44 protein-coding genes, 1 rRNA gene and 1 pseudogene are annotated in these 49254 nt (G+C 43.1%); 24 read left to right on the top strand and 22 right to left on the bottom strand.

What is annotated here, in order from left to right; all coding sequences use genetic code 11:
- Window positions 1-412, top strand: a pseudogene (locus FPZ43_RS19150) (glucosamine-6-phosphate deaminase); the annotation flags it as partial.
- 93 nt (window positions 413-505) lie between these two features.
- Here the strand turns inward: FPZ43_RS19150 and FPZ43_RS19145 are convergent.
- The 3 genes from FPZ43_RS19145 to FPZ43_RS19135 all read right to left on the bottom strand — a co-directional run bounded on the left by FPZ43_RS19145 (window position 506) and on the right by FPZ43_RS19135 (window position 2647).
- Complete coding sequence (locus tag FPZ43_RS19145) at window positions 506-1081, bottom strand: DUF4142 domain-containing protein (protein ID WP_146383543.1); 576 nt, start codon at window positions 1079-1081, stop codon at window positions 506-508.
- A gap of 61 nt (window positions 1082-1142) precedes the next feature.
- Window positions 1143-2156, bottom strand: a complete 1014-nt coding sequence (ftcD, locus tag FPZ43_RS19140; protein WP_146383542.1) for a glutamate formimidoyltransferase — start codon at window positions 2154-2156, stop codon at window positions 1143-1145.
- Window positions 2156-2647: a MarR family winged helix-turn-helix transcriptional regulator gene (locus FPZ43_RS19135; protein ID WP_146383541.1), complete on the bottom strand. Its 492-nt coding sequence runs from the start codon at window positions 2645-2647 to the stop codon at window positions 2156-2158. The genes ftcD and FPZ43_RS19135 overlap by 1 nt, the downstream gene beginning before the upstream one ends.
- Window positions 2648-2803: 156 nt before the next feature.
- On the opposite strand from FPZ43_RS19135, the gene FPZ43_RS19130 reads away from it, so the two are divergent.
- Together FPZ43_RS19130 and FPZ43_RS19125 are read left to right on the top strand one after the other, a co-directional pair.
- Complete coding sequence (locus tag FPZ43_RS19130) at window positions 2804-3253, top strand: SRPBCC domain-containing protein (RefSeq protein WP_146383540.1); 450 nt, start codon at window positions 2804-2806, stop codon at window positions 3251-3253.
- Window positions 3254-3318: 65 nt separating this feature from the next.
- Window positions 3319-3990 carry a basic secretory protein-like protein gene (locus tag FPZ43_RS19125; RefSeq protein ID WP_146383539.1) on the top strand — a complete coding sequence of 224 codons (672 nt, stop codon included), beginning with the start codon at window positions 3319-3321 and terminating at the stop codon, window positions 3988-3990.
- Between the two features lie 189 nt (window positions 3991-4179).
- Here the strand turns inward: FPZ43_RS19125 and atpG are convergent, their stop codons facing one another.
- The 6 genes from atpG to atpB all read right to left on the bottom strand — a co-directional run bounded on the left by atpG (window position 4180) and on the right by atpB (window position 9370).
- Window positions 4180-5064 carry an ATP synthase F1 subunit gamma gene (atpG, locus tag FPZ43_RS19120; RefSeq protein WP_146383538.1) on the bottom strand — a complete coding sequence of 295 codons (885 nt, stop codon included), beginning with the start codon at window positions 5062-5064 and terminating at the stop codon, window positions 4180-4182.
- A 127-nt stretch (window positions 5065-5191) separates the two neighbouring features.
- Window positions 5192-6766 (bottom strand): F0F1 ATP synthase subunit alpha, encoded by a 1575-nt coding sequence (gene atpA / locus FPZ43_RS19115; RefSeq protein ID WP_146383537.1) that lies wholly within the window; start codon window positions 6764-6766, stop codon window positions 5192-5194.
- A gap of 30 nt (window positions 6767-6796) precedes the next feature.
- On the bottom strand, window positions 6797-7345 hold the full coding sequence (atpH, locus tag FPZ43_RS19110) for an ATP synthase F1 subunit delta (protein WP_146383536.1): 549 nt from the start codon (window positions 7343-7345) through the stop codon (window positions 6797-6799).
- A gap of 82 nt (window positions 7346-7427) precedes the next feature.
- Window positions 7428-7919, bottom strand: coding sequence for a F0F1 ATP synthase subunit B (locus FPZ43_RS19105; protein ID WP_146383535.1), 492 nt, complete (start codon window positions 7917-7919; stop codon window positions 7428-7430).
- Between the two features lie 93 nt (window positions 7920-8012).
- On the bottom strand, window positions 8013-8222 hold the full coding sequence (atpE, locus tag FPZ43_RS19100; RefSeq protein ID WP_022830206.1) for an ATP synthase F0 subunit C: 210 nt from the start codon (window positions 8220-8222) through the stop codon (window positions 8013-8015).
- Window positions 8223-8269: 47 nt separating this feature from the next.
- The gene (gene atpB, locus FPZ43_RS19095) at window positions 8270-9370 is read right to left on the bottom strand and encodes a F0F1 ATP synthase subunit A (RefSeq protein ID WP_146383534.1); all 1101 of its coding nucleotides are present in this window, start codon (window positions 9368-9370) and stop codon (window positions 8270-8272) included.
- A 183-nt stretch (window positions 9371-9553) separates the two neighbouring features.
- Here atpB and FPZ43_RS19650 point away from each other — a divergent pair, with 183 nt between their 5' ends.
- A complete protein-coding gene (locus FPZ43_RS19650; protein ID WP_261381151.1) occupies window positions 9554-9688 on the top strand; it encodes a hypothetical protein in 135 nt (44 codons plus the stop codon).
- A gap of 79 nt (window positions 9689-9767) precedes the next feature.
- Here FPZ43_RS19650 and FPZ43_RS19090 read toward each other — a convergent pair whose 3' ends face one another.
- Window positions 9768-9995 carry an AtpZ/AtpI family protein gene (locus tag FPZ43_RS19090; RefSeq protein ID WP_146383533.1) on the bottom strand — a complete coding sequence of 76 codons (228 nt, stop codon included), beginning with the start codon at window positions 9993-9995 and terminating at the stop codon, window positions 9768-9770.
- Window positions 9996-10023: 28 nt separating this feature from the next.
- On the opposite strand from FPZ43_RS19090, the gene porW reads away from it, so the two are divergent.
- The 4 genes from porW to uvrC all read left to right on the top strand — a co-directional run bounded on the left by porW (window position 10024) and on the right by uvrC (window position 17525).
- Window positions 10024-12987 (top strand): type IX secretion system periplasmic lipoprotein PorW/SprE, encoded by a 2964-nt coding sequence (porW, locus tag FPZ43_RS19085; RefSeq protein WP_146383532.1) that lies wholly within the window; start codon window positions 10024-10026, stop codon window positions 12985-12987.
- A 5-nt stretch (window positions 12988-12992) separates the two neighbouring features.
- Complete coding sequence (locus FPZ43_RS19080) at window positions 12993-15233, top strand: penicillin-binding protein 1A (RefSeq protein WP_146383531.1); 2241 nt, start codon at window positions 12993-12995, stop codon at window positions 15231-15233.
- Between the two features lie 44 nt (window positions 15234-15277).
- Complete coding sequence (locus tag FPZ43_RS19075; protein ID WP_146383530.1) at window positions 15278-15556, top strand: four helix bundle protein; 279 nt, start codon at window positions 15278-15280, stop codon at window positions 15554-15556.
- 136 nt (window positions 15557-15692) lie between these two features.
- Window positions 15693-17525 carry an excinuclease ABC subunit UvrC gene (uvrC, locus tag FPZ43_RS19070; protein WP_146383545.1) on the top strand — a complete coding sequence of 611 codons (1833 nt, stop codon included), beginning with the start codon at window positions 15693-15695 and terminating at the stop codon, window positions 17523-17525.
- 241 nt (window positions 17526-17766) lie between these two features.
- Here uvrC and porN read toward each other — a convergent pair whose 3' ends face one another.
- From porN to FPZ43_RS19040, 6 genes are all read right to left on the bottom strand, one after another.
- Window positions 17767-18759, bottom strand: a complete 993-nt coding sequence (porN, locus tag FPZ43_RS19065; RefSeq protein ID WP_146383529.1) for a type IX secretion system ring subunit PorN/GldN — start codon at window positions 18757-18759, stop codon at window positions 17767-17769.
- Between the two features lie 6 nt (window positions 18760-18765).
- The gene (gene porM, locus FPZ43_RS19060; protein ID WP_146383528.1) at window positions 18766-20283 is read right to left on the bottom strand and encodes a type IX secretion system motor protein PorM/GldM; all 1518 of its coding nucleotides are present in this window, start codon (window positions 20281-20283) and stop codon (window positions 18766-18768) included.
- Window positions 20284-20320: 37 nt separating this feature from the next.
- On the bottom strand, window positions 20321-21130 hold the full coding sequence (gene porL, locus FPZ43_RS19055) for a type IX secretion system motor protein PorL/GldL (RefSeq protein ID WP_146383527.1): 810 nt from the start codon (window positions 21128-21130) through the stop codon (window positions 20321-20323).
- 48 nt (window positions 21131-21178) lie between these two features.
- Window positions 21179-22507, bottom strand: coding sequence for a T9SS ring complex lipoprotein PorK/GldK (gene porK, locus FPZ43_RS19050; RefSeq protein WP_146383526.1), 1329 nt, complete (start codon window positions 22505-22507; stop codon window positions 21179-21181).
- 258 nt (window positions 22508-22765) lie between these two features.
- Window positions 22766-23530 carry a uroporphyrinogen-III synthase gene (locus tag FPZ43_RS19045; protein WP_146383525.1) on the bottom strand — a complete coding sequence of 255 codons (765 nt, stop codon included), beginning with the start codon at window positions 23528-23530 and terminating at the stop codon, window positions 22766-22768.
- 7 nt (window positions 23531-23537) lie between these two features.
- Window positions 23538-24536, bottom strand: a complete 999-nt coding sequence (locus tag FPZ43_RS19040; RefSeq protein WP_186461906.1) for a DUF4271 domain-containing protein — start codon at window positions 24534-24536, stop codon at window positions 23538-23540.
- Window positions 24537-24656: 120 nt separating this feature from the next.
- Between FPZ43_RS19040 and hemW the strand changes: the two genes are divergently transcribed.
- The 11 genes from hemW to FPZ43_RS18985 all read left to right on the top strand — a co-directional run bounded on the left by hemW (window position 24657) and on the right by FPZ43_RS18985 (window position 35643).
- Window positions 24657-25787, top strand: a complete 1131-nt coding sequence (gene hemW, locus FPZ43_RS19035; RefSeq protein WP_146383523.1) for a radical SAM family heme chaperone HemW — start codon at window positions 24657-24659, stop codon at window positions 25785-25787.
- Window positions 25788-25963: 176 nt separating this feature from the next.
- Window positions 25964-26512, top strand: a complete 549-nt coding sequence (locus FPZ43_RS19030; protein WP_146383522.1) for a fasciclin domain-containing protein — start codon at window positions 25964-25966, stop codon at window positions 26510-26512.
- Between the two features lie 217 nt (window positions 26513-26729).
- On the top strand, window positions 26730-27608 hold the full coding sequence (locus FPZ43_RS19025; RefSeq protein ID WP_146383521.1) for a cupin-like domain-containing protein: 879 nt from the start codon (window positions 26730-26732) through the stop codon (window positions 27606-27608).
- 120 nt (window positions 27609-27728) lie between these two features.
- Complete coding sequence (locus tag FPZ43_RS19020; RefSeq protein ID WP_146383520.1) at window positions 27729-28610, top strand: cupin-like domain-containing protein; 882 nt, start codon at window positions 27729-27731, stop codon at window positions 28608-28610.
- A 253-nt stretch (window positions 28611-28863) separates the two neighbouring features.
- Window positions 28864-29751 carry a carbohydrate kinase family protein gene (locus FPZ43_RS19015; RefSeq protein WP_146383519.1) on the top strand — a complete coding sequence of 296 codons (888 nt, stop codon included), beginning with the start codon at window positions 28864-28866 and terminating at the stop codon, window positions 29749-29751.
- Window positions 29752-29771: 20 nt separating this feature from the next.
- Window positions 29772-29975, top strand: a complete 204-nt coding sequence (locus tag FPZ43_RS19010) for a hypothetical protein (protein WP_146383518.1) — start codon at window positions 29772-29774, stop codon at window positions 29973-29975.
- 99 nt (window positions 29976-30074) lie between these two features.
- Window positions 30075-31175 carry a vWA domain-containing protein gene (locus FPZ43_RS19005; protein ID WP_146383517.1) on the top strand — a complete coding sequence of 367 codons (1101 nt, stop codon included), beginning with the start codon at window positions 30075-30077 and terminating at the stop codon, window positions 31173-31175.
- Window positions 31176-31310: 135 nt separating this feature from the next.
- On the top strand, window positions 31311-32813 hold the full coding sequence (locus FPZ43_RS19000; RefSeq protein ID WP_146383516.1) for a sigma 54-interacting transcriptional regulator: 1503 nt from the start codon (window positions 31311-31313) through the stop codon (window positions 32811-32813).
- 34 nt (window positions 32814-32847) lie between these two features.
- Complete coding sequence (locus tag FPZ43_RS18995; protein WP_146383515.1) at window positions 32848-34119, top strand: metallophosphoesterase; 1272 nt, start codon at window positions 32848-32850, stop codon at window positions 34117-34119.
- A 19-nt stretch (window positions 34120-34138) separates the two neighbouring features.
- Window positions 34139-35017: a UbiA prenyltransferase family protein gene (locus tag FPZ43_RS18990; protein ID WP_186461905.1), complete on the top strand. Its 879-nt coding sequence runs from the start codon at window positions 34139-34141 to the stop codon at window positions 35015-35017.
- Window positions 35018-35019: 2 nt separating this feature from the next.
- Window positions 35020-35643: a class I SAM-dependent methyltransferase gene (locus tag FPZ43_RS18985; RefSeq protein WP_146383514.1), complete on the top strand. Its 624-nt coding sequence runs from the start codon at window positions 35020-35022 to the stop codon at window positions 35641-35643.
- Between the two features lie 169 nt (window positions 35644-35812).
- Here the strand turns inward: FPZ43_RS18985 and FPZ43_RS18980 are convergent, their stop codons facing one another.
- Genes FPZ43_RS18980 through FPZ43_RS18970 form a run of 3 tightly spaced genes read right to left on the bottom strand, consistent with a single transcriptional unit; the run spans window position 35813 to window position 40085 of the window.
- Complete coding sequence (locus tag FPZ43_RS18980) at window positions 35813-36499, bottom strand: response regulator transcription factor (protein ID WP_146383513.1); 687 nt, start codon at window positions 36497-36499, stop codon at window positions 35813-35815.
- 55 nt (window positions 36500-36554) lie between these two features.
- On the bottom strand, window positions 36555-38189 hold the full coding sequence (locus FPZ43_RS18975; RefSeq protein ID WP_146383512.1) for a sensor histidine kinase: 1635 nt from the start codon (window positions 38187-38189) through the stop codon (window positions 36555-36557).
- A 6-nt stretch (window positions 38190-38195) separates the two neighbouring features.
- Entirely contained in the window at window positions 38196-40085 is a 1890-nt protein-coding gene (locus tag FPZ43_RS18970; protein ID WP_186461904.1) for a S9 family peptidase, read from the bottom strand.
- 134 nt (window positions 40086-40219) lie between these two features.
- On the opposite strand from FPZ43_RS18970, the gene FPZ43_RS18965 reads away from it, so the two are divergent.
- From FPZ43_RS18965 to FPZ43_RS18945, 5 genes are all read left to right on the top strand, one after another.
- A complete protein-coding gene (locus FPZ43_RS18965; RefSeq protein ID WP_146383510.1) occupies window positions 40220-42022 on the top strand; it encodes a tetratricopeptide repeat protein in 1803 nt (600 codons plus the stop codon).
- Between the two features lie 158 nt (window positions 42023-42180).
- Window positions 42181-42480, top strand: a complete 300-nt coding sequence (locus FPZ43_RS18960) for a DUF4286 family protein (RefSeq protein WP_146383509.1) — start codon at window positions 42181-42183, stop codon at window positions 42478-42480.
- A gap of 2 nt (window positions 42481-42482) precedes the next feature.
- Window positions 42483-43037: a dTDP-4-dehydrorhamnose 3,5-epimerase gene (rfbC, locus tag FPZ43_RS18955; protein ID WP_146383508.1), complete on the top strand. Its 555-nt coding sequence runs from the start codon at window positions 42483-42485 to the stop codon at window positions 43035-43037.
- 224 nt (window positions 43038-43261) lie between these two features.
- Window positions 43262-46072 carry an outer membrane beta-barrel protein gene (locus FPZ43_RS18950; protein WP_146383507.1) on the top strand — a complete coding sequence of 937 codons (2811 nt, stop codon included), beginning with the start codon at window positions 43262-43264 and terminating at the stop codon, window positions 46070-46072.
- Window positions 46073-46096: 24 nt separating this feature from the next.
- On the top strand, window positions 46097-46876 hold the full coding sequence (locus FPZ43_RS18945; RefSeq protein WP_146383506.1) for a GLPGLI family protein: 780 nt from the start codon (window positions 46097-46099) through the stop codon (window positions 46874-46876).
- A gap of 20 nt (window positions 46877-46896) precedes the next feature.
- Here FPZ43_RS18945 and FPZ43_RS18940 read toward each other — a convergent pair whose 3' ends face one another.
- The 3 genes from FPZ43_RS18940 to rrf form a co-directional block, all read right to left on the bottom strand.
- Window positions 46897-47760: a sugar phosphate isomerase/epimerase family protein gene (locus FPZ43_RS18940; RefSeq protein WP_146383505.1), complete on the bottom strand. Its 864-nt coding sequence runs from the start codon at window positions 47758-47760 to the stop codon at window positions 46897-46899.
- A 12-nt stretch (window positions 47761-47772) separates the two neighbouring features.
- Complete coding sequence (locus tag FPZ43_RS18935) at window positions 47773-48960, bottom strand: Gfo/Idh/MocA family protein (protein WP_146383504.1); 1188 nt, start codon at window positions 48958-48960, stop codon at window positions 47773-47775.
- A gap of 209 nt (window positions 48961-49169) precedes the next feature.
- Window positions 49170-49254: ribosomal RNA gene (rrf, locus tag FPZ43_RS18930) — 5S ribosomal RNA — on the bottom strand; the annotation flags it as partial.

Genomic DNA, 49254 nt, shown 5'->3' with positions numbered 1-49254 from the left:
GCTGCTGCAAAAGATAAAGCCTCACCAGGTATTTGCAGCGGGCGACTTTGCCGACCCTAACGGGACGCACATCGTATGCTTCAACATTATCCTGGCTGCCTTAACCCGTTTGAAGGAAACCGAGGAATGGGTAAAGGACTGCTGGATGTGGCTGTACCGCGGTGCATGGCAGGAGTTTCCTACGCATGAGATCGAGATGGCTGTGCCGCTGTCGCCCGCCGAGGTGATCCGCAAGCGCCATGCCATCTTCAAGCACCAGTCGCAAAAGGATCTGCCTGTTTTCCCGGGTGATGATGCAAGGGAGTTTTGGGTACGTGCCGAGGACCGCAACCGCGAAACTGCCCAGTCTTATGACAAGCTTGGCCTTGCCGAATACGCTGCCATGGAAGCCTTCGTACGTTACGAGTTTTAACCAATACATACATTTCAACGCAAAAGAGCCGCTAATCTTAGCGGCTCTTTTGCGTTTTGCTGATTACAATGTAAGCCTAACGGCTTTCACAAACTACTTTTTAACAGCAGCCTGTGCCTTCTCGGCCATTTCCAGGTGATGCTGTAAAATTGGGACATGCTTTGCAGCAAATGCTTTGAATTCAGCATCCTTACCCTCGCTTGCTTCCTTTTTAAATTCCTCTATATCCTCTTTATGGTCTTTAACCATGTAGTCGGTATAAGCTTTATCGAACTCGCTGCCACTTAATTTGGCCATATCATCATAATCCTTTTGCTTATCGTTGCTTAGTATAGCCGGTAATGTAATCACTTTAGCCCCTGCTAATTCCATTAATTCTTTGTTTGCTTTGGAGTGATTTGTCACCATCATATCTGCGAACTGTTTTACTTCTGCAGATGCAGCCTTAGTCTTAGCAAGTTTGCCTAATTCAACTTCCAGCATACCACCGTTGGCTGCGGTAACCGCAAACTCAGCATCATCTTTAAGCTCGGTTGAATCTTTAGCTGCCAGTTCTTTTTTGTTACTGTCAAGCGCAGCATCTGTACTGCTGCTATTCTCTGCCTTTTGCTTGCATGATACCGCTGTAACTACCAAGCCGGCTAATAAAAGGTTAGATAAGTATTTCATAGTTATGAGTTTAATAACTACTATCCAACAACTGTGCCACCAAATAGTAATTACCCAACCATTATCGGAGCATATACTCAATTATTCTTTTCTCAGGTTCAAAGGGTGCAAGCTCATCCATTCCCATCGTATCTATTGCGAGAGCTATCAAATCTTCAAGACTCAGATCTTCCATCGATCCTTTCTCGTTTGCAAAATAACGGCCGGCATCAACTAACGCCTTCAAAGGTATCATCCCGATAAGCTCGCTGCCGGTAACTTTTACGCCGCGCTGGTTCGCACATTTTACAACCTCATCAAACGCAATATGTATTGGTGTAATATTAATATTTGTAAGGTTCATAGATACCTGCGCCTTGCCATATTCCTTGATATACCAGCCAATGGCTTTTACGCTTTTCAATGCGCCCGGTATTTGTTGGACAACGCCGTTATTATCGCGTACCTTCCGCCCGCTCTCGCGCACATCACAAGCTATTTCATGAGCCAAATCGGCATCTTCTGTATCGAGATTAACATTGTACGCAATTAAAAACTCACGTGCACCAATTACGGTAGCGCCGCGTTTTGCATCATAGTTAAGGGGTCCAAAATCTGGTTGCCAACCGGGTTGCTCTATCTTATCAAAAAATCCTTCATATTCGCCCCCACGTATTACAGAAAGATTGCTGCGCCTTTTATCAGGCTGAGATTCCTCGTATAAATAAATAGGGATATTAAGTTCTGCACCTACCCGTTTCGCCAACTTTTGGGCATACATAACCGTTTCGGCCATCGTAATATTGGCAATGGGGATCAACGGGCAAACATCTGTTGCCCCCATACGTGGATGCTCCCCCTTTTGGCTGCTCATGTCAATTAACTCTCCTGCCCTTTTTATGGCTAAAAAAGCAGCTTCAACAACAGCATCGGGCGGCCCAACAAAGGTCATTACCGTACGGTTAGCCGCTTTGCCCGGGTCTATGTTTAACAAACTAACGCCGGCAACGGATTTAATCGCCATTGCGATAGCATTTATAACACTTTCGTCTACCCCCTCGCTAAAGTTGGGTACACATTCAATTAGCTGATCCATTAACTTTCAGATCTGATTTTGGCACTTACTTTTGCAGGCAGGTCGGCCGGTTTAAAATTATCTTCAAGCGCAGTTATGGCTGGCAGTAACCCTTCCATACCCGGGTTGCTTTTGGTCATTTCGTCCATGCTTTCAGTTATCGCGTTCCATATCGGGAGTATCTGATTAAGGATAGCCTTGCCCTTTTCAGTCAATTGTACCAATTGCTTTCGTCCATCATCGGTGCTTACGGTGGTTTCTACTATATCTTTTGCCTTCAAATTGGTTATCAGCTGACTCGCTGCCGGGTGGGATACACCTGTTTGATCGCTCAATTCCCTTATGGAAAGTGAATCATTTTTTGACAACAGATAAAATACCGGGAACCAGCTTGCATCAAACTCAATATTTTCTGTTTGATAGATGCGATTAATTTCGGACAGGAAAGTTTCGCTCAGGCGCCTTAAACGGCTGCCCAAAACCAAGTAGCCGAGGCTTTGGTATAAATTCATTACGCAAGGTATATAAGTGCGTATAGAGATACAAATCTTAAATCGACGGATTATTGTTTAACTATGATGCTTGTCGCGATTGGCCTGTAATTTGTCGCTTCTACACCCGCGGGATCTGCCTATCCTTATTGATATTTGATCATAAACCTAAGAGTTATGGAAGACAAAAAATTTAACATCGAAATTGATGCGCCGCCATCAAAAGTTTGGGAAACACTTTGGGGCGACGAAACATACCCGCAATGGACAAGTCCTTTTTGCGAAGGTTCGCACGCGGTAACAGATTGGCAAAAGGGCAGCAAAGTATTATTTCTCGATCATAATAAAGATGGCGGAATTGCTATGATCGAAGATAAAAAGCCGAACGAATTTATGTCACTTAAAATGTTAGGCGAGGTGAAAGGCGGCGTTGAGGATTATGAGAGCGAAGCAGCCTGCGGTATGGCTGGGGGCTTCGAGAACTACACACTTACCGAGACTAACGGTAAAACCTATTTGGAAATACACATGGGCGGCACTGATTTCCCAAAGGAAATGATGGATTATATGTATGATGCCTGGCCCAAAGCCCTGCATGAACTTAAAAGAATAGCCGAACAAGATTAAGTACGTGTATCAACCATTTTACGCAAAAATGGCCTTTAAGTAACCTTTTAGGCTATTTTTGCTATATGAAAACACCTGCATTTATCCTCACCTTACTATTCGCTATCGCTGCAATGTGCAGCTACGCGCAAAAGATTGACACCATAAAAAAGGATGGTTACACCCTTACGGTATCCGGCAATGATGCCAGCTTTGACAATGGCCTGCGCCAAAAACTGATCAATACTTTTTTTGCGGTTTATCCTAAAATAGCCAAAGAGTACAACAAGAATACATCAAGAAACGTAAGCTTTTTTATTGATACGGCCTACAAGGGTGTCGCTGCCACCAGCGACGACCGTGTGTTATTCAGCGCTGCATATATGACCAAGCATCCGGGCGATATTGATGTAGTTACCCACGAGGTTATGCATATTGCCCAGGCCTACGGACAAACAAATGGCCCGTGGTGGATAACAGAAGGCATTGCCGACTATGTACGCAACCAATTTGGCGTGGCCAATCCTGCTGCAAACTGGAAACTGCCAGACTATAGCGCCAAACAAAACTACGATAACAGCTACCGTGTTACCGCCCGCTTTTTCACCTGGATTGAAAAGAAAGTTAAAAAGGGCTTTGTTAAGAAGATGGATAGCCTGATGCGCGATCATAAATACACAGACAACGCCTGGAAAGATATTACAGGCAAAACTGTAACCGAACTTTGGGCAGAGTATAGTGCAAATCCGGTTATATAAAATCCAATCATATATATGTCATTGCGAAGAGCGCAGCGATGTGGCAATCTCATCGCGTTTATAATAGCAAACGAGGAGATTGCCGCGCTAGCGCTCGAAATGACATGAATTTTGATTTTACAAAATACCTATAAACAAGAAAGGCTTTCCAATTCTGGAAAGCCTTTCTTGTTTATGTGCTTGGAAAGCTTACGAAGCGCTTAACGCTGCCGCACCACTCACAATCTCGGTAAGCTCGGTAGTGATGGCTGCCTGGCGCGCCTGGTTGTATGAAAGTTTCAGGGCTTTCAACAGGTCGCCTGCGTTTTCTGTTGCTTTGTCCATCGCGGTCATACGGGCACCATGCTCCGAAGCATGTGAGTCTAATACAGCGCGGTAAAGCTGGATCTTGATATTTTTAGAGATCAATTGCTCAACAATTTCCTCTTTTGATGGCTCGAGTATGTAGTCAACCTGGGTACTTTTGTTTTCGGTTTTCTCTTCTGGAGCTGGCACAGGCAATAACTGCTCTGTAATTAAATGCTGAATGGCGGCATTACGGAAGTGGTTATACACCAACTCTACACGGTCATACTGACCATTCAAAAAGCCGTCCATTATAGCCTCAGTAATTTTTGATGTGTTGGTAAAATTCAGATCGAGGTAAAGATCATTATTGTTACCCACCACATTGTATTTACGACGCTGATAAAATTCCTGCGCTTTTTTACCTATAGCTACAATTGATACATTGCCTGCCTTTAACTGCTCGCCGTATTTCTCGGCAATAATGTTATTGGCAGTTTTAATTGCATTGGCATTGAAAGCACCAGCCAAACCACGGTTTGATGTTACCACAACAACCAAAACACGTACAGGCTCACGCTTTTGCAGGAACGGAGATGCTCCATCCTCTAAACTTGCAGACAGGTTAGCCAACAAATCTTTTAGCTTGTAGGCGTAAGGGCGCAATTGTACGATAGCATTGGTCGCTCTTTTTAACTTAGCTGCCGAAACCATTTTCATGGCTTTGGTGATCTGCTGGGTTGAGCTTACAGATGATATACGGTTTCTTACTTCTTTTAAATTAGCCATTCTTGACGATGTGCAAATTTTAGATGTGCAAATGTGCAGACTGCACTACCACACGGTGTTATGTTTATTTATGAACAGATTTCAGCTGTACCATCATTTGCACATCTGAAATCTGCACATCTGAAATTTAGTAATTAGCCGATAGCTCTTTAGCAACTGTTTCCAGCACGCCGGTTAGCTGATCGTCAAACTTACCTGCTTTAAGGGCTGCAAGCACTTCAGGGTGGCGCAGCTCAAGCTGGGTAGTAAATTCAGTTTCAAACTCTCTTACTTTGTTTACAGGCACATTACGCATTAGGTTTTTGGTACCTAAGTAGATAATAGCAACCTGTTTTTCAACAGATACCGGAGAGTACTGGCCTTGTTTAAGCATCTCAACGTTACGTGCACCTTTGTCGATCACGTTTTTAGTTGAAGCATCCAAATCCGAACCAAATTTAGAGAAAGCCTCTAACTCGCGGTATTGAGCCTGGTCAAGTTTCAAGGTACCGGCAACCTTCTTCATTGATTTGATTTGTGCGTTACCCCCTACACGTGATACCGAGATACCTACGTTGATAGCCGGACGGATACCTGCAAGGAATAAGTTTGATTCAAGGAAGATCTGACCATCGGTAATTGAAATTACGTTGGTCGGGATATACGCTGATACGTCGCCCGCTTGTGTTTCAATGATAGGCAACGCAGTTAATGAACCACCACCTTTAACAATATCTTTGATAGATTCCGGAAGGTCATTCATTTGCTTGGCAATCTCATCATTCGTGTTGATTTTAGCGGCACGTTCCAATAAACGGCTGTGCAGGTAAAATACGTCACCAGGGTAAGCCTCACGGCCCGGTGGACGACGAAGTAATAATGACACTTCGCGGTAAGCAACAGCCTGTTTAGACAAGTCATCATAGATGATTAAAGCAGGGCGGCCTGTATCACGGAAGTACTCACCAATTGCAGCACCTGCAAACGGAGAGAAGAACTGCATGGTAGCAGAGTCTGACGCGTTTGCTGCAACAATGATAGAGTAAGGCATAGCACCTTTTTCTTCCAAAGTACGCACAATGTTAGCTACGGTAGAAGCTTTTTGGCCGCACGCAACATATATACAGATAACCGGCTGGCCGGCATCATAAAATTCTTTTTGGTTGATGATGGTATCAATACAAACTGCAGTTTTACCGGTTTGGCGGTCACCAATAACCAACTCACGCTGACCACGGCCGATAGGGATCATCGCATCAATAGCTTTGATACCGGTTTGCAAAGGCTCGGTTACCGGCTGGCGGTAAATAACACCGGGAGCTTTACGCTCCAAAGGCATTTCATAAGTTTGGCCTACGATTGGGCCTTTACCATCAATTGGGTTACCCAAAGTATCAACAACACGGCCAAGCATGCCTTCGCCAACGTTTATTGATGCAATGCGATTGGTACGTTTAACGGTATCACCTTCCTTAACATCGTCAGATTTACCCAACAATACCACACCCACGTTATCCTCTTCAAGGTTAAGTACGATACCTTGCAAGCCTGTACCAAATTCAACAAGCTCGCCTGATTGTACTTTTGATAATCCGTAAACGCGTGCAATACCATCACCCACCTGGAGTACGGTACCCACTTCTTCTAATTCAGATTCTGACTTGAAGCCGGCCAACTGCTGACGCAAAATTGCTGATACTTCGTCTGGTCTTACCTCTACCATTTTTAAATTTATTTGGAGTTTGTATTTCTGTTATAACACTGCCTGTGCGGCAAAATCTTTTTTCAACTTTTTAAGGCTGCTTAATACGCTTGTATCAAGTTGCCTGTCGCCAACGGTTAACACAAAACCACCTATAAGAGCGGGATCAACCTTAGCGTGTAATTGTATAGTACCACCAATTGCATTTTGCAGCTCTCTAGCTATGACATCCTGGTTAGAAGCCGATAATGGGCTTGCCGACACAACCACAGCTTTGGTGATATGCATTTTGGCGTTATACAATTTAACATATTCAGTAGCGGTGGTGTACAACACTTCGCCACGGCCTTTATCAACCATCAGCTTAAAAAAGCCAATTGTTGCATTGTTAACCTTACCTGCAAAAATAGCGTCAAGTATATTGGTTTTTTTGCCTTGTGCTACAACCGGATTACCCAAAACGGCTTTCAATTCCGGATTGGCTTTAAGTGTGTGTATAAACAAATCCATATCAGCCTTTACCGCATCAACAATATTTTGTTCCTGCGCAAGGTCGATAAGCGATTTGGCGTACCTGGTACCTACTGTTACTTCTGACATATATTCTTTGAATAGTGCGTAGTGAGCGGTTCAGTTGTGAGTGGTTTAACTACTCACTATTCTCCAATCACTAATCTCTAAATTATAACTTCACTTCTTTTAACAACTGTGATACCAGCTCGTCTTGTTTCTGCTGATCGGCCAGTTGCGTCTGCAAAATTTTCTCAGCAACCTGGATAGAAAGCGTAGCAACCTGGTTTTTCACATCAGCCATTGCAATAGCTTTTTGGTTGTTGATCTCAACGCGGGCAAGCTCAATCTGGCGGGCACCTTCTTTTTGCGCTGCTTCCTTAGCATCAGCAATAATCTGATCTTTCACCTTCTTGGCTTCAGACAAGATCAAATCGCGCTCGGCACGTGCCTGTTTAAGCAATGATTCATTCTCACTGGTCAAGCGGCCCATTTCTTCTTTAGCTGCCTCAGCTTTGGTTAAAGCATCTTCTATAGAACGCTCACGGTCGTCAATAGCGCCCATGATTGGTTTCCAAGCAAATTTAGCCAGTAAAAAGAACAGTATTAAGAATGATACGGTGGTCCAGAATACAAGGCCAATTTCGGGAGTAACTAATTCCATTTTATATATAATAAATTTTTAAGCGTCAATCTCTTTAATAACCTTATCTGCCGCCAACCGCTGCAGATAAGGTTAAAATTTTTCTCTCCGGGATTATTTCAAGCCCAGGAATGATACAACCACACCAAACAAAGCAGCACCCTCGATAAGAGCGGCAGCGATGATCATTGCAGTTTGGATTTTTGAAGCAGCTTCTGGCTGGCGAGAAATACCTTCCATGGCTTTACCACCTACCTGACCGATACCGATACCAGCACCGATTACTGCTAAACCTGCACCAAGTGCAGCAATACTTCCAATCATTGTTTTAAATTTAAAGTGAATATATATTATATAGTTATTTACAAATTTTAGTGATGGTGCTCCTCAATTGCTGTACCGATAAACAAAGCGGTAAGCAACGTAAAGATGAACGCCTGCAGTGCAGCAACCAATAGCTCAAGCACGTCCATGAAAACCACAAACGGAACAGAAACTACTGATACATACGCACTCTTGAATACAAATATCAAAGATATTAAGCTTAATACGATAATGTGACCTGCAGTGATGTTGGCAAACAAACGGATCATCAAAGCGAAGGGCTTTGAAATGATACCTACCAGCTCAACCGGCCACATAATAGGGTACAACCACACCGGTACATCTGGTGCAAAAATGTGTTTCCAGTAATACTTGTTACCGTTAACGTTTACAATAATCAACGTAATAAATGCAAGTACAAATGTTACTGCAATGTTACCAGTTAAGTTGGCACCACCCGGGAAAAACGGAACCAAACCAATAAGGTTATTGATCCAGATAAAAAAGAATATGGTTAACAACAACGGCATAAAGCGCTGGTAACGGTAACCAATATTAGGGCGGGCAATATCGTCACGAACGAAAAGGATAACCGGCTCCAAAAATGATTGCAAACCTTTTGGCGCTTTACCTTCACGTTTTTTGTAGGCTGCAGATACGCTGAAGAAAATAATAAATAATAATACTATTGAAAGCCACATGCTGGCTACGTTACGGGTGATTGAAAAATCAACCAGTTTACCGTTGGGTTTCAATACAGTAGCAGCAGCAGATAAATCAGAACCTTCGCCAACGATATGTACTTTATCTTTTACTAAACGATATGTATAATATTTACCCTGATAATCGGCGTGGCCGTGCTCAAATTTTGATGCAGAAAAAGTCTCGATACCTTTATCAGTGTAAAGTATAACAGGCAACGGAATTGAGGTAGTGCCCCAAAGGTGTAAACTGTGCGAATCGGCAATGTGCTCAAGTATAACTTCACTCGGATTAAACGCTTCCTCTTCGTGCTCGGTTGCGGCGGCGGCTTCATGCGCTTCTTCGTGCTGTATCGCAAAAGTTTTACAAGTGCAAAAAGTCAAAAAAACGCCTAAAATGACACTTAGAGCTATTTTTTTTGAATTCAAAATGTGGCTTAAATACATTGAATGAGTGTTTTTTACTTTCAATTTTGGTTGCGCAAGTTACGCAACAAAACGTAAACTTCAAAGGCAGTATTTAGAAAATATAAATATGTAAAATTGGCCATAAACACCCTGTTGTCAATGTGTATTTTTAACACAAAAATCAGGGCGAAAGCCATACTTCCGATCATTTTAACTATGGTCATGATCAGGAAAATCTGCGCATACATTGCGGGATTGAGGTATTGCACTACAAAGATGCCGGAAATAGCAATAAAAGTGAGCCCTGAAATGAAAGCAAATAACACCCAAAACTTAGGCACAAGCCAGCCCGAATAGCTTGAATTACTGAGCCATAACGGGCCCGCCGCAAGCAAAATAATAAATAAAAAAAATAATAAAAATGCTTTAAGCGGCCTCATGCTTTTACCGACCTGATAACAAGGTACAACGAAACAAAAACACCCACCAGTGAGAGGGCTGCGGTCACCCATTTTACATCGTGCCCCGTAGCTTCATCAATTTTGTAACCGGCAAAAGCAAAAACACCTATTACAATAATCATCTGGAAGGCAAGCCCGGTGTATTTGGCATAGGCATTAACACCTTTGCCGCCGCTGTTCTGGTTCTGTTCATTTTCTGCCATCCCGCAAATTTATTAAACCTATTGCATAATGTTTAGTAAATTAGCGATGCTTTATACCAAGCTGCAAATTAAACCTATTAAGAATACCTTGCGACGCCTCCTTCTACCTCATGTTTCAAAGTTATTTTATATACAAGTTAGCGTTGTATTGTTAATTGTTGCCGGGTGCTCGTTGGAAAAAAAAAGCGGCCTCAACCGTAATCTGCAAAACCTTACGGCCAAATACAACATTCTTTTTAATGCAAACGTGCTGCTGCGCGAAAAGCAGGATGCGTATGCAGCCGCGTATGTTGATGATTACAGCGAGTTACTTGCCGTTTATCGTGACACCATCACACAGTCTGCGGAGCCGGACCCCGACCTGGAACTTGTAAAAACCAAAGCCAATAACATCATCAGCCTGAAAGAGCAAAGCCACTATGTAGGTAATGGTTACCTGCTGCTGGCGAAAGCCAATTACTTGCAGGCAAACTATTTTGACGCTGTTGAATATAGTAGCTATGTAATACGTTCATTCCCCGAAAATAAGGAACTGCAAACAGAAGCCACCGTTTGGAAGGCTCGTGCATTGCTATACCTTAAGAAAAACGACGAAGCCAAACACGTGCTTGATACGGCGCTGCTCAACATCGACCCAAAGAAAAAACCCGACGCTAACATTTATGCAACGCGCCTGCAGTACGACATCAATACGCAAAATTATGCCGAGGGCGAAGAGATGGCAAAGCAGGCAATTGAATATAGCCGCAACAGCATGGAACGCCTCCGCTGGACATTTATCTTAGGCCAGCTACAGGAACTCAACAACAAACCGGGTGATGCCATTGCCAGTTATGCACGGGTGGCCAATAGCAATGTAGCATTTAACATGGCCTTTAACGCCCAGCTTAACCGCATCCGGATAGAGGACCAGCAAAATGGTGTAAAAATAAGCCGGATAGACCGGCTGCGCTCGTTGCTTAAAAACTCTAATAACAAAGAATTTATCGATCAGATTTATTTCCAGATAGCCGAAATGCAAATGATAGATAAGGATATCGACAAGGCCATCAATAACTATAACCTTTCGGTGAGGTACAGCGCAACCAATCAGGCGCAAAAGTCGCTGTCATATTTGCGCTTGGCCGATATCTATTTTAAAAACAAAGCAGATTACGCTAAGGCAAAAAACTATTACGACAGCACGCTTTTAACCATGTCGCCAAATTATATTGGCTACGCCTCCATTAAAAAGAAGGCAGATAACCTGCAACTCCTGGCCGACAGGTTGCAAACTATAGCCCGCGAGGATACCCTGCAAATGCTGGCCCGCATGGATGAAGCCGCACGCAATAAAAAAATTGATGAGATGGTGAACCGCAATACGCTGCAACAACAGGCAGCGGCCGTGAGTGTTGCCAACGCCAATGTCGATCCATTTGTTAATGACGTTGCCTCACCACAGCAAAGCACGCCAAACGGCAGCAGCTTTTACTTCTATAACAGCAATGCCGTGAGCACCGGCTTTACAGATTTTAAACGCGTTTGGGGAAACCGCCGTTTGGAAGATAACTGGCGACGTGGCAGCAGATCAGGCGGTGACATTGCTGCCAATACACCGCCACCAACTACGCCCCAAAATACCGATCCTGATGCCCTGCCCGACCCGCTGAAGCGTAGCCCCGACCAGGTAGATGCTACACAGTTTCGCCAGGATATCCTACAAAATCTGCCGCTTAACGCTGCACTGCTGGCACAATCAAACGACAGGATTTACAGTGCGTATCTTGATATTGCCAATTTTTACCGCGACGTGCTGGAAGACAGGAAAGAGGCAATCGCTGTTTACGAAACCCTCACCAAGCGCTTCCCCAATAATCCTAACGCCGCAGCGGTTTATTATAACTTGTACCGCTTGTACAGTGAGCAGGATGCCGCACGGTCCGACCAATATAAAGCCATCTTGCTCCGCGATTACAAGGAAACCCCTTTTGCAAAAACCATTCTCGACCCGGACTACAGCCGCCGCCTGAGCAATGAGGACAATGGATTCAGCATCCTATATAATAAGATATATGACCTGTATGTGTCGCGCCAGCATAGCCAGGTTATTACGCAGGCTGCTACTCTGCTTCAGCAGTATCCGAATAACAGGTATGCTGCGCAGTTGCAATACTTAAAAGCATTTGCTGCAGGCCATCAGGAAAAATTAGCCCCGTTCCAGGCAGACCTACAGTTCATAGCATCTACGTACCCGGACGATAAATTGATAACTCCTTTGGTAAACCAACACCTGGCATATATAAATGTAAACCAGGCCGAACTTGCTGCGCGGCCCATAGTGCTTACAGAAAAGGATGCTAATGAACCTGGCTTTACTATCCCGATAGTTTACCAGCAGAAAACAGAATACCGCTACCCATCCTTAGGCGAGACAGAGATAGTGCCTGATGTGCGCAAGCCGGAAGCAAAACCTGTTGAAAACCTACAGGCTGCTCAAAATGTAAATCAAAAACCTGCCATTAGCAGTAAAACAGATTTGCCTAAAAATATAAATGCGCCATCTATAATTCCAAAAACTGAGCCTTTGGCACCGGCGGTTACCGAAACACCGACACCTGTTGCTGCGCCTCCAAAAAAACCAACTTATGCGTTTAACGAGCTCGACAGCACCAACTACTACTTTGTGGTAAATGTTAGCAGCGGCACAACTAATGTGGCATCGTCACGTTTTGGCATTGGGCAATTTAACAGGGTAAATTTTGAGCGCGATGCCATCAAACATCAGCTGCGTACTGCCGGGCAGGATAATCAACTTATATTTGTGGGCCGCTTTTATAACCTCAATAATGTAAAGGATTATGCCCGGGCAATTGTGCCTTTGCTGCCCGATATTATGAAGGTACCCAAGGATAAATACAGCTTTTTTATAATAACCCAGGAAAATCTGAATAAATTAGCCGACAAAAAAACATTGGATAGCTACATTGAGTACTATCAACAAAATTTCTGACACACATGGCTGTAAAATTACTGCAACAGGATATAAAACGTTATAACTGGTATATATGGCGTTTCGTTATCGGCTGTATTGCACTTCTTTCTATAATGATCCTGCTTATTGCTTTCCAAGTATTTGGACCGCTGCCATCGTTCCGAGAGCTGGAAAACCCTAAAAGTGATCAGGCATCGCAGGTAATCTCTTCAGACGACCAAGTTATAGGCAAATACTTTGTAAAAAACCGCACAAGTGTTACGTATAAACAAATATCGCCAAACATCATCAACGCGCTTATAGCCACCGAGGACACCCGCTTTTACCAGCACTCAGGTATTGATTTCCAGCGTACTTTTAGTATAGTACTTTACAATCTTATTGGTAAAAAGCAAGGTGGCAGTACCATCACACAACAGTTGGCGCTCAATTTATTTTCGGAGAGGTCGCGCAATCCTTTTAAACGTATCCTGCAAAAATTACAGGAGTGGATAACCGCTGTGAAGCTCGAACGTAACTACACCAAGGAAGAGATACTAACCCTTTACCTTAATACAGTAGACTTTGGTGCTTACAATACTTTCGGCATCAGCTCGGCATCGCGCACTTATTTTAACACCACGCCGGATAAGCTTACGCCCGACCAGGCTGCTTTATTGGTAGGTATGATAAACGGCCCCGGTATTTACAACCCTATCAATCATCCCGAAAATGCCACAAACCGCCGCAACTTTGTGCTTAGGCGCATGGGCGAAGAAGGTTTTTTGAGCACAGGCCAAGCTGATGAATTTAAACAAAAACCACTTGGGCTTATCTTCCACCCTATTGATCATAATGAGGGGATGGCCACCTACTTTAGGGCGGTATTGAAAAAAGAAATTCAAAAACTTTTGGTTGATAAAGAGATCATGAAACCGGACGGCACCACGCCTTACGATCTTGACCGAGACGGACTGAAAATATATACCACCATAAATGCCACCATGCAGCAGTACGCCGAAGAAGCCCAGCAGGAATATATGCGTAAGCTACAGGCACAGTTTAACGCTCATTGGAAAGGTATAAGCTTATGGAAAAGCATCCCTACGTTTAAGACCCTGCTTGACAGGGGCATGAAACGTTCCGACCGTTACATCGCCCTTAAACAAAGCGGTGCATCTGACGAGGAAATACAAAAAGACTTTGAGACGCCTGCCAAGATGAACATCTTTACCTGGCGCGGCGATATAGATACAGTGATGAAGCCTATCGACTCAATAGTGTACAACAAAATGATGCTGCGTAACGCCATGATGAGTATGGACCCAACTACCGGCTACATTAAGGCTTGGGTGGGCGGCACCAACTTTGAGCACTTCAAATATGACCAGGTGAAAATGGGTACCCGCCAGGTAGGTTCAACTGCCAAGCCATTTACCTATGCCGTTGCGATAGATAACGGGTTCTCCCCTTGTATGCAGATTGCTAATGAGCCTATTACTATTACCGGCTACGGCGCACCGTGGAGCCCACGCTCATCTCCTACAGAAACATTGCCGGGTGTAATTACTTTGCGTACTGCCCTTGCCCGTTCGCAAAACTGGGTAACTGCCAATATTATGGACCAGGTGAAACCGCAGCCTGTTGTTGACCTGATCAAAAAAATGGGTATAACCAGCACTGTGCCGCCATACCCGTCTATTTGTTTAGGTACGTTTAATGCTTCGGTATTTGATATGACAGGCGCTTACTCGGCATTTGCCAACGAGGGCCTTTGGACAGAGCCAACATACCTTTTGCGCATCGAAGATAAAAACGGCAACGTGCTATACAACAATACACCAAGAGTTGTGCAGGCCTTAAACCCGCAATCGGCTTATGTAATGACCTATATGCTTAAGGGCGTGGTTGACGAGGGTACTGGTTACCGCCTGCGCCGCGATTATAAATTGATGAACCCTATAGGCGGCAAAACAGGTACTACAAATGATAACTCCGATGGTTGGTTTATTGGCATTACCCCGCAACTGGTAACCGGTGTATGGACAGGTTGCGAAGACCGCGACATCCACTTCCGCTCTACCCGTTTAGGCGAGGGTGCAAACACCGCCTTACCTATTTTTGCCCTGTACATGAAAAAAGTGTACGCAGATACCAAACTTGGCGTTAAAAAGAATGTTGACTTTGCACCGCCAAAGTCGGGGGTAGCCATAACACTCGACTGCAGCGTTTACAGCCAACAGCAAAAAGGCACCGGCGAGGTGGAGAAGAAACTGGATTTTTAGTGATGTTCATTAGCTCATTTGTTTAATAGTTTATTGGTAAATGTATGGCTTACTACAATCTTGAGGAACTTGAAGTTTACCAACTATCTGAAAATTTTGGCGATGAAGTTTGGTTCTTAATTCAGGATTGGGACTATTTTGCTAAGGACACTATTGGAAAACAGTTGGCCAGATCATCAGATTCAATTGCGGCAAATATCGCCGAAGGTTACGGCAGATATCATTATAAAGAGAATAGAAATTTTTGTTTTTTCAGTCGTGGCTCCATATTGGAAACCAAAAAGCTGGCTCAAAAGAGCCAAAAACAGAAATTTAATAAGTGAAAAAAAGTTCAATACGTTGTTTGAAAAGCTTCAGACCATTCATTTAAAGCTTAATACGTATATAAAGTTCATTGGTAAAACAAGTGTAAAAACAGGCACTAATTAACCAATGAGCCAACGAACGAGTGAACGACAAATGGAGAAATTTGATTACAGAGAAGCTTTAAAAAATATCCCTCACAAACCTGGGGTTTACCAATACTGGGATAGTGAGCGCGAACTGATATACATTGGTAAGGCTAAAGACCTGCGCAACCGCGTCGGCTCATACTTTAATAAGGACACACAGATCAATGCTAAAACGCGCGTGCTGGTGTCCAAGATCCGCAATATTACTTTTACCATTGTTGATACCGAGGTAGATGCCTGGTTGTTGGAAAACAGTCTGATTAAAAAGCATCAGCCGCGATACAATGTGATGCTCAAGGATGATAAAACCTATCCGTGGATCATCATCAAAAACGAAAATTACCCACGCATTTACTGGACACGCCGCATCATCCGCGATGGCTCCAAATATCTTGGCCCTTATGCATCGGTAAGCATGATGCATACCATTTTGGGGCTTATTAAAGACACCTATCCCCTGCGTACCTGCAGCCTTCCACTAACACGCCAGAATATAGAAAAAGGGAAGTTTAAGGTTTGCCTTGAATACCAGTTAGGCAACTGCAAAGGCCCCTGCCAGGACTTTCAGTCGGAAGCTGATTACGACCAGAGCATAGAAGAGATAAAAGACATCCTGAACGGTAAAATAGGCGCTGTACTGCGCAAGATGAAGGCTGAGATGGATAAGGCCGCTACCGATTATAACTTTGAACTGGCACACCGGCTAAAGCGCAAGTACGATTTGCTGGAAAACTATCAAAGTAAGTCGACAGTGGTAAACTCATCAATTACAGACGTGGATGTTTTCAGCATCGCTTCAGAGGAAAAATACGCATTTGTAAACTTCCTGAAAGTGATGAATGGCACAATCATCCAAACGCAAACCATTGAACTTAAAAAGCGATTGGACGAAAGCGATGAAGAACTGCTTACCATTGCAATCAGCGAGTTCCGCACGCGGTATAACAGTCACTCAAAAGAGATCATTGTTCCTTTTGATATTGATCTTGACGACCCTTCACTGAAGTTTACAGTACCCAAACTTGGCGAAAAACGCAAGCTGCTCGATCTGTCGCAAAAAAATGTGATGTTCTTTAAAAAGGAAAAGATCGACCAGTACGAAAAATTGAACCCCGAGGTGCGTATTGAACGTTTGCTTACGCAGATGATGAAGGACTTGCGCATGAATCAATTGCCGCGTCATATTGAGTGTTTTGATAACTCAAACTTTCAGGGTAAATACCCGGTGTCGGCCATTGTAGTGTTTAAAGATGCAAAGCCTTCTAAAAAAGACTATCGCTTTTTCAACGTAAAAACGGTTGAGGGTCCAAATGACTTTGCCACCATGGAAGAGGCAGTGCACCGCCGCTATCGCCGCATGCTCGATGAAGGGACCGAATTACCGCAACTCATTATTATCGACGGTGGTAAGGGCCAGCTATCATCGGCCATGAAAAGTTTAAGGCTGCTGGGTATAGATAAACAGGTAACCGTAATTGGTATTGCCAAAAGGCTCGAGGAGCTTTTTTATCCAGGAGACCAGTATCCGCTTTATTTAGATAAGCGTTCAGAAACACTTAAGGTAATTCAGCAGCTGCGCGATGAGGCCCACCGCTTTGGTATTACCGCCCACCGCAAAAAGCGCGATAAGGGCACCTTGGCTACCGAACTGGAACTGATTGGCGGCATAGGCAAAACTACTTCCGAGAAATTACTTAAGTACTTTAAGTCGGTTAAGAAAATTCGTGAGGCAACAGAAGTAGAACTGCAGGAAGTAGTCAACCTGAAACAGGCAAAGGCAATAATAGCCTACTTTAAACCCGAGGTAAGTGAGACAACAGGGTTGCCGGGCGTCATTTAAAACTCTACTCAAAAAAGTCATGCTAAACTTGTTTCAGCATCCCGCGTGCTAAGTAATGACCTGCACTTGAATGACCTTCCTCGTGAGATGCCGATATGCATCGGCATGACCGTAGATTAACAAAAAGTCATGCTGAACTTGTTTCAGCATCTCAGGTGCTAAGTAACGCTTCGCAAGGGTTTTTGAACAAAAAAGCCCGCTTGCATTGACAAGCGGGCTTAATATTGTTAAAAAGGGGCAATTACTCGCCGTATCGCCAAAGGTTAAATTCCCAATCCATCAGGTTCTTTTTAATCCTTTCAGATTCATAAAGTTTATCAATCCCTTGGGCGTAATCGCGGATACGCTCATCCTTATCGTTAGATTGCTTAACAATGTAGCTGTTAAAAATACGCTTAACAAATACGTCGTCATAGCTTAAACCCGTTGCATCATTGTTACGGCTAACGGCCTCTTTGGTTGCCAAAACCTGCCTTGCTTCAGGGAAATATACCCAAAATGCAGGCTGATAATCCAAATCCAAACCAGCAGCTTTAGGTTTAATTAACGGCGCTATACCAATGATGCGTGGCTCAAAAATTGAACGCTGTTTATCAAATACCCAATCCTCTTTAATACGGAACTTAACAACGCTGTCGGGGTTAAATTCGCCGGCTTGTATAGACGAGCCAATTTTGTTACCGTCTTTATCAAACTTATCAACTACCGCACTATCAGACATTCTCGAACGTGCGCCGCCAGCTGCCAAAGGCCTTGTGAAACCATCGCCTCCCGGATCATCCTTGGTGGCAGTTGGGTCGTAAGCGGTAAGTTCTCCTGCATCAATGGCATTCAACAAAATATCGATAAGTCTTTGCTTAGGCGAACCCATGTATTGGTTCATCTTTTCGCGCAGATCTATCTCGCGCCATACACGTTTAGCAAACATTACATCCGCCTCGCGCAGGTTAGCGTAAGGCGTAACCCTGGCGCTTAATATGTTATTCTTTTTGTAATAACCATCTAAAGGGCGGTCAAAAGGCTTTGCAGCTTTGGTAGTTGTATCCGGGGCTTGCAAGTTTGACGAAGTTGTGGCGCCGCCAGCCTGCAGTTGCCTTGAGGCAGCAGCTTTTTGCGCCTGCGCTCTTTTAGCCGCAGTACTGGTATTTGCCCGCCTGGTTGTTCTGCGCCTGGTTTGCGCAAAAGATGCGCTGCAGGCAATACACAGAACAACTATCAAAAATTTTGTCTTCATAATGCTTTAATTAGCTCTTAAAACAATTGCATCAAGCCCGCGCTGTGTGCCATCCGGGCCAACAGCTACAATATCCTGGAATACAACCGTACTACCTGGTGTGATGCCCGCCATAGCCGCTTTCATAGCACCAGAAAGTTCGCCGCCGGTAGTTGATTGTGTTATAGCATCCTGGCGTGGTTTTATAATAATCAATGTAAAACGTGTTACATTAAATTTAGCATCAAAATCAAATCCGTCAAGCTTGGCAAAAAGCCTGTCCTGCGCACGCAGGTTGGCTGCGCTGGTGTTACCACCGCTTTTGCCTGCAAACATCGGCTTAGGATCGGGAATACGCTTTACACGGAACTCAGATGTGCCTAAAACCATTCCTTTTTCGCCTGTTACGGTTACTTTGGCAGTACCAAGGCTGCTAACAGTAGCGGTGTAATGGCCATTTGAACCGCTAACAGATCCTCCGCTCATGCTAACCTTAACACTTTCGCGAGGTACACCCGGCGCAGATACCGATAATGGATTCGGCACACCTATATACAATACGTTCATCTTATCGGGTGATACAACTGCTGATGGTTTTGCCACCATATAGCTGCCGCTGATAGGATAAGTTTTTGGCGGGCCTTCAACCTGTTTAACAGATAATGAGCCAGTCCAGGTACGTAAACCTTCGCCGCTTGTGGTCACAGTATATGTACCCACACCATTTGAGGTAGGTACCGATGAGCCGCCAACGGTAATTGCTGGATTTGAGTTAGCATCGTAAGCCGTTAAATAGATCTCAGCTTTGTATTGCTGACCTGCAAGCACATAGCTGCTTGGTGCTACGGCAACAGCCCTGAACTGGTTTAACGTAACCTGCGCTTCATCAACTTTGCCCAATAACTTTTTCACTACCTCGCTTTCGGCGTTTTTATTATCAGCCTGGATTTTAGCCAACGTTGTCAAAGCAGCTCCTAAAGGGATGCCTTCGCCAAAGTAAGCCTGCTGCCATGTTTTCTGCTGATAGCCCGGGCGCGATGGCAGGTTATCGGCATTCAAAGAAAAGTTTACGCCCTCACCGTCTTTGCCCAAAAGACCAAGCAATTTTTCGCGGGTAGCTACAATCTTATCCTTTAATACATCAGCTTTTTTACCGTTTATCATCACTTCAGATGATATGTCAAGGCTTTCGCGCGCGTCAACGTCATCAATATCGGCATTAAAACCACCACCTTTTTTTATAAGTTCGGCTTTTAACTCCTCTATATATGCATTAAGTTCATCTGCAATTTTACTTGCCTGTTTTGCCTTTGCCAGTAACTGGCCGGCCTTTTCGGGCTGCTCTTTCAGTTTGCTCGATTCAAAGGCGCTGTAAGTAGTTTTTAAACTATTAGTAACGTTACCCCTTGATGCATCCAAACTCCTTGTTATATTTTTAAACGAATCCAGTAAGCTGTCTGGCACGTTCAGGGCTATAAGCCCTAATAGTACCAGGTACAAAATACCTATCATTCGCTGTCTTGGGGTTTCTTTACCTCCGGCCATTCTCTTGTCCCTATTTTGCTCGTGTTAAATAAATATGTTAGCTAACGCGGGGTTGGTTCATTGCTGTAAGCATGTTACCATAAATAGCGTTTAATGACGATAGGTTTTTAGCCAGGCGGCCTACCTCATCTTTAAACTGTTTCGAATCTTCTAACGACTCGTTGAAGTTATTCATGGTTAATGACAGGTTTTGATAAAACTTGTTCATTGATTTTAAATGCGCGCTTGAATCTTGCAATTCCAATTCGTAAACTGCATTAAGGGCCGACAGGTTTTTAGCCAAGCTGTTAACCTGATCGTGATAAGCCTTTGAATCAACGTTCGAATTGGCCATTTCTGTTAAGTTTGCAGATGCCTTTTCAAATGATGCACTTAAGTTATCATAGCTTGCAGTAGCCTGTTTCACTTTGTTAGTGAAAGCAATGGTCGCTTCGCCAGCATCAGTTACTTTTGATATAGCGGCAACCTTATCACCAAATGTACGTAAGCCATCGCCTAAGCTGCCGATAAGCTCGGGGCCTATTTTAGCGTCGCTAAGCATTTTGTCCAAAGCAGCGGTATTTGAAAACGCAGGCGCAGCTGCAGCTACAGGCCTTGCGGTTGCTTTTGGCAATTCGCCGTTAAAATCTTCATCAAGCTCTGGATACGCACGTGTCCAATCGATGTCTTTTTCCTCTCTCTGAAAACCAAGTATAAAAAACAATACCGCCTCTGCGATCAAACCAACAGAAATGAAGGTTCCGCCGTAAGGCCAGTGCTGAATTTTAAAAAGAAGACCAATAATAACAATGGTTGCTCCCCATGATACGATATTCCCAATTCCAAATGGTTTTTTCTTCCCAGCCATAAATTTTAATAGTATAGTACGTTGATTGATTAGTTTTTGATAGATTGATTAGCGTTTGTCTTTGATATCACGACCAAGGTAGTGTGTTACACAACGGAAACCGATGTATGACTTTGCGGTATCCTGGTACTCAAAGCTGCGTGTAGCGTTTTGAAGAAAATAGCCAACATCCTTCCATGAGCCGCCGCGTACCACTTTACGCTTCAACACTTCAGGATCATTTGCTTTTGCCTCGTAATTAAATGTAGGGGAAAGATCATGAACAAATGTAGACGCCGACTCATCATAGGCTGATAAAGTCCACTCGGCTACGTTGCCGGCCATATTGTAAAGGCCAAAATCGTTAGGGAAATATGACCTGACGTTTACGGTATAAGCACCGCCGTCATCAGTATAGTTACCGCGGCCTGGTTTAAAGTTGGCCAACAGGCATCCTTTTGCATTTTTTATGTACGGCCCACCCCATGGGTAATCGGTACCAACACGGCCACCACGCGCCGCATATTCAAATTCAGCTTCATTCGGCAGCATAAAAGGTGGGTTAGCATCCTGTTTGCGGGCATGGCGAGCGCCTTCCATAAGGCGTGTGCGCCATACGGTAAATGCTCTTGCCTGGCGCCAGGTAACACCAACAACCGGATAATTGCGATAAGCCGGGTGCGAAAAATAGCCCTCAACCATCGGCTCATTTGCCGCGTATGAAAAGTCATTCAACCAAACCAGGGTATCAGGATAAACAGCAACTGTATCACGGAAGATGAAGTCCGAACGTCTTTTGGTTTTATCGTTACGAAGATTTGATGCATCGCGCAGGGTGAATAATGCGTAGTTGTATTTAAGCATCCGCACATCAACTTCATTTCGGTCAAACACACGGTCGTCGCCCTGGTAATAAATACCCTGTAATTTTTGAGCGTTACCTGCAGCGCCACGGTTGCGGGTAGAGAAAGGCGGATTTTTTTCTACGTACTTCCAGTCGATAAATTTTTTACCATTTGCATCCGCAGCTACAGCGCCACGTTTAGGCTGCATGTAATATTTTTGATCGTTAAGGTAATTGGTAATAGCTATTGAGTCGCGTACCCAGTTTACAAACTGCTTGTATTTGGTATTTGATATTTCTGTTTCGTCCATAAAAAATGGCGGAACAGTAACCTGCCTGGTTTGAGAAGTTTGGGAAAAAGTTACATCCTGATCGGTTTGGCCCATCAAAAAAGTACCGCCTTTGATGTAAACCATATTTAAAGGTATGGTTGTTCTGAAAGGACGCTGGCCCCTTACGCCGGTAACTTCGCCCCTGTCGCCGCCCGAACCGATGCCGCAACCAGATAAAATAATACCCGCAAATAATGCCGTCAAAAAGTATAATTGTTTCATCTTCAATCCAAAAGTCTGTACACGCTAACTGTTAATACGAACAGAAATATATGCCCGAATATATTAAAAATACATTAAGCAAGGGCAAAATTTGTTGGCAATAACAGTTAAACTCACAATTAAGAAAATATTTTAAGCGGCTGCTACCGCAAGGAATGACCAAACAAACAAAAAGTTTTCGTCGTCCCTTAATATTTTTCCTCTTTATACGATAAAATTAACTGTTTGGTTGCAGCAAGGATAAAAAGATGTAAGCGCTTATTTATTAGCCAGTTTTACATACTGGTCAATAGCCATTGTCATAGACGGCGCGGCAGGGGTAGGTGCCGGTATATCAAGAATTAAACCGGCTTGTAAAACAGCTTTGTGCGTAGTTGCGCCGAAAGCTGCAATACGGGTATTATTCTGTTTAAAGTCGGGGAAGTTTTGATATAAAGACTGTATGCTCGACGGACTAAAGAAGGCAATAACGTCATAAAAAACATCGGCCAAATCGCTTAGGTCGCTGCATACTGTGCGGAAGAGCACGGCAGGCGTAAAATTATAGCCATTATCAAGCAAAAACTTTTGCGTTTCTTCGGCCGCAACGTCCGAGCAAGGGTATAAAAATTTCTCGTTGTTGTGTTTTTTAAGCACCTCTGCCAAATCTGCAGCGGTTTGCTTACCGAAAAATATTTTACGCTTACGGTATTGAATATACTTTTGAAGATAAAGGGCAATGGTTTCTGAAAGGCAAAAATACTTCATTTCTGCAGGTACCTCGAAGCGCATTTCCTCGCAAATGCGGAAAAAATGATCGGCAGAATTACGGCTGGTAAAAATCACAGCGGTAAAATCGGCCAGATTAATTTTTTCCTTACGAAAATCTTTCGCGGGCACACCCTCAACGTGAATAAAAGACCGGAAGTCTATTTTCAGATTGAGTTTTTTTGCCAACTCAGCGTATGGGTTTTTATCATTTTCAGGTTTTGGCAAGGTAACTAAAATGCTCTTAACCTTTTTTCTTCTGTCTTCCAATGCTATATTATTACTACCTAAATCCGATATTAAGTGCCTTAATTAGTATTAAAATAGGGCAAATTTCGAGGGCACAAAGATACACAAATAAATAAAACTTGTGAAATCGGAAATTAGAAATGATGCCTACGCTACTGCGCAAATACTGCCAAACAAAAATTACGATGACCAACAATAATGTTATTACAAGCAAATAAGGTATAAACTTATCGGCAATGAGGCTAAAGCACAGCGCTACAGGCAAAAAAACAAACGTTATATTAAAATAAGTTAGTGAAAGTGCCCGGATATACTCACTTACCAACTTGCTGATATCAAACACGAACCCTAAAAATTTCAGCACCAAAAACTTGCTTGCAAACAGCGTGATGATAACTACCGACAAAGTAAAAAACAACTGGACACCAGCCACGGTGTAATACACTTTGTAATACCCATTTGTGAGCAGGTACAGGAATATACCCGAGGTAAATCCAAACAGTAAGAACAAACCTATAAATGTCCACGCGTTTATCGGGCTGTCTTCCTTACCCGCGGCATTGCCGGTGCGCCTAACGTAAAACGACTGGAATACGCTGCGCATATCCTTGGTAGAGGTTATATTAAGAGCCGAAGTAAATAACAAAAGCGCAATAATAACGGCAATTACCCAGGCATCACGCGTGGGCCGGTTGTGCCCGTAGCCTTGTATACTTTTTGATTTAAGACTAAGATCGAGATAGTGATTCCCCTTGTAAACGTTGGCCTTCAAAATGCTGTCTACATATAAATTGGGGCGTGCAGCATCCGGCGCAGCAACATACACCATGTTTAATGAATCGGATATTTGCTGCTGCCGCAATTCGGCAGCGTGTGCAACGGAGTCAAGAAAAGGTAAAGGGCCGGTGAAACGCCTGCGTACTACCGGTGCCGTGTCTGCCGTTGCTTGCTCATCCTGATCGGCAGTGCTGTCGGGCTGCTGTGCATAGGCAAAACTGAGGCAACAAAGCATTAACAATAGTAAACTGAACAAACGCCGCATAATTGGCCGCAAAATTACGCAATAATTAGAGTAAGCGAAATATTAACTAAGTCAAACGTCCCTTATATCAAAGCTTTGTGTTATTTAAATTAATAATGCGATTTTTGCGCAATGGCGGGGATCTATCTACATATACCATTTTGCAAACAGGCATGCCACTACTGCGACTTTCATTTCAGTACGTCGGCACGCTATAAAGATGAAATGATACTGGCCCTGCAACAAGAGCTTTTTTTGCAAAAAGCCTACCTCCAAAATGAAACTGTAAAGACGATTTATTTTGGTGGGGGCACACCATCAGTATTATCTGCAGATGAAGTTTCCGGCCTTATTGATAGCGTTGTATGTATGCACAACGTAGCGCCCGATGCCGAAATAACTCTTGAGGCGAATCCTGACGACCTGGACCAGCAAAAGGTTAAAGCTTTACGCCAAACGCCTATCAATCGCTTTAGCATTGGCATTCAATCTTTTTTTGATGAAGATTTGGCTTGGATGAATCGCGCACATCGCGCCCATGAGGCCGAAGCCTCGGTTAAGCGCGTTCAGGATGCCGGCTTTGAAAACATCACTGCCGACCTGATTTACGGATACCCTTTACTTTCCGATGCAAAGTGGAAACACAACCTGCAAAAGATGTTTGATTTGCAGATTCCGCACCTGTCTGCTTACAGCATGACGGTAGAGCCACAAACTGCCTTAGCTGCCTTTATCAGTAAAAAGAAACAGCCACCCATGAATGAGCAGCAAAGCGCAAACCAGTTTATACTGATGCTTGATGCCATGGAGGCAAATGGCTTTGAGCAATATGAAATTTCGAATTTTTGCAAACCGGGGCATTATTCGCGCCATAACTCCAACTACTGGCGTGGCGTAAACTATCTGGGCGTGGGCCCATCGGCACATTCATTCAATGGTGCAACACGCCAATGGAATATTGCTAACAATTCAAAATATATTGCTGAAATAACCGTCGGCAACCTTCCGGCCGAACAGGAACTACTTACAGAAACCAATCGGCTTAATGAATATATTATGACGGCTCTACGCACGCAATGGGGAATCAGCCTTACCAAGCTTGATGAATTTGCAATGGGTGCCGCTGCTATTTTACTTGCCAATGCCCAAAAACACATTAGCGAAGGCCGCATTATTAAAGATAACAGTTGCCTTAAATTGAGCAGGCAAGGCAAGCTGTATGCTGATAACATAGCCGCAAGCCTGTTTTTTGACGAGCAATAACCAGCTATAGCACTGAGTTGTATAATTTTTTTGTGCTTTAGAAAACCGCCTCTCAGATATCGGCGTATCTTCTATTAAACAACAAACACCTTAAGATGAAGTAAAAACATTGCGCTACCGGTAAAATAAAAAACGCGCAATTGAACCAGCTTTATTAAAAACAAAAAACATTACTGATGAAAAAATTAATTATTGCGGCATTAGCTGTAGTGGCTGTCGCGTTTGCACCAAAAACTTATGCCCAAACCAAAATGGTTGGGGGCGCTGCTATGTACCCAACAAAAAACATTGTTGAAAATGCAGTTAACTCTAAAGACCACACTACCCTTGTAGCTGCTGTAAAAGCTGCAGGCCTGGTTGAAACTTTGGAATCAAAAGGACCATTTACAGTATTTGCACCAACCAACGAGGCTTTCGATAAATTACCTGCCGGAACAGTTGAAACACTTACCAAACCAGAAAACAAAGCTACCCTTACCAAAATTTTAACCTACCACGTGGTAGCAGGTAAGCATAGCGCAGCCGAACTGTTGAAGAAAATTAAAGCAGGTAAAGGCAAAGCCGAATTAAAAACTGTAAGCGGTGGCACCCTAACTGCTATGGCTCAAGGCAAGAAAATTTACCTGGTTGACGAAAAAGGCGGAAAATCATGGGTAACCATTCCGGATGTTAACCAAAGCAACGGTGTAATACACGTTGTAAACACGGTATTAATGCCTAACTAAATAGCTTAAAACACATTGCCCTTAACAATTCAGCAACAAAGCGATTGTTATATGCGGGGCGTGTATTGATAAGTAATAACACATCTACCTATAAAAAACAAAGCCTGCTGCTGTTTAGTGGCAGGCTTTGTTTTTTGTCAGCAAAATATAAAAAGCATTGTTAATGATTTGGTAATATTGGCAATTAGCTATTTTTGAACTTTTAATGTTGACCAATATGAGCTTGTCCCTTACCCCTATTGACAGGGTTGATAATATTAGCAAAGACGATTTTATTAATAACTATTTAAAGCCACGCAAACCATTAGTTATCCGCAAGGCAACCCAAAGCTGGCCTGCCCTGCAAAAGTGGACCTTTGATTATCTTAAAGAAATAGTTGGCGATAAAACCGTGCCGCTGTATGACAGTTCCAAGGCCGACCCTGCCAAGCCAATCAACGCATCGGCCGCCGAAATGAAGTTTGGCGATTATATTGACCTTATACAAAGCCAGCCCACAGATCTGCGCATATTTCTATTCGACCCGATAAAGCATGCACCCGGCTTAATTGACGATTATCGCTCCCCTACCGATTTAATGGGCGGATTTTTAGACAAATACCCAAACATGTTTTTTGGCGGCAAAGGCTCAGTAACGTTTTTACATTACGATATTGACCTGGCACATATTTTTCATACACATTTCAACGGCCGCAAGCATGTAATGTTGTTTGATAATAAATGGAGCGAGCGCCTTTATAAAATCCCTTTTGCAACCTACGCGCTTGAGGATTATGACATCGAGAACCCGGATTTTAGCAAGTTCCCGGCACTTGATGGTATTGAGGGGCAGGAGGCAATTCTAGAACATGGTGATACCCTATTTATGCCAACGGGCTTTTGGCATTGGATGAAATATCTGGATGGTTCATTCTCCATTTCCTTACGCGCCTGGGACAGTAGTTGGGCCATCAAGGCTAAAAGCCTTTACAACTTAACCATTCAGCGCAAATTTGATGATATCATGAAAGCCCGTTTCAAAGGCGACTACATGGCCTGGAAAGAAAAGCTGGCTGTAAAACGTGCAAATAAGGCTTTGGCTTCCGGTAAACCTTGATAAGCCAATACCGTAATTTAACCTGCCCTTAACAGGTTGTGCATTTAGTTTTCGTTATTTTGACAAATCCGGGTAATTGTTGTGCCCTAAGCAACTATTTACGCCCCGGCGTTTAAAAAAATGGGCTTTAAATTGCAACCTATTGATACCGTTGACCTGATTAGTCCGGAAGATTTCCGGGAAAAATATTTGAAGCCGCGCCGCCCGCTTATTATAAAAGGCTTAACCAAAACATGGCCCGCCAGAGAAAAATGGACGCCCGAATACCTTAAGGAAGTTGTTGGTAAAAAGGTAGTGCCGTTGTACGATAACTCTAAGGCCGACGCTTCAAAACCCATCAACTCGGCTGCTGCAGAGATGCCTTTTGATGATTATATCGATTTGATTACAAGCTCGCATACCGAGTTGCGTATATTTTTCTTCAATATATTTAAACAGGCCCCGCAACTGCTGGACGATATTGTATTACCAAAAGATCTAATGGGCGGTTTTTTGGAAAGTATGCCTGCCATGTTTTTTGGCGGCTCAAATTCGGTTACCTTTCTGCATTACGACATCGACCTGCCGCATATTTTCCATACCCATTTTGGCGGGCGCAAACACGTAATTTTATTCGAGAACAAATGGAAACGCCGCCTTTACTGCCTGCCTAATGCCACCTACGCTTTGGAGGACTTTGATGTATTAAACCCTGATATTAAAAAATTCCCGGCACTTAATGGCGTTGAGGGTACCGAAGCCTTCCTTGAGCATGGCGATACCCTATTTATGCCAACCGGCTACTGGCATTGGATGAAGTACATTGATGGCTCCTACTCGCTGAGCCTGCGTGCCTGGGATGCATCTGTTGCCCGCAAGGCGGCCAGCTTATATAACCTTGCCGTTAAAGGCGGATTGGACAGCCTACTTAAAATGACTTTTAAACAAAATTACTCGATTTTTCGCGAACGGCTAGCCATTAAGCGCGCGGCTAAAGAGTTGGCAAAGGGAAAGCCATATTAAGCAGTGACGCTTAATTTCCTCACAAATAATTATAAGAGCCAGCCTGAGCTTGTCGAAGGCATAAAAACGGAAAATGTTTCGGCAGGCTCAACAGACCCGATTAGAAAAAGTCAACCCTTGAACTTGCCGAAGGCTTTTTTTCAAAACTTAAATCGTAGCGCGCAGTTTATGTCATAATTACGGCAATAAGTTTAATAGCTGTCGGCTTATCATTTAAATGAATTAGCTTTACGTTTCAACCGATCAAAACGAAATGAACAAAAACATACTATGCTACGGCGAGGTACTTTGGGATGCCTTTGGCGATGTTAAAAAAGCAGGCGGAGCGCCTATGAATGTTGCCCGCCACCTGGTACAGCAGCATAACGAGGTGCAATTTGCAAGTAGCGTTGGTACCGATGCATCAGGCGAAGAACTGGCTGATTTTTTGAAAAACAATGGCCTGTTCAGCGACCTGATACAGCACGACGAAAAACTGCCAACCTGCGAAGTAACAGTACAGTTAGACGAGCAAAACCAGGCTACCTACATTATACCACAGCCTGTATCATGGGACAATATTCGATTTACGAAAGAGCTGGAAAATGCTGCTAAAAACGCCGGAGCAGTTGTTTTTGGTAGTTTGGCCTGTCGCCAAAGAACATCGTTAGACACCTTACTTGAAGTGCTTGACGCCAGCCAGGGCTTAAAAATATTTGACGTAAACCTGCGCCCGCCGCATTATGATGTGGCGACTATTGAAGCCCTAGCAGCTCGCGCCAATGTAGTAAAGATGAACGAAGAAGAAGCCGACCTGCTGATACACGGCAATTCGGGCGATCTGAAAGAGAAGATCAAAGAATTTCATGGTAAATTTCATACCTCGGTTATTTGTGTAACGCGTGGCGAACATGGCGCCATAGTTTGGAAGGATCATGAGTTTTACGAACACCCGGGGTTTAAAGTAACCGTTGCAGATACCGTTGGTGCAGGCGACTCCTTTTTAGCCACGTTTATAACAGGTTTGTTAAATGATGCGCCTATGCAACCGCTTGTTGAGAAGGCATGCGCTGTAGGGTCGTTTGTGGCAAGTCAGCGCGGCGCAAACCCGGTTTATAACATTGATGAGATAACTTCTGAAAAGTTGTTAGAATATAAATAATGACAACAAGGAGATCCTGGTTGGAAAAATCCGTTGATGACCTTTTTGCAAGATGTTTCAAACTTGATGATTCTGATCCAATATCAATTAAAGATCTGGCAAAAGACCTATTAATGAGTGATACCGATTCTACATTAACATATTTAGAACTAAATGATCTTGGTTCTTTAGAAATTGGGGAGTCTATTAAATTTCGATCAATGACCGCTGAAAGGATATCATAAGTCCATTTGTCATATCAGCTTAACAATTGCTTTTAACAGCATGGCGGGCAAACTTTTGACGCAAATAATCCGTTACTTTATATCAAGAAAGGGTACTCTATGCGTGGTTACGGATTTTCAGAATTTAAACCCAACCAAATCCCTAAAGGCGGATTTGACGAATTACTTAAACTATTTCTGGAGCTATTAAATTATACATCGGGCGATGCAGGCGAAGCTTTATCTTGGCTCACCGAGCTTGACAAGCAGTACAACATCACTAACGACGAATACGGCATTGGCGATTTTATTGATGAGCTTAAACAAAAAGGTTACCTGAATGAAGATAACCAAAGCGGCGAAATCAACATAACTGCTAAAACTGAGCAAAGCATCCGCCAGTCGGCATTGGAAGAGATTTTTGGCAAGCTTAAAAAATCAGGAAAGGGCAACCACCGTTCGCCGCAAAGCGGGCAGGGTGATGAAAAAAATGCCGAACGCCGCGAATTTGAATTTGGCGATAGCCTGGACCAGATAGACATGACGCAATCTGTGCAAAATGCACAAGTTAATCATGGCATTGGCGACGATTTCATGATGACCGAGCGTGACCTGGAGGTGGAAGAAAAAGATTATAAAACGCTTACGTCCACTGTGCTCATGATCGACATATCGCACTCTATGATTTTGTACGGCGAGGACAGAATTACCCCGGCAAAAAAAGTGGCTATGGCCCTTGCCGAGTTGATTCGTACCAAATATCCTAAAGACACACTTGATATTGTAGTTTTTGGAAACGATGCCTGGCCCATCAGTCTGCAGGATTTGCCTTATCTGCAAGTTGGCCCGTACCATACAAATACTTATGCAGGTCTGGAATTGGCAGCAGATATGCTGCGCAGGCGCAAAACCAGCAACAAGCAAATATTTATGATTACTGATGGTAAACCAACCTGTTTAAAGGAGGGTACACGTTATTATAAAAACAGTATCGGGCTGGATAAGAAAGTAGTTAATAAGACGCTTAACATGGCTGCACAATGTAAAAGGCTTAAGATTCCTATCACAACGTTTATGATAGCAAAAGACCCTTACCTGCAGCAGTTTGTACGCAAGTTTACCGAAACCAATGGCGGCAAAGCCTTTTATAGTTCGTTGGGTAACCTTGGCGAATACATATTTGAGGACTACGCCAGAAACAGAAGGAAGAATGTGAGATGAAGTCCAAAAGTTGGGATGTCGGAAAGTCTGAAAAGACATCTCATCCATACTTAACTTAAATTTTTTCGGACTTCATAACTAAATAACAATATCCCGGACTGTCCGTCTTTCGGACTTCCGGACTAAATAAAACACATGGATTACGACAATATAAAAACACTTGGGCAACTAAAAGCAGCCGGCTACAAAAGCCGATCGGTTAAGGATGAGCTTAGAGAAAACCTGATAAAACAGCTTAAAAATAAAGAAGGTGGTTTCGAGGGCATTGTAGGTTTCGAGGATACTGTTATTCCTGATCTGCAGACTGCTATCCTGTCGCGTCATAACATCCTTTTATTGGGTTTGCGCGGGCAGGCAAAAACACGTATTGCACGCTTGCTGGTTAACCTGCTTGATGAGTACATGCCGTTCATTGAAGGCTCCGAATTGTTTGACGATCCTTTGGCGCCCATTTCGTGGTTTGGCCACAAACGCGTTGAAGAACAGGGCGACGACACCCCTATTGCATGGGTACATCGCAGCGAACGCTATACCGAAAAACTGGCTACACCAGACGTTACAGTAGCTGACCTGATTGGTGACGTTGACCCGATAAAGGCAGCTACACTAAAATTAACATACTCTGATGAGCGCGTAATTCACTTTGGCTTGATTCCGCGTGCACACAGGGGAATATTTGTGATAAACGAGCTGCCCGATTTGCAGGCACGTATCCAAGTATCATTATTTAATATTTTGCAGGAGCGCGATATCCAAATCCGTGGTTTTAAACTGCGTTTGCCTTTAGACCTTCAGTTTGTATTTACCGCTAACCCGGAAGACTACACCAACCGTGGCTCTATTGTTACGCCATTAAAAGATCGTATAGAGAGCCAGATCCTGACGCACTACCCGCGTTCGGTTGAGATTTCAAGGAAGATAACTCAGCAGGAAGCTACCTTAACCTTGGAACAGCGCAGTAATGTTGAGGCCGATGGATTGGTTAAAGACCTTGTTGAGCAGATAGCTTTTGAAGCACGTAACTCCGAGTATATCGATAAAAAATCGGGTGTATCTGCGCGTTTGACCATATCTGCTTATGAGAACTTGATCAGCAACGCCGAGCGCCGCATGATCATCAATGGTGAAAACAGCACGTTTGTGCGCGTTACGGATTTTTTGGGTGTAATCCCAGCCATTACCGGTAAAATAGAACTGGTTTACGAGGGTGAGTTGGAAGGCCCGGGCAAGGTGGCTAACATCCTTATCGGCAAAGCCATAAAAACGTTGTTGCTCCAATTTTTCCCTGACCCGGAAAAAGCTAAAAAAGCAAAGGCACCAAACCCATATACCGAAATTATTAACTGGTTTGGCGATGGTAACACTATAGCACTTATTGATGACCTGCCTTTGCAGGAATACAAAAAGCTGTTAAATGGTGTGCCGGGTTTAAAAGACTTGGTTAAGAAATTTCACCCGCGTTTAAGCGAAAACCAGCAATTGCTGCTAATGGAATTTATATTGCATGGCCTTGCCGAGTTTTCGCAACTTAACAAGGGCTTCCTGGATAACGGCTTTGCGTTTTCAGATATGTTTAACAGCTTGTTTAACCTGGAGCCGGATGATGACGACCTTGATGTAGACGACGATAGGTACTAATTGCTATCTTTACAAACGTCTTTCTACGTAAGTAATGCAGGGAAATATCGTTTACATCATCATTATACCAATTGTACTCTTAGCAATTGACTTCTACATATTCAAAGGATTAAAAACCGCCTTTCCAAAAAGGCGGTTTATTATTTCCCGCTGGTTCCGAAACCTGTATTGGGCTTCATCCGTTTTCTTAATAACCGTACTGATACTGGGCATATTTGTGAACCTCCCTGTTGGTATACGCGGCGCATTCTTGCTTCTATTCTTTCTTACCTTTATTTTTAAGATCTTCTACGTGCTTTTCATCGCTTTGGATGACCTGCGCCGGGGTATCGTATTGCTTTACAGAAAATTAAAGAAACCAGCTGCGCCAACCCGGGAAGCTAAACTTGATGCTATACCCCGCTCGGAGTTTTTGATGAAGGCAGGCATATTGGCCGGTGCAGTACCATTATACCTTATTAAGCACAACATGTCGAAAGGCTTGTATGATTACCGGGTAGAAAATGTAAAGCTGTACCTACCTAATTTGCCGAAGGCTTTTGACGGGATGCGCATAGGCCAGATTTCAGATATTCATTCGGGTAGTTTTCATAGCGTACACGATATGCAGGGCGGTGTTGATCTGCTGATGGGGCAAAAGGCTGATGTTATATTTTTTACCGGCGATTTGGTAAATGGTGTATCGTCTGAAGTAAACCGGGTTATACCTGTATTTCAGAAAGTGCGTGCCCCGTTAGGTGTTTATTCCATATTAGGCAACCATGATTATGGCGATTACGGGCATTGGGATAGCCCGGCCGATAAGCAAAAGAACATGGGGGCCATGTACCAGGCGCACAAGACCATAGGATGGGATTTATTAATAGACGAGCATCGCCGTTTAAAAGTTGACGGACAGGAATTGGGTATATTGGGCATTGGTAACTGGGGCGAATTAAGCCGCTTTCCTAAATATGGCAAAATGGAGCTTGCCGTTAAAAACACTGATGATTTGCCTGTGAAACTTCTTCTTTCGCATGATCCATCGCACTGGCGGGCGGAAGTGATACCCAAATACCCGCAGATTGATGTTATGTTTTCTGGCCATACCCACGGTATGCAGTTTGGTGTACGTACCGAAGATGTGCAGTGGAGCCCCATCCAATACGTTTACCGCGAATGGGCCGGCCTGTACCGCGAAAAGCACCAACAAATTTATGTGAACGTAGGCTATGGGTTTTTAGGCTACCCGGGCCGGATAGGAATATTGCCCGAGATTACGATATTTGAACTCAAGGCTGGCCAAGATCCGCTATACAAAGCCTGACAATTGTGAAAAGCAATAGATGAAAAAATTAGTAAAGTCTGCTTTTGATTTTTTGCTTTTCAGTAACATTTTCATGGCGTTATGCGCAGTTGCGCAGGCTCTGGTTACATTTCACTTGATTGATGCCAATCCGGTTCCCGAAGTATTAGGCCTGTTATTCACATCTACGCTTGGTATTTATAATTTCAGCATACTGCTCAGCAAGCCAAAGTATCCTCAAAAATCGCCCTACCGAAGGGTGCGTTGGTTTTTCTCGCATTACAGGTTAATGGTAACCTTTACAATTGTATCCTTGCTCACGCTGGTGCCGTTGTTTTTCATGATCTCCACACAATCGCGGGTGTTGCTTATTTTTCTGTCAATACTTTCGTTCTGCTATAGCCTGCCTCTTTTTTCATTAGGCAACCAAAAGTTTGGTCTCCGCAATATTCCCGGTTTAAAACCTTTTTTAATTACTGTTGTCTGGACATTAAGTTGTGTGCTGCTGCCGATTTTTGAAGCGCAGGATAACCACATAACAGATATTTCCATGCGCGATATTGCCATACTGATTGCAAAGCGCTTTTTGCTGATAGGTGCGCTAACAGTACCGTTTGACATCCGCGATTTGTTCCAGGACAGGCAGATGGGCCTGAAAACCATTCCCGTGGCATGGGGCGAAAAAAACGCGTACCTGTTTTGCCAATTTTTGCTCGGAGGTTACATCATCCTACTATTCCTTTTCAGGCATAATGGTTTTAATGCCGACTTTTTTGCGCTTACCCTAACGGCCGTACTCACCGGCTGGCTTATAGTTAAATCTACCTGGGAAAAGAACGAGTATTACTACTTCTTTTACCTTGATGGCGTACTGATTCTACAGTACGTTATGTTAGTAGCCTTTAGCATAATATTTTAAACATGAGTGCCAACTATGATAATTCGGCCGCCTTTTATGACCGCCTGTCAAAGCTGGTTTTTGGCAACGCACTCATCAATGCTCAAAAATATTTTTTGCCGCAAATACCTGCAAACAGCAGGGTGTTAATAATAGGCGGTGGTACAGGATGGATTTTGGAAGAGGTAACAAAGGTACACTCATCAGGTTTGCATATTATTTACGTTGAGCTATCCGCTAAAATGACGGCGCTGTCGCGCAAGCGATCGGTGGGTAACAACGCGGTTAAGTTTATTAACAGGGCTATTGAAGATGTATATCTTGAGCAGCCGGTTGATGTGATTATTACGCCTTTCCTGATGGATAACTACAAGGACGATGCGCTGCCTGCTACCTTTAAGCACATAGACAAGCTGTTAAAACCAAACGGCATTTGGCTCAATACCGATTTCAGGCTGACCGGAAAATGGTGGCAGTTTCTACTATTAAAAAGTATGCTGATTTTTTTCAAGATTCTTTGCGGCGTACAAAACTGGCGGCTACCAAATGTTGATAAGCAATTTAGCCTTTTGGGTTATGCGCGTAAAGATCAAAAAAGCTTTTACGGAGATTTTGTGATGACCAGATTGTATAAAAAGCCCAAGTAATTGTCATAGGGTTCCATCAACGACCAACTATTATTGCGAGCGATGTCGTGGCAATCACTTTACCTTTATATCTACACGCTTTAAGATTGCTTCGCACCTCGCAATGACGCGGGTTAGTACAGCTTTTTCAACCACTCACTCAATCCAACCACTCCCCACTCACTAAAAATTAATACACAAACTTATACCCTATCCCTCTAACGGTTTGCAGGTAAGTAGGTGAATCGGGATTGTTTTCGATTTTTTTACGAAGACGAACAATGTGCATATCCAGGGTACGGGTGTTAACGTCGGCGTTGTAACCCCAAACTTCCATCATCAGTTCTTCGCGGTTAATAACCTTGTTTTTATTTTTTAGGAAATACAGCAAAATGCGGTTTTCCAAAATGGTTAACTCGGTTTTGCGGCCATCACGGATGAGTAAGTGTGTATTGGGCAAATGCTCCATATTCCCAAACTTGTGCGACTCCGTTTTTTCGCTATTCAGGAACAGTTTTATCTTACTATCTATCATGGCTACCAAAACATCCATGTTAAAGGGTTTGGTAATATAGTCGGATACGCCAAAATTATAGGCACCAATTTTATCTATATCCTGTGCCTTGGCAGTCATCATAATAACCAGTTTGTCAAAGCCCTGCTCGCGCAAACCGGCACAAACTTCAGAGCCCTGCTTACCCGGCAACATCCAATCAAGTAATACTATGTCCGGTTGTTCTTCAATTATCATGGCTTCGGCCTCGGTTCCGTTGCCGCTCTCCAAAACTTTGTAACCTTCGCTTTGCAGCCGCTCGGCAACCAAAAAACGTAAGTTTTCGTCATCCTCAACCAGTGCTATCTTAATTTCTTTGTTCATTGTAATGCTTTGTCTGATCAACCGCTAAGTGTACAGATGCTAATATATTAATATTTCAATTTTGTAATGGTAATATAACCACAAATGTCGACCCTTCGTTTACCTTACTATGTAATATTATCTTGCCGTTCATAAAATTAACCAGTTCCTTACAAAATGCCAGCCCAAGGCCAACACTGCCATTTTGATTATACTGATTTTCTATCCGATAAAACTTTTTAAACACGTCGGCCTGCTCCGTTTTAGCTACGCCAATTCCTTTATCTGCAAAAGAGAAAACTACGTCTTGCCTGTCCTGCTTTATATCTATAAACAGCTCTTTTTTCCCAGGGTGCGAGTACTTGTAAGCATTCTCCATCAGGTTTTGGAAAATGCTGCCTAATAATACAGGGTCGCTATAAAAATCGGTAACGTCATCAATGTTGTATGCAAGTTTAAAATCAGGATACTTGATGCGGAACGTATTTATATAGCTTTTAACAAAATCGTTTAAATTGATCTCCTGCTTATGAATGTTTATCGACCGATTTTCGAGCTGGGTAAATGAGAGCAATTTATTCATCAGCTCATTTAATTTATCAGCTTCTTCGTCGAGTATTTTGCCGTAATGTTTGCGCTGCCGCTCGCTCAGTTCGGCATCGCCACGCAAATTTGAGCCTGCAATTTTTATTACGCTTACAGGCGTTTTAAACTCATGTGTAAAGTTGTTAATGAAATCATATTGCAGCTTAAACACCTTTAGGTTAACATTCAGGTTGCGATATATCAACCAGCAAATAAGCACCAGGAAACAATACGTAAGTAATACAACGCCACCTATGGGCAGGAAGCGCCGGTCTATTTCCTTCGATAAATGCTTACGACTGGAACTAAAATAGAGTTTGAAATTTGAAAATGCACCCGGCAACGTAACTTCCGTTACAATATGGCCATGCTCCACATCAAGCGGGTCATAAACTACGGGCTGTATGGTAACGCGCTGGTAAAGCTCTTTGTGCGTATTTTTAATAGCAAGCCTGTAAGGGTCTAAAAAAAACGTAAGCATATTTTGCTTGTAAAAAGCTGTAGACCGCTTGTTTTTTAATAACGACTGGTAGATCTTGATATCCTCCCGGCGAGGTATATTCAAGTAACTGATCTTATCAGGCTTTACATCATAAAACGTTTCAAAAATCTCATCCTGCGTGGGCAGGCGGGTGGTATCTGCAACGCTGATAAATCTGCTAAGCTTAAGTGCCATCAGCCTGAAGTCTTCTTCATTCGCCGCGGCCATGTCTTTCAATGCAGAAATTCGGCCGGGCTTCGGTTTAAACCTGTATGTCGCTTTAACAGATATACCCGCATTATAAGGCCGTAAAGTTGGGTTACCAATTTGTATATCATAAAACAAAACACGCGTTACAAAAGGGTAAGCCTTAAAAACGGTTGACGAGTAGTTGGCTGCAGAAGCCGAATCAAGAAAACCCTGGTAAGACGTTATCTCGGGAATTTTTGTCTGGAAAAACTCGGTGTATGGCTTTATAGTTTGCTCCTGTACTTCAATTTTCTTGGAGGTAAACTCATTTTCTACATACTTGGTGGTAAGCTTGTAGGCAATAAATACAGCGATGATGAGCGTTACGGTAATTAATATCAAAAAGATAGTAATGAGCGTAAAGCTACGGCGATAAATATTTTTTTGCCCGGCCATAACGGGTTAACGTTTAACCTGCATATTGGTATCTAAAAACTTTTCAATCTCCGCGTACATTTCCAAACGGTTATGTTCGCTTTTAAAGTAAGCACGCTCATTGTCCTTCAAATGGTAGGTTACCGGTACATCGCGCTTTTTAAGTTCACGTACAAACTGGTTAAGTTCGCTTATGTTAGCACGCGGATCTTTAGCACCCTGGAATATTAACAGCGGGCACTTAATTTTATCGGTATGAAAAACCGGCGAGATCGCTCTTAACTGGTTGGCATCGGTTTCGGGATTACCTATCATCTGGTAGGTCATTTGCACATATGGCTTGGCAAATGGCGGCACATCTTTGAGGTAAGTAAAGAAATTTATTAAGCCGTACTTAACAACTGCACAATTATACATCTGCGGGTGGAACGACACCCCATTAAGTGCAGAGAAACCTCCAAAACCACCGCCAAAAATGGCTATCCTTTTTGGGTTGGCTATCCCTTGCTCAATCAGCCAGTTAACGCCATCCGTAATATCATCCTGTATCTTACCGCCAACCTGTTTAAAGCCTGCATTTCTAAATGCTTTGCCATAGCCGGTAGAACCACGGTAGTTTACCTGGAATACTGCATAACCACGGTTGGCTAAAAATTGTACCTCAGCATCGTAGTCCCATGAGTTACGGCTCCAGGGGCCATCATGAGGCATAACCACCACGCGCATATTTTTACGATCCTCGCCATTAGGGATGGTCAAATAGCCGTTTATAAGCAAACCATCACGCGCCTTAAACGAAATAGGCTCCATCGCGCTGAGTTCGCCAGGGTTTATACCAGGGTTCATATCAGCCAATTTGGTTAGCTTATCGCTGTTAGTCTCATACAAGTAGTATGAACCAGGATTACGATCTGTATAAGTAAAAAATATCAACTTCTGCTCAAGGCTGTCCCGGTCTACAATGTCCAATTCGTTTCCCGGCAATTTGGAAGACACCTTCTTATAAATTGCCTCAACCTCGCTATTTAAAAAATGCTTTTTTGGCTTGGCTTCCGCCCATGACACCAGCTCCACACGGCGTTTGGCTTTTGAATAGCTTACATCTAATATATCGGCTTTATCGCTGGCATAAACTTCCTTTTCTTCGGCGCCGGTTCCGGCTTTAATTTCAACCAAAGCAGTTTTATCACGGTTTACGTTTGATAGGGCGTAAAAATTATTACCGCTACCTGTAAAAGCAATAGGATCTACCCTGTTTTTAAAGTTATTGCTGATAATTGCCTTGAACGGCGCTTTATTATTTGCCCGGTACAGGATACTCTCATTAACCCCATCTGATGCTTTTGCCAACCTTATATTACCATCGGCATCAGGATACCACTTTGTAACGTTGCCTGGGTTTAAAATGTATTCCTTAAGCTCCCCGGTTTTCAAATTAAGCCGGTAAACATCAAAATTTGCCGGGTCGCGCTTGTTCATGGCTATCGTAATCACATCGGGATTCATGCGGTTACGGTTAAGTACGCGCATACGCACCTTAGCCAGGTTGAGCAAATTTTTAAGCTTTAATGTAGCCACGTCAAGCGTGTACATTTTAAACTCGTCAACGGCGATTATATCCTGGCTAAAAACAATTTGATTATTATAGGTCCATGAATAGTCTCTTACCGAGTAATCGGTGAAACTGGTGGCCATACGCTCGGCACCTGTAGCAAGGTCCTTGATATATATGTTTTGCTTATCTTTAAAAGGCTTAAGGTACGATACGTACTTACCATCTGGCGATAGTTTGAAAAAACTCTTTTCGGGCGTTTTAAAGAAATCGCTTACAGGGATTTGCCTTACATGCTTTTGTTTGCATGCAAATAACAGCCCTATAACACAAATAATTAGAAATGATCTTAAACGACCAGGCATGTACATTAACTTAGTTTTACAATCAGGGTCAAATTACTTAATTTTATTTCTTTCGGGCGTAAGTGTCACTACAATTTTACCCGTATTAGGCGTTATAAATACTGTTAATGGGGCGGCCTAATATATAAAAATCTATGAAGCGATCACACTGGTTAATATTAATATGCAGCCTTTTTTACACCATTGCTGTAGCTCAAAACAATGATTTGCAACTGGCCCGACAATATGCAGCTAATGGCGAGCAGCAAAAGGCTTTAGACATTTACCAAAAGCTTTACAAGCAGGATAACGAAACCTATTATCAGCCGTATTTTAACGCGCTCGTTAACTTTAAACAATATGACGAGGCCGAAGCTATTGCTAAAAAAATGTTGCGCAAAAGCCCAAACACGAGCGAATATCTTATAGCCCTGGGCTCGGTATACACGCTACAGGGCAACACCGCCAAAGCTGATGGTATTTATAACGACCTCATAAAGACCCTCCCTGCCGATCAGAACAGGATCTCGATGATTGCTTCCCAGTTTTATCAAAATGCCAACGCCGACTATGCTATCAAGATTTTTTTACAGGGCCGAAAGCTGCTTAACAATGATGCCGTATTTGCTTTTGAACTGATAAACCTCTACCGCTTTAAGCGAGATAAGGCTGCCCTTACAAACGAGTACCTAAACTTTTTACCATCGAACCCGGTATTTGTTGGCCAGGCCGAAAACATGATGTCGGCACTATTTGAAGGCGCACCTGATTACGATATGCTTAAGGCGGCCCTGCTAAAACGCATACAAAAAGATCCGCAGCAAACCGTTTACATCGATTTGCTGATTTGGCAATTTATGCAGCAAAAAGAGTTTGAGCAAGCACTTAACCAGGCATTGGCCCTAAGCCGCCGCACCAGTAACGATGGCAATAATGTATACGAGCTTTGCCGTGCCCTTGTTAATAATGAGGCATACGATGCTGCCATTCGCGGTTATGAATACATAGTTACGCTCGGAAAAGAAAATGCAAACTATGTATCGGCCAAAATAGATTTGATCAATACCCGAAATTTAAAAGTAACATCGGGCAAGTACACACAAGCCGATTTACTGAGCCTTGAAAGTGACTATAATAATTTGCTGACCGAGTTTGGCCGCAACCGCGGTACCGTTTTCGCTATGCAAAAGCTGGCTAATCTGCAGGCATTTAAATTGGGTAAGCTAAAAGAAGCGCAGGCTTTATTGGAAAATGCCGTCGCTATTCCCGACGTAAGGCCAAACCTTATGGCTGCCTGCAAACTTGACCTTGGGGATATACTGCTATTAAATAACCAACCGTGGGATGCCACGCTACTTTATAGCCAAGTTGAAAAAGACAACGCTGCCAGCCCTATTGGGCAGGATGCCATGTTGCGTAATGCGAAACTGGCTTATTATACCGGCGATTTCAACTGGAGCCGGCGCCAACTGGATGTTTTAAAGGCAGCAACGTCGCAGCTTATTGCCAACGATGCGCTGAACTTGTCGTTACTGATATCAGACAACCTTGCAATTGATAGTACAGCTGCCGCACTTAAAATGTATGCCCGAGCCGATCTGCTCATATTTGCCGAACAGCCGCAACGCGCCATGAAAACGCTGGATAGCATCGGCATAAAATATCCAGGTTCACTTGCAGCAGATATTTTGATGGCCAAAGCCAAAATATTGTTACAGCAAAAAGAATTCGAGGCAGCGGTAATACAACTTAAACAAATAGCAGATAACCACCCCGATGACCTTTGGGCAGATGACGCCGTTTACATGCTTGGTGATATTTATGAAAACCAGCTTAACAACACAGCCCTTGCAAAAACTTACTATCAAAAAATCATTACCAATTATCCCGGCAGCCTTTGGCTTAACGATGCCCGCAAGCACTTCAGGCTTTTGAGAGGCGATAAAACGGAGGTTTAGCTTAGGAATTATGGGTGAGTAAAGCTCCTAATTAGCTGTTTAGTTAAGTGATAAGGTGTTCAATCTAAACAAATATACATCAGTATAGTCATGTAGCTCAAGCGGTATAATCATATATAAATCTGTGCAATCCACACCAATAATTGTACTTTTGCTCCATGATTGTTTATAACGACACCTATATAATTGAAGATAGCACAGCTCCTGCATGGCTCAAGTACATGAAAGAAACCCATATACCTGCTGTTATGGAAACGGGGTGCTTCAGTTCGTTCCAAATCTTAACTGTCATAGATTCGCCAAATGAAGGGGTAACGTATTGCGTACAATACAATGCCGACAGCCTGGAGCAGTTCAACAACTTTTATAACGATCATTTGTATAACTTCCAGGAAATGCATCAGGAACGTTTTGCTGAGCGTTTTGTGATGTTCAACACCTTAATGAAAACCGTCTAAATATGAAAATAACCGAAACCCTTATACCGGGTGTACTGATACTTGAGCCTCGTGTATTTAATGACGACCGTGGCTACTTTTATGAGAGCTATAACAAGGCAAAGCTTAAAGAAGCCGGCATTGATGTAGATTTTGTGCAAGACAATCAATCCTTCTCACAAAAAAATACCGTAAGGGGATTACACGCCCAGGCTGCGCCTTTTGCGCAGGGCAAACTGGTACGCGTTTTACAGGGTGCAGTTATTGATGTTGCTGTTGATGCACGCGTTGGGTCGCCTACTTATGGCCGCCACGTTTCTGTAGAGTTGACCGGAAAAAACCATTTGCAACTGTGGGTACCGGCGGGCTGTCTGCACGGTTTTGTAACCCTTGAAGATGATACCATTTTTACATATAAAGTAACTAATTATTACGATAAAGCATCAGAAGTTGGTGCAATATGGAACGACCCTGCCCTATCAATTGGTTGGGGAATTAATGAGGCTGATGCTGTACTTTCTGCCAAAGATCAGGAACTACCGGCCTGGAACGATTTCAATAGCCCATTCAAGTACTAAGCAAATATTACAATATTTTGAAAGCGCATTGCATACAGCAATGCGCTTTTTTTTTGTTGGGGGGATTTGCCCCAAGTCCTCGCCCGTAAGAATAATTATTGTAACGATTTTGTAACGAATATGCCCTTTTAACACTCATGCCTAATATTTAACACATTTTAACACTATGTCTACTACAACTACTAATTTTTTAGTTATATATTAGAGGCATATAAACCCTAACAATGAAACTCACAATTGCAGCACTGGCTTTTTTTTGCTTGTGCACCCTATCCACCTTTGCGCAATCAACCTATGGCGTAAAAGGAACCGCTATTGATAGTGCAGTATTGGTTAAGCTACCCAACGCCACCGTCAGCATTTTGAACTCTAAAGACTCCGTTTTACGCAAGTTTACCCGTGCAGGCAGCGATGGTAGTTTCGCTATCAATGGCTTAACTAAAGGTAAATTTATTGCGTTGATTACTTACCCCGGCTATGCCGATTACGTTGAGCATTTCACGCTCGATTCGGTGAAGCGTGTAAAAGATTTCGGTGGCGTCAACCTACTGCTAAAATCAAGATTGTTAAAAGAAGTAATAATTAAAGGTGAAGTAGCGGCTATTAAGATAAAAGGCGATACTACCGAGTATAATGCAAAGGCATTTAAAATCCAGCCTAATTCAAAGGTGGAAGATCTGTTAAAACAGCTACCGGGTATCCAGGTAGATAAAGACGGTAAGATTACCGCACAAGGCCAAACTGTACCCAAGGTATTGGTAGACGGCGAAGAGTTTTTTGGCGACGACCCTACCCTGGTTACTAAGAACCTCCGGGCTGATATGGTTGATAAGGTGCAGTTGTATGATAAAAAGAGTGACCAGGCTACTTTCACAGGAATAGATGATGGCGAAAAAACTAAAACCATCAACATCAAACTAAAAGAAGATAAAAAGAACGGCTATTTTGGTAAAATAGACGCCGGAATTGGTAACCGGGACTTCTATCAAACGCAGGTTTTGTACAACCGTTTCAAAGGCAAAAAGAAGTTTTCACTTTACGGAACGCTTGCTAATACAGGCAAAACAGGCCTTAGCTGGGAAGATGCCAATAAGTACGGCACAAGCAACATGCAAATGACAGATGATGGGGGCATGTATTTTTCAAGCGGTGGAGACGAGCTTGAAGGCTGGGGCGGTACTTACAATAACGAAGGTATACCGGTAGCCCGTACTGGTGGTGTACACTATGATGATAAATGGAAAAACGATAAGTACACCTTAAATACCAATTATAAAATAGGGTCACTATCCGTAATAGGTAACAGGAATACCTTATCGCAACAAAGCTTACCCGGCGATACTACCCAGGTGATTAACAGCACAAGTAACCAGCTTTTTGATAACTATATATTCAGACAGAAACTTGATGCAACATATACGATTAAACTTGACACTACATCGAGCCTAAAAGTTAGCGTTGACGGAATGTTGAAAAACACCAAATCGCTTACAGACAACCTCACCGAGAGCCGCCGTGCCGACGGGAGTTTACTAAACATCAACAAACGCCGGTTAACTAACGATGTTGATCAGCAAGTATTTAATGCGTCTGCATTTTATACTAAAAAACTTAAGAAGAAAGGACGCACGCTGTCTGTAAATGTTTCGGCAGGTGTTACCGAGAGTCAGGCAGATGGTTTCCTGAACTCATCTTTAAACTTTTTCAATACGTCAAGTTTACCTGATACTACTAAACAACCACAAATTATAGATCAACTAAAAACATCCGATACTCGTACGAGCAGATTTAATTCCAATGTTACTTATACTGAACCTCTGGCAAAAGATTTCTCGGTGATTTTAAGCTATGGAATTAATTTAAATAACAGCGATGCCAATCGTAAATCATTTGATCAATCTGCACCGGGTGTTTATAATGTATTAAATGACTCGTTGAGTAACCATTACGTATTCAATCAAACATCAAACCGTGGCGGCGCAAATTTCAACTTCAAAAAAGGAAAAAGCACTGTTCGCTTTGGCACCTATGTTGCAGCTGTAGACTTTAAACAAGTTGACGAAATAACAGGTAACATGGCGAGGCGCAGCTTCACCAACTGGAACCCGCAAGCAAGTTACCAATACCGTTATTCTAATTATGGTTCGGTATCCTTTAATTATAATGGTAGCCAAACGCAACCAACAATTGATCAATTACAGCCTATCCGTGTAAATACCGATCCATTGAATTTGCTGATCGGTAATCCAAACCTGAAGCCATCCTTCAGCCACTCGTTTTATGGCAACTTTAACTCGTATAAAGTTATCAGCGGTCAGTCGATCTGGTTTTATGGTCAATACAACTTTACAGAAAATCCAATTGTATCAAATACCGTGACCGACCTATCTCTTGGCAAAAGCACTACGCAATACATCAACCTGAGTGATAAAAGGCAATCAAACTTTTACGGTGGAGGAAGTTTTAACAAAAAAATATCTGCCTGGGACATGAACGTAGGTTTAAATGCAAACTTAAACGGAAGTATTTTTTACAGCATGATCAACAGCCAGATGAACCGAACCAACTCCAGCTCATACACAACCAGGTTATCGGCTTATAAAGGGAAGCAAAAAAAATATGATGTAAACTTAAATTTCGGCCCTAACTATACAGTCGGCCAATCGTCACTACAGCCAGATCGTAACAACAATGGCCGCGGTTGGAACGGTGGTTACGGATTCACCATTTACCTGCCCGGCAAAATACAGGTTGGTAGCGATGGCGAGTACTTGTATCGCGCCCCTACACAATCTTTCAATACCAGCTTTACGCAGACTATCATAAATGCTAACATAGCCAAAACCTTCCTGAAGGACGAAACGCTGAAACTGCAAATAAGCGGGAACGACTTACTTAACCAAAATTCGGGCTTTACACGTAGCGCATCAAGTAACTACATTACGCAAACCAATGTTACCACAATACGCCGCTACTTCATGTTCTCGGTGATCTGGGACTTCAACAAAATGGGCGGCGGCGCACCTAAACAATAATCAATAATCACAGCAATCAACACAATGAAAAAATATATACTGCTGCTGTTAGTTTGTGCAATAACTAATAGCCTGTTTGCCCAAAACAAACACTTTACTACATCGGGCACTATCGAGTTTGAAAAGCGGGTTAACATGTACGCTATCATCAAAAAAATGATTGATGAGGAAAAAGACAACGAAAGCTGGTACGGACCTGCCTTTGAAGCTTACAAAAAAAACAATCCGCAGTTTAAGTCGCTTAAGAGCACATTGACTTTCACAAACAACAAAACGTATTATACTCCTGTAGTTGCAGAAGCTGCACCAAGTAATGGCTGGTTTAGTGATATGCCGCAGGCCCAGCAAATAAATACCGTTTATACCGATTTAAATACAAGTGCATACACAGCCAATAAAAAAGTATTTGATGAGCAGTTTTTAGTTAAAGATACTACTCGAAAAATAAACTGGAAGATAACCGACGAAACGCGTGAGATAGCAGGCTACACTTGCCGCCGGGCAAACGCTTTGGTGATGGATTCGATATACGTTGTAGCTTTTTACACTGATGAGATTGCCGTATCCGGCGGACCTGAATTTTTTACCGGACTACCGGGTATGATATTGGGCGTTGCTATTCCGCATGAAAACATAACCTGGTTTGCCACAAAAGTTACTGATACCCCAATAGCAGAAACTACTTTAAAAACGCCTGCAAAAGGCAAAGCGGTAAACACCGCAAGCTTAACCACAACTCTTAAAAGCGTTATGAAAAATTGGGGCGAATACGGTAAAAAGTTTTTTAGAATGTATTTATTATAGCTTTTGTTAATAGTAGTTAGTTAGGTTAGCCGCATGCTTTTTAAGTATGCGGCATTTTTTTTAGCACTTTGTAGGGGCGTCTCGTGATAGTATCTGCTTTGTTCAACAAAAAAGTGCTTCATACCCGTAGCTTTTGCTTCGGCTAATAATTTAGAATAGTTAACAACACCTTCGCCCAAATCGCAAGCCGATTCTTCTTTACTACCCGCAGGCAGGCGCTTTTTAAGCACATCGCGCATGTGCATGCTGGTAAACCTGCCCTTATATTTCTTCATATATGCGTAAGGGTCTGCACCCTCCGTTACTGCGTAATAAACATCTAACTGAAAGTGCACCAAATCTTTGTCGGTGTTGGAAAGTAATACATCAATGGGTAATTGCCCGTCCAATTTTTTGTAAGGATAATCGTGAGGATGGTAACCGTATTGCAACCCGTGTTTTTTGCAAATGGCACCGCGCTGATTAAATCCATCAGCAAATCTTTTAAATGCGTCTATATTTTTTTGCGGGCCAAGCCATGGGCAAATTATTAGCTTCATGCCGATTTCTGCAGCACCAGCAGCAAGCTTCTCAAACTCGGCATCCGTACAAGGGTTGTAGTGTGTACTTACCAAACGCATCCCCATATCTGTAACCAGCTTTTGAAAATCTTTATTGCTTTTGCCCCAATAAATACCTTTGTCACTACCGTAACTCTCAAGTTCTTGGTAACCCATAGCGGCCAGCTGCTTTAGTGTACCATTGGCATCGCGCATCATATCATCACTAACCATATATAGCTGTATGCCGGGCGTAATAATCCGTGATTTATTTATAGTGCGTGCATTGGCAGCCGAAGCCAATGTGAACAAACCGGCGTTATACAAAAAGTTCCTTCTGTTCATTGGAATGAGTTATTAAAGATCTTTAACGATAACTTCGCCAGTGTTTTTGTTTTTCAATATCAGTTTACGATCGCCGTGAGGCAATATCTCCTCTTTAATCAGGTAATATTCTTCATCAAAACTTCTGAAACGCTCTGCGTTATCGTCTCCAGTTGCACCGCGCCAATCCTCTATCTGCACGTCTTCCCATTGCCCGCTTTTGGCCGAAGCATATGCCGCATCGATTATAGCGTTAACGATGTATCCGTCATAAAAGGTTTCGAACGGTGAGCGTTGCTGCTCAATAGCTTCGAACATATCAGTAAACATATGATTGTAGCCCAACTCATTTACCTCGTCTCCAACGGGGAATAGCCAACCGGTTTTGCTTTCAGCCTTTTCTGCAACATAACCGTCTCCTTGTCCTGTGGTGAACATGTCAAAACCGGTGCGAAGAAAATTATTTATCCATATAGTCCCTTCAGTGCCCATCACTTCATCACGGAGGTCCATACCGCCTCTAAAGCACCAGCTAACTTCAAATTGGGCCATAGCACCATTAGCGTACTTGATCATACCTATCGCATTATCTTCGGCATCAATAGGGTGAACCTGCGTAGCCGCCCAACACATTACCGAAACCGGCCTGATATCTTTACCAATATAGTTACGGGTTATTTCGATACAATGACAGCCTAAATCAACAATGGCACCACCGCCGCTTTGCTCCTTGTTCCAAAACCAGTTGCTGTGCGGGCCGGGATGTGCCTCACGACTCTTCGCCCAAAGTATACGGCCAAGGCTACCGCCTTTAACACTTGCAAGTGATTTGCTGAACTTTGGCGTGTAGCACAGGTCTTCAAGATAACCGCCCATTACACCAGTTTGTTCAACCATATCGAGCATTTGCTTAGCTTCTGCTGCGGTGCGTCCTAAAGGTTTGGTGCATAACACATGCTTGCCGGCCTTTGCACACGCTTCAACAGCAGCAAGGTGTAAATCATTTGGAAGCGATATAACTACTAGGTCTATTTCAGGATGATTAACAACCTCATCCATATTGTCGCTGTAAAGCGGAAGCTTATAGTCGGATGCAAACTGCTTTGCTTTTTCTACATTGCGCGAATAAACGGCGTGTAAGGTGTCAATCCGGCGCTGGCCAATTAAAGAGTCGGCATAGAAGCGGGCAATAAAGCCCGAGCCAAGCATAGCAATTTTCATAATGATGTATTTATAGGTTTTGAGCCCTTAAGATAAAGGTAGATGTGCAGATATGCAAATGAGAAGATAAGGGCAGTTGGGAAGTGTGGGTAGGAGGCGCGACGAAGTGGATAATGACGAAACAAGCCGAACGGGCAGCAAAGACTTTCAAACCCATATAAACGCAAAAACCCCTTCAACTTTTGATTGAAGGGGTTTTGATTAGTAAAGGATGGCACCGACCTACTCTCCCACATTTTACTGCAGTACCATCGGCTCTGGCGGGCTTAACTTCTCTGTTCGGAATGGGAAGAG

Origin of the sequence: Mucilaginibacter pallidiroseus (assembly GCF_007846085.1) — a bacterium.
GTDB classification, from domain to species: Bacteria; Bacteroidota; Bacteroidia; order Sphingobacteriales; family Sphingobacteriaceae; genus Mucilaginibacter; species Mucilaginibacter pallidiroseus.
This window is presented reverse-complemented; position numbering and strand designations above follow the sequence as displayed.

Coding starts and splice junctions, on each gene's coding strand:
- porK (WP_146383526.1), bottom strand. CDS start 22,507: ATGAAACAATTATACTTTTTGACGGCATTATTTGCGGGTATTATTTTA.
- FPZ43_RS19020 (WP_146383520.1), top strand. CDS start 27,729: ATGGGCTTTAAATTGCAACCTATTGATACCGTTGACCTGATTAGTCCG.
- FPZ43_RS18950 (WP_146383507.1), top strand. CDS start 43,262: ATGAAACTCACAATTGCAGCACTGGCTTTTTTTTGCTTGTGCACCCTA.
- FPZ43_RS19015 (WP_146383519.1), top strand. CDS start 28,864: ATGAACAAAAACATACTATGCTACGGCGAGGTACTTTGGGATGCCTTT.
- porL (WP_146383527.1), bottom strand. CDS start 21,130: ATGGCTGGGAAGAAAAAACCATTTGGAATTGGGAATATCGTATCATGG.
- atpA (WP_146383537.1), bottom strand. CDS start 6,766: ATGGTAGAGGTAAGACCAGACGAAGTATCAGCAATTTTGCGTCAGCAG.
- FPZ43_RS19025 (WP_146383521.1), top strand. CDS start 26,730: ATGAGCTTGTCCCTTACCCCTATTGACAGGGTTGATAATATTAGCAAA.
- FPZ43_RS19000 (WP_146383516.1), top strand. CDS start 31,311: ATGGATTACGACAATATAAAAACACTTGGGCAACTAAAAGCAGCCGGC.
- ftcD (WP_146383542.1), bottom strand. CDS start 2,156: ATGGATCAGCTAATTGAATGTGTACCCAACTTTAGCGAGGGGGTAGAC.
- FPZ43_RS18975 (WP_146383512.1), bottom strand. CDS start 38,189: ATGGCCGGGCAAAAAAATATTTATCGCCGTAGCTTTACGCTCATTACT.
- FPZ43_RS18935 (WP_146383504.1), bottom strand. CDS start 48,960: ATGAAAATTGCTATGCTTGGCTCGGGCTTTATTGCCCGCTTCTATGCC.
- FPZ43_RS18940 (WP_146383505.1), bottom strand. CDS start 47,760: ATGAACAGAAGGAACTTTTTGTATAACGCCGGTTTGTTCACATTGGCT.
- FPZ43_RS19650 (WP_261381151.1), top strand. CDS start 9,554: ATGATCAGGAAAATCTGCGCATACATTGCGGGATTGAGGTATTGCACT.
- FPZ43_RS19075 (WP_146383530.1), top strand. CDS start 15,278: ATGGCTTACTACAATCTTGAGGAACTTGAAGTTTACCAACTATCTGAA.
- FPZ43_RS18960 (WP_146383509.1), top strand. CDS start 42,181: ATGATTGTTTATAACGACACCTATATAATTGAAGATAGCACAGCTCCT.
- atpG (WP_146383538.1), bottom strand. CDS start 5,064: ATGGCTAATTTAAAAGAAGTAAGAAACCGTATATCATCTGTAAGCTCA.
- FPZ43_RS18965 (WP_146383510.1), top strand. CDS start 40,220: ATGAAGCGATCACACTGGTTAATATTAATATGCAGCCTTTTTTACACC.
- uvrC (WP_146383545.1), top strand. CDS start 15,693: ATGGAGAAATTTGATTACAGAGAAGCTTTAAAAAATATCCCTCACAAA.
- atpH (WP_146383536.1), bottom strand. CDS start 7,345: ATGTCAGAAGTAACAGTAGGTACCAGGTACGCCAAATCGCTTATCGAC.
- FPZ43_RS19125 (WP_146383539.1), top strand. CDS start 3,319: ATGAAAACACCTGCATTTATCCTCACCTTACTATTCGCTATCGCTGCA.
- FPZ43_RS18970 (WP_186461904.1), bottom strand. CDS start 40,085: ATGCCTGGTCGTTTAAGATCATTTCTAATTATTTGTGTTATAGGGCTG.
- FPZ43_RS18985 (WP_146383514.1), top strand. CDS start 35,020: ATGAGTGCCAACTATGATAATTCGGCCGCCTTTTATGACCGCCTGTCA.
- FPZ43_RS19135 (WP_146383541.1), bottom strand. CDS start 2,647: ATGAATTTATACCAAAGCCTCGGCTACTTGGTTTTGGGCAGCCGTTTA.
- FPZ43_RS18990 (WP_186461905.1), top strand. CDS start 34,139: ATGAAAAAATTAGTAAAGTCTGCTTTTGATTTTTTGCTTTTCAGTAAC.
- atpE (WP_022830206.1), bottom strand. CDS start 8,222: ATGATTGGAAGTATTGCTGCACTTGGTGCAGGTTTAGCAGTAATCGGT.
- rfbC (WP_146383508.1), top strand. CDS start 42,483: ATGAAAATAACCGAAACCCTTATACCGGGTGTACTGATACTTGAGCCT.
- FPZ43_RS18995 (WP_146383515.1), top strand. CDS start 32,848: ATGCAGGGAAATATCGTTTACATCATCATTATACCAATTGTACTCTTA.
- FPZ43_RS18980 (WP_146383513.1), bottom strand. CDS start 36,499: ATGAACAAAGAAATTAAGATAGCACTGGTTGAGGATGACGAAAACTTA.
- atpB (WP_146383534.1), bottom strand. CDS start 9,370: ATGTATTTAAGCCACATTTTGAATTCAAAAAAAATAGCTCTAAGTGTC.
- FPZ43_RS19080 (WP_146383531.1), top strand. CDS start 12,993: ATGGCTGTAAAATTACTGCAACAGGATATAAAACGTTATAACTGGTAT.
- porM (WP_146383528.1), bottom strand. CDS start 20,283: ATGGCCGGAGGTAAAGAAACCCCAAGACAGCGAATGATAGGTATTTTG.
- FPZ43_RS19105 (WP_146383535.1), bottom strand. CDS start 7,919: ATGGAATTAGTTACTCCCGAAATTGGCCTTGTATTCTGGACCACCGTA.
- FPZ43_RS19130 (WP_146383540.1), top strand. CDS start 2,804: ATGGAAGACAAAAAATTTAACATCGAAATTGATGCGCCGCCATCAAAA.
- hemW (WP_146383523.1), top strand. CDS start 24,657: ATGGCGGGGATCTATCTACATATACCATTTTGCAAACAGGCATGCCAC.
- FPZ43_RS19090 (WP_146383533.1), bottom strand. CDS start 9,995: ATGGCAGAAAATGAACAGAACCAGAACAGCGGCGGCAAAGGTGTTAAT.
- porN (WP_146383529.1), bottom strand. CDS start 18,759: ATGAAGACAAAATTTTTGATAGTTGTTCTGTGTATTGCCTGCAGCGCA.
- porW (WP_146383532.1), top strand. CDS start 10,024: ATGTTTAGTAAATTAGCGATGCTTTATACCAAGCTGCAAATTAAACCT.
- FPZ43_RS18945 (WP_146383506.1), top strand. CDS start 46,097: ATGAAAAAATATATACTGCTGCTGTTAGTTTGTGCAATAACTAATAGC.
- FPZ43_RS19030 (WP_146383522.1), top strand. CDS start 25,964: ATGAAAAAATTAATTATTGCGGCATTAGCTGTAGTGGCTGTCGCGTTT.
- FPZ43_RS19005 (WP_146383517.1), top strand. CDS start 30,075: ATGCGTGGTTACGGATTTTCAGAATTTAAACCCAACCAAATCCCTAAA.
- FPZ43_RS19145 (WP_146383543.1), bottom strand. CDS start 1,081: ATGAAATACTTATCTAACCTTTTATTAGCCGGCTTGGTAGTTACAGCG.